We start from the raw sequence: 57671 nt of genomic DNA, 5'->3' as shown, positions 1-57671 counted from the left end.
ATTTTTGATTTGCGCAAAGGTAAATTAGGTCGAGTCACGCTAGAAACACCAGCGGAAGTGTTAGGAGAAGGGTCAATTGACTAACCAAACGGTTGCACAAATCAAAGCTAAGTTGGCAAATATTAATGATTTGCAGGATCCTTTTGTCCAGCTGATGGAATCTGACTCACGTAAAGGAGTTCAACAAGCGGTTAAGTCATTTAAACGCCAACTAACTTTAAACCAAGAAAAATTTGAAGCATTTGAGCGTCGTTTTCAGTATGAACACGAATTGTGGCAACGTGGTGAGTCGTTAGTTGCCGGAATAGATGAGGTTGGCCGCGGTCCGTTGGCCGGTCCCGTTGTGACTGCTGCCGTTATTTTGGATGATGGGTTTGATTTGGTTTCAGTAACTGATTCGAAGCAATTATCGTCAACTGAACGCGAAAAACTCTATTTAAAAATCATTAAAGAGGCGGTGGAGGTTAATATCTGTGTCAAGGACAATGATGTGATCGATAAATACAATATCTATCAAGCCACTCGCATAGCAATGGCCCAAACAGTGCAGGAATTGCATCACCGGCCGTCACATTTAATTGTAGATGCTGTGCCAATTGATTGTGATATTCCCCAAATAACGTTAATTAAGGGCGACCAAAAAAGTATTAGCGTAGCTGCTGCCAGTATTGTGGCTAAGGAATATCGGGATCATTTAATGCAAGATTACGATTTAGTCTATCCGGGCTATGATTTTGCACACAATATGGGATATGGTACTGCCAAACATATAGCCGGGTTAAAAAAGTATGGAGTGACACCAATCCATCGACAATCGTTTACACCGGTGATGAACTTTAAATGAAAAAGGCATTGATCTTCGTACTTAATAATAAGTAGGAGGATTTTTTAATGAATACCAAATTATTTTTATTAAAGCTACATTTATGCCCTGGAATTGGTATGGTGCGCGAGTATCAATTATATCAAGTTTTCACAAATAATATGTATAATACAAACATCAATGAAATATGCACATTGGCACATTTATCGTTATCACAGCGAGAGGCAGTTTGTGATCACTGGCATTCGGACAAGTTAAATGATGAGGTAAAACGGCATTGGCATGGATGTCGCTTTATCACAATTGAAGATTCTGAGTATCCAATCCAATTAAAAGAAAGCTATTGTCCACCGATCGTGTTATTTTACCGTGGTCGAATTGAATTACTAAAGACTCAAATGCTGGGTGTAGTTGGAGCAAGAAAAAACACTGGCTATGGTCGGCAAATGTTGCAGGCTCTGTTACCGTTTGTGATTACTAAACCAATTACTATTGTTAGCGGCTTAGCAGCCGGTATTGATGGCATTAGTCATCAAATTGCACTAAGTTATGGTGGACCAACGATTGGTGTGATTGGTACCGGCATTGATAATGTATATCCGAAAGAGCATCGTGAATTACAAAATCAGGTGGCACAATCTGGTTTATTATTATCAGAATTTCCACTATCTAGTAAACCGTATCCTTCTCATTTCCCACAACGTAATCGAATCATTGCGGGTTTAAGTGAAACTTTATTGGTGGTCGAGGCAAGGGAAAAAAGTGGTAGCTTGATTACCGCCAGCTTAGCATTGCAAGAAAATCGCAATATCTGTGCTATACCGGGACGAATTGATGCACCAATGTCAGTTGGTTGTAATCAATTAATTGCCGCAGGAGCGAAGCCCATTTTGGCTGCAAATGACATTCTAGAAGAGTTCTTAAGTTGACAAGCGTTTTTTAATGAAATATGATGATTTGAGTTTAACGATAACTTTATACGAATAAACTTTGTCATGTTAGGAGTTTAAAAATGGCTGTAAAAAGCGCAAAAGCAACAGCAAGTAAAAAGCCCAAAAAGCGGGCTAAATCAAAAATAAAGAAAAAACTAGTGATTGTGGAATCCCCTTCAAAAGCAAAAACAATTGAGAAGTATCTGGGCCGCAGTTATAAAGTAGTTGCCAGCATTGGTCACATTCGGGATTTACCAAAAAGTCGAATGGGTGTTGACATTGATAATAACTATCAACCCGATTACATTTCAATCCGTGGTAAAGGCGATGTCATCAAGGAATTACGCAAAGATGCTAAAAATGCTAAAGAAGTATATTTGGCATCTGATCCCGATCGTGAAGGCGAAGCAATTGCTTGGCACGTTTCAAATATATTGAAACTTGACGAAAATGGCAAAAATCGAGTTACTTTTAATGAGATTACTAAAGATGCAGTTAAAGAGGCGTTCAAGGAACCAAGAAATATTGATATGGATTTAGTTGATGCACAACAAGCTCGGCGAATTTTGGACCGGTTAGTTGGCTATTCAATCAGTCCTATTTTGTGGAAGAAAGTTAAGAAGGGCCTCAGTGCAGGGCGAGTACAGTCTGTTGCACTAAGCTTGATTATTGAACGTGAGAATCAAATTCGCGCATTTGAACCGCAAGAGTATTGGACAATTGAATCTGAATTCAAGAAAAACCGGACTAAATTTGCGGCGTCTTTTTATGGGATCAACGGTAAGAAACAAGATCTAGCAGATAATGATGCTGTTCAAAAGATTTTGGGCCAACTTGATCGAAAAGGTGATTTTTTAATTACAAAGGTAGTTAAAAAGCAACGCAAACGATCACCGCAACCGCCATTTACGACTTCCACCATGCAACAAGATGCGAACCGTAAATTAAACTTCAGAACCAGAAAAACAATGATGGCTGCACAGCATTTGTATGAGGGAATAAATATTGGTAAGGGTGGTGCAGTTGGACTAATCACTTATATGCGAACTGATTCGACGCGTATTTCATCAATCGCTAAGCATGAAGCTTCGAAATTCATTCACGAAAAGTACGGAGCAAAATATGCAGCAACAAAGCCGATTAAAGGCAAACTGCCAGAAGGAGCACAGGATGCCCATGAGGCGATTCGACCGACTTCTGTTTATCGGACGCCTGCTGAAATGAAGCAATATTTAAATAATGATCAGTATAAATTGTATAATTTAATCTGGTCACGTTTTATGGCTAGCCAAATGACACCAGAAATTCAAGATACGATGGCGGTTACCATATCGCAAAGTGACGTTGATTTTCGTGCTAACGGTTCACAAACTAAATTCGCCGGTTTTACGAAAATTTATAATAACGGTGACCAAAAAGATAATATCTTGCCAGACTTGAATGAGGGCGACAAAGTTAAATTAGCCAAAACTGATCCGAGTCAGCATTTCACTCAGCCACCGGCACGTTATTCCGAAGCTAATTTAATTAAGGCATTGGAAGAAAATGGCGTTGGTCGTCCGTCCACTTATGCACCAACACTAGATACTATCCAACGGCGGTACTATGTTAAATTAGTATCACGCCGGTTCGAACCCACAGAACTTGGTGAAATTGTTAATACGATTATTCATGAACAGTTCCCAGACATCGTGAATGTTAAATTTACAGCCCAGGTTGAAGGTGAGCTTGATAGCATTGAAACAGGTAGTCAAGATTGGGTTAAAGTAGTTGATTCATTCTATCGACCATTTTCTAAAGAAGTTGAACATGCGGAAGAAGAAGTCGAAAAGATAGAAATGAAAGACGAGCTTGCCGGTAGTAATTGTGAGATTTGTGGTGCACCGATGGTCATAAAAATGGGTCGCTATGGTAAGTTCTTTGCCTGCTCTCGTTTTCCAGATTGTCGCAACACAAAGGCAATTGTTAAAGAAATTGGTGTTACTTGTCCCAAGTGTCATCAAGGTAACGTAGTGGAGCGTAAGTCTAAACGTAATCGTGTTTTCTATGGCTGCTCGTGCTTCCCTGAATGTGATTTTGTTTCCTGGGATAAGCCAATTGGCCGTGATTGTCCCAAAGATGGTCACTTCTTAGTTGAAAAGAAGGTCAAAGGCGGCAAACAGGTTCTTTGCCCGAATGGCGACTACGAGGAAGCGTTACAAAAATAAACTATTAAGTTAATAATTGAAATTGCCCCCATAGTCTGCTAAGGTCAGCTATGGAGGCTTTTTATGAAACAAGATTTAGTACAACTTTTTTTACAATATTTAAAGGTTGAGCGCCAATATTCTGATGATACGGTGACAGCCTACACCGAAGATCTAGCAGAATTTAAGCAATTTTTAGCTGATAATGGTGGCATGAAAGAATGGAAGACGGTTGACCGCCTCGATGTTCAGGTTTATTTGACTTCCTTAGCTGATCAGCACTACCAACGAACCTCCATCGCGCGAAAGACTTCCAGTCTACGCTCGTTTTTTAATTTCTTGGCCAAAAACGACTTAGTCACAAGTAACCCATTTGCCAATGTTGTGTTAAAAAAACATCAAAATCATTTACCGCGTTTTTTTTATGAGCGAGAAATGACAATTTTATTTGAAGCTGCGAAGGGAAAAGGCACGATGCTTGATTTGCGTAATTCTGCACTATTGGAAGTGCTGTATGCAACTGGAATTCGGGTCAGTGAATGTGCTAATTTAACCCTTGGCCAAATTGATTTTGACGTGCAAATGATGCTGATTCGAGGTAAAGGTGATAAAGAACGCTATGTTCCTTTTGGTAATTATGCTAAACAAGCTTTACAAACCTACTTTACGGATTGTCGCAGTCTGATAATGAACAAATATCATAAAGACCATGATTTTGTCTTTATTAACCACTACGGTGATCAAATTACCACCACCGGAATTGAGTATATTTTGAATCAGATTATTAAAAAAAGTAGTTTGACTGCCAAAATTCATCCCCACATGTTACGCCATACGTTTGCAACTCATTTATTGAATAATGGTGCTGATTTACGAACCGTGCAAGAATTACTTGGCCACGCTAGTCTATCCACGACCCAAATTTATACACATGTCACACGGGAACATTTACAATCTGATTATCAAAAATATTTTCCTCGCGCCAAAGAAAAGGAGGACAACAATGATAAAAATTGAATTTAATAATTACCAGGCAACAATTAGTGAACTAGGAGCTCAATTGACGAGCTTAATGAATCTAGCAACAAAGTTTGAATATCTCTGGCAGGGTGCTCCTCAGTACTGGCACTATCAGGCACCGATTTTATTTCCATTTGTTGGCCGCTTAAAAGATGATCAATATAAGTATCAAGGACAGACATTTCAACAAACTCAACATGGCTTTGCGCGTGAAAAAGAATTTACGGTGATCAATCAAACTGACAACATGGTCGAGTTTGAATTGAATTCAAGCAGAGAAACGTTGAATGTGTACCCATTTAAATTTAGGCTAAACGTTACATATTTACTAGATGAACAGGGACTGCACGTTAATTATCAAGTCACCAACCCGTCAGATCAGGAGCCCTTATTATTCGCTCTGGGAGCACACCCTGGTTTCAACGTTGCTAACAGTCAGTTTAATCAAACCAAAGTGACAGTTAAGCCAAACAAACAATACCAGCAAATTCCGTTAGTGGGCCCATATAATGATAGCGGTAATCCGCGACGATTAGATTTGCAACAACCACTAAAATTAAGCCACGACTTGTTTAGCCATGATGCCATTATTTTAGCGTTGAATAACCAGCCAGTCGAGTTAACATTGGCACAAGAAAATAGCAAGCGGGGTCTCACAGTTAAAATTGAAGGTGCTCCATTTGTAGGTATTTGGTCGCCATATCCACAACAAGCACCATTAGTATGTATCGAGCCTTGGTGGGGGATCGCTGATCGGTTGGACGCTGATCAACAACTTGATCATAAAATGGCGATTAAACATTTACCAGCCGGCGACACATGGCATGCAGGCTTTTCAATTCAGCCGTTTTAAAACTAAATTACACAAAAAAGTTCCAATTAACTTTATTACATTAGGCCTGTAATTAGTTAATTGGAACTTTTATTAAAGCGTAAGAGTGTTATTTTTGTTTTTTAAGAAATGACCTAAGCCAAAAGAAACCATTGACTCAGTACCGTTGAAAATTCGCTTGATATTGCCTAAATGACGCCAAATAACAATAACTGATAGCAAACCAGCGATGATACTTAAAATCCAATCATGCAGTAATAACGCAATGATGGTGGTTAATGTAATGCCTAAAATACTGGCAACGCTGGCCATGCTAGACAATAAAAGACCGGCAACAAAAATACTACTAGCAATTAAAAATAAGATGGGGTTATAAGCTAGTAAGATCCCAGCACTGGTGGCGACGGCCTTGCCACCGTGGAAATGATCAAAAATAGAAAATGTATGACCTAGCGAGGCAAATAGTCCAATAATTAGTGGGTTAACACCATTGACGCCAAACAGATAAGGTTGACTGGCAGCAAGCGTTCCTTTGAGAATATCCATGGCTAACACCACTATTCCAGCTTTAGTACCCAGAACACGAAAAGTATTTGTGGTACCAATATTGCCACTACCAGCTAAGCGGATATCTTGGTGAAAGAAAATTTGACCAATCCAGACACCTGAGGGAATTGAACCGAGGAGATAGGCGATCACGATCATTAATATAATTTGCATAGTATTCTCCTTGAAAATTAATCTAATTTATCATAGCATGTTTAGCTGATAATTAAAATCTCTCGCTTGACCGCAAAGTCGGAAATTGCTTTTCATTCGCCAAATTTTAAGGTATCATTGATAGGATATGACTTATGGCGTGAACAATAATCAATTTTTAATTAGTTAAAAGGAGTTTTGGTGGTGGCAAATAAGAAACAAAATTATGATGATTCTTCAATTCAAGTCCTTGAGGGATTGGAAGCTGTCAGAAAACGACCAGGAATGTATATCGGTTCAACGGATACCCGTGGACTGCATCATTTAGTTTATGAAATTGTTGACAATGCTGTTGATGAGGCTTTGTCTGGTTTTGGTGACGAAATTAATGTTGTCATTGAAGCAGACAATGCGATCACTGTACAAGATCATGGTCGGGGTATGCCCGTCGGAATGCATTCGTCTGGTGTTCCAACACCAGAGGTTATCATGACTGTTCTACATGCTGGTGGAAAATTTGGTCAAGCCGATGGCTATAAAACATCAGGGGGATTGCATGGAGTTGGTGCATCCGTTGTCAATGCTTTGTCTGATCATTTAACTTTAACAGTTGTCCGCGATGGCAAAAAATACCAAGAAAAATTTGAAAATGGTGGTCATCCAGTTGGCACACTAGAAAAAATTGGCAAGACAAAGGACCATGATGGCACTCGGGTGACGTTTAAACCTGATGCAACTATTTTTTCAACTATTGTGTACAATTATCAAACGCTGGCTGAACGATTACGCGAGTCCGCATTTTTGCTGAAAGGCGTTAAAATTACGTTGACGGACAAACGTGCCGGACAAGAGCAAGAAGATATTTTCAAGTTTGATGATGGCATTAAGGAATTTGCCGCATATCTGAACGAAGATAAAGATACGCTGGGCGATATTTTATACTTTGATGGAACCAAAGAAGGTATTGAAGTTGAAGTTGCTGCGCAATATAACGACGGCTATTCTGAGAATATCCTCTCATTTGTTAATAACGTGCGTACACCGGATGGAGGGACGCATGAAGCTGGTATGCGTAGTGCATGGACTAAATCATTCAATGAGTATGCTCGCAAGGTCGGCTTGCTAAAAGAAAAGGATCGCAATTTGGAAGGTAGCGACGTCCGTGAAGGACTATCGGCTATTATTTCAGTGCGCATTCCCGAGAAAATATTACAATTTGAAGGACAAACAAAAGAGAAACTAGGCACACCAGAAGCTCGTAAAATTGTGGATTCAATTGTTACAGAACAATTAGGGTATGTATTAATGGAAAACGGCGAATTTGCACAAATGCTAATTCGCAAGTCCTTAAAGGCCCGTGAGGCACGTGAAGCAGCTCGTAAAGCGCGCGACCAAACCAGAACTGGCAAGAAAAAAGGCAAACAAGAACGGCTCTTATCAGGTAAATTAACTCCAGCTCAATCTAAGAATGCTAAGAAAAATGAATTGTTTTTAGTTGAAGGGGATTCTGCTGGTGGTTCTGCCAAGCAAGGGCGAGATCGAAAATTCCAAGCCATTTTGCCCTTACGAGGCAAAGTGTTAAACACTGAAAAAGCTAAATTACCCGACGTTTTAAAAAATGAAGAATTGAACACTATGATTTATACAATTGGTGCGGGAGTTGGCACAGAATTTAATGTGGCCGATTCTAATTACGATAAGGTAATTATCATGACCGATGCTGATGATGATGGTGCGCATATCCAGATTTTACTGTTGACATTTTTCTATAAATACATGCGGCCAATGATTGAAGCTGGTAAAATTTATATTGCGCTACCACCACTGTATAAATTACAGCGCGGGGCAGGCGCTAAAACTAAAATCAGCTATGCCTGGACAGATGATGAATTAACTAAAGTTTCAAAGAAGTTTGGTAAGGGTGCTAGTTTGCAACGATTCAAAGGTCTTGGAGAAATGAATGCAGATCAGTTGTGGGAAACAACCATGGATCCTGAAACGAGAACGTTGATTCAGGTGCGGATTGAAGATGCCTCACTAGCAGAACGACGTGTGACCACACTAATGGGTGACAAGGTGGAGCCACGACGAAAATGGATTGAACAAAATGTTAAATTTACCTTAGAAGAAGAGGGCAGTATCTTGGAGAATCGCGACACGCAAGATACAAAAAATGAACAGAAACAAGCAAATCAGCCCGAGCCTGCTACAAATAATTCTAAGACACCCACAATCAGTACCTGGGATAACAGCGAAGAACAGTTAGATTTATTTAATGAATAATTTTGAAGGAGTGTGAACCATCAGTGAGTGAAACAAAAATCCAGGAACTAACATTAGAAGAGGTCATGGGTGATCGCTTTGGTCGCTATTCAAAATCAATTATTCAAGAACGTGCTTTGCCAGATATTAGAGACGGATTAAAACCAGTTCAACGGCGAATCTTATTTGCAATGAATAAAGATGGCAACACGTTCGATAAGGGGTTTCGCAAGTCCGCCAAATCTGTCGGTAACGTTATGGGTAATTTTCACCCCCACGGTGACAGTTCGATTTATGAAGCCTTAGTCCGGATGAGTCAGGATTGGAAATTACGAGCACCATTGATTGAAATGCACGGTAACAATGGTTCGATGGATGGTGATCCACCGGCCGCCATGCGTTATACTGAAGCGCGATTAAGCGAGATTTCAGGCTTAATGTTGCAAGATATCGACAAAAATACTGTTGAAATGGTACTTAATTTTGATGATACAGAAAATGAGCCAACTGTCCTGCCAGCTAAGATTCCTAATTTATTGGTTAATGGGGCAACTGGAATATCTGCTGGTTATGCAACAGACATTCCACCACACAATCTCAGTGAAGTCATTGATGGCTTGATTTATTTACTTGATCATCCAGATGCAACACTGGCTGAATTGATGGAATTTATTCCAGCGCCCGACTTTCCAACAGGTGGAATTATTCAGGGAATTGATGGTGTTAAAAAAGCCTATGAGACGGGCCGTGGCCGCATGATTGTGCGTTCCAAAACTAACATTATTGAATTAAAGGGTGGCAAATCACAAATCAATGTCACTGAAATTCCGTACGAGGTAAATAAGGCGCAGCTCGTTAAGCGAATCGATGAAATGCGCATTATGAAAAAAATTGAAGGAATTGCAGAAGTCCGTGATGAATCTGACAGAAATGGGCTATCGATCGCGGTTGAATTGAAACGAGAGGCCAATGCTCAAGGAATTTTGAACTACTTATTTAAAAATTCAGATCTACAAATCAACTATAATTTTAATATGGTGGCCATCGATAATAAACGACCAGTGCAAGTTGGTTTGAAACGATTTTTGACTGCGTATTTGGATTTTCAAACTGAAATTATTACTAAACGAACTCAGTTTGATTTAAATAAAGCACAAGAACGATTGCCTATCGTTGCTGGCCTTATTAAGGCGTTGTCAATTTTGGATCAAGTAATTGCAAGTATTCGAAGTAGTCAAAATCGAAAAGATGCCAAACAAAATTTAATTACCGAGTTTGATTTTTCTGACAAGCAAGCCGAAGCAATTGTGACATTGCAACTATATCGGTTGACGAATACTGATGTAACTGAATTGGAAAGTGAACAAGCAGCATTAGAAAAATCAATTAGTGGCTTTAAGGCTATTTTAGGGAGTAAAACTAAATTAGCTGGTGTCATCAAAAAAGAACTGACACAAGTAAAAAAGAAGTTTGGCAATGCTCGTAAAACGGCCGTTCAGGCCCAGGTTGAAGAATTAAAAATTGATACTAAAGTATTAGTCCCCGATGAGGATGTAATTGTGTTAGTGTCACATGATGGCTATATCAAGCGCAGTAGTATTCGCTCGTATAATGCCTCTGGTAGTGACGATAATGGCTTAAAAGAGGATGATTATCCAATTTTACTAACTAAGGCTAGTACGCTATCACATTTATTTTTGTTCACTAACAAAGGGCACTTAATCTACCGACCAGTACATGAGTTAACTGATGACCGCTGGAAGGATACTGGGGAGCATATTTCACAGTCGATTGGTTTAGATAATGATGAACAAATTATCAAGGCATTAACATTTGATTCGCTTAAAGAAGCTGGTAACTTTTTAGTTGCAACCGATGATGGCTACATCAAGCAAACAGCTTTCAAAGATTATTTACCGGGTCGCACATATAAGAAACATCCAAGTATTTATATTAAATTAAAAACAGCGCAATCGCGGGTCGTTAACGTAATTTATGTCGCACCAGCTTCGTTAGGAACGGTGTTGTTGATGAGTGTAAATGGGTTGGCGTTGCGCTTTGATCTAGCTGAAGTGCCAGTTAATGGAGCACGGACAGCTGGGGTAAAATCAATGGGATTACGAGATGGCGATCAAGTGGTGAACGTGGCACTGGTACAGGAAAAGGATAACGTTGCCATTGTTACCAGCCGTGGTGCATTTAAAGAGATTAAGGTAGCTGAAATTCCGACAACTTCTCGGGCACGAAAAGGTGTTTTGATTTTACGAGAATTGAAGGTTAACCCACATCGGGTTGCTGACTTTATTAATTATCCGAATGATTTTGCTGGGGCGTTTGAGATCATAACTGATCGTCCAATTACCCAAGAGGTGCTTGCCATGGATCACCCATTAGGATCCCGGTACTCAAACGGTTCCTTTGTCTTGGATGTTGATAGTCAGGGGACTCCGGTCACATTAAGAGCTAAATCAATTGAACTGGTTGTATAAAAAACTTAATATAATCATCAAAAAATAAATACATTTTTTTCGATCTTTTTTGGGGTGGGAAGTAGTAGAATAATAAAGTCGATTATTAAAAACTAATCTTTTGAAAATTAACCATTATTTCATTATAATAGTTATAAGAATGAAAAGTTATAAATAATACACTAACAATCGAAAGGAAACCACCGTATGAAATCAAAACAAGAAAGTATTTTTTCATCCAAAACGCTCACATATTTTTTACAATTAACTGAAACCATGAATTATACCCAGGCGGCACAGATTCTAGGAATTACGCAGCCAGCGTTGACGCAACAAATTAAAAAGCTGGAACGTACTGTTGGAGCACCATTGTTTTACTCGGTGGGTAAAAAGCTGAGATTATCTGATGCTGGTTATACAATGTTGCATACGACACATAATATTTATGATTTGTTGAATGAAGCAACCGATGAAATTCAACAAACGACCAGTGCTAATCATGGTGAAATTCATCTTGGTATTTTAGCTTCAATTGAGACACAGGTGTTAGAAGCATTTGCGGTAAAATATTATGAGGAAAATCCTGACATTCACATCACATTCCACATGCTGACGAGAAAAGAAATTTGGGACGGCTTGGAAAATAACGAGATTGATTCGGCCATCATGTATTTGCCAGATAATAGCATTAAAAATTGGAAGCCATACGATTCCAAGAAGATTATGAGTGAAGACTTATTATTTATCCATCATAACAATGAGTTAGCTAGTCGAAAACGTATTAAGCCAAAGAAAGCCCTAGATTGCCCGTGGGTCACTTATCCAGTTGGGTACTACCTCGATCAAATGGTTAACGAAGAATACAAAAATCAAATGATCGACCAGCCTAATATTGTGGCTCGCTTTACACAGCCCGGACAAATTTATCGGTTCATGAAGGCAACCAATACCTATTCAGCACTACCAAAGAGTTACGTAATGTCACGTCCTGATCGTGATGAAATTTTAACGGCTACATTTGATCCACAAATTAAATTTGATTTGTCATTCGTTTATCGTAATGCAAAGGATCAAATTCCACGAATTGCTCAATTCTTAGAGCAGTTTGAAGCATATTTAACGGAAAAGGATTATTATCAACGATTAGATGATATCGTTGCGGGAAAAAACAAGGAGGAGTAATTAATTATGAGTAAGGAATTAGTTTTCGGTCACCAAAGTCCAGATACAGATGCAATTGTCGCTGCTAAGGCATTTTCATATCTTCAAAATCAACTGGGTTTCGATACTGAGGCTGTTGCTTTAGGTGAGCCTAATGCAGAAACCAATTATGTATTGAATCACTTTGGTGAGCCAGCCCCACGAGTAATCAAGACGGCTGCTAATGAAGTTAAAGAAGTTATGTTGGTGGACCACAATGAAGCACAGCAAAGTGTGAGTGATTTGAGCGATGTTACTGTAACTCATGTGGTGGATCATCATCGAATTGCCAATTTTCAAACAGCACAACCACTTTGGTATACAGCACGACCAGTTGGTTGTACCAGCACAATTTTAACTCGGATGTTTGCTGATAATAAAATCGATATTCCTGCTCAACTTGCTGGGTTAATGTTGTCGGCAATTGTTTCTGATACGTTGCTATTAAAATCACCAACAACTACTGATGAAGACCGTGAAGCACTACGGGCACTAGCACAAATTGCTGATATTGACGTTGATAGTTATGGTCTTGATATGCTCAAAGCAGGAACTGACCTTGCTAGTAAGTCAGATCTAGACTTAGTTGATGGCGATGCTAAATCATTTGATCTTGGTGGTAAGAAGGTTCGTATTGGCCAAGTCAATACAGTGGATTTGGATGATGTTTTCTCGCGCCAGGCTGGACTAGAAGAAGCAATGACAAATGAAAACAGTGGCAATGGCTATGATTTATTTTTATTACTGGCTACCAATATTTTAGACAGTAATTCTGAATTACTGGTTGTTGGTGATCCTAAGAATGTGGTTGAAACTGCGTTTGGCAAGAAACTTGATGCACAAAATCGCATGAGTTTGCCTGGAGTCGTTTCACGTAAGAAACAGGTTGTGCCTCCATTGACATCTGCATTTGAATAAGTAAGATTTATTGTTCCTAACCAAAGTGGGTATTTTTACTCGCTTTGGTTTTTTTGTTCAATCATGCGCGATCATTTAGGGAGTTTTTTTTACTCATATCTATTTAAAAAAATTATTTAATATGATTAATAATATCAATTCAACTATCAGGTGATAGCGAATCGACGGCTGATATATCAGGGATACCGTAAAATATCTTTGGACTGATAAAATTTTTATTTGTCTTTTCACTTATTTAGAGTACAATAAAATCGTGAACAATGTAGTTCATGATTGTGACAATTTGAACAATAGGAGTGACACAGATGAAAGTAATTATTATTGGATGTACACACGCAGGTACTTTTTCGGCACAACAAATGTTAACGGAACACCCAGACTATGATGTAACGGTCTATGAGCGCAATGACAACTTGTCTTTTTTATCATGCGGAATCGCGCTTTGGGTTGGTGATCACGTTTCAGATCCGGCCAAAATGTTTTATTCATCACCAGAAGCGCTTACTAAGCTTAGTGCCAATATGAAGATGCAACATGATGTATTAAATGTTGATACGGAAAATAAGACAATAACCGTTAAAAATTTAATTACAGGCGATACTAGTAATGATTCCTATGATAAGTTGGTGGTAACAACTGGCTCAGCTCCAGTAATTCCTCCAATTGATGGGATCGATAATAAAAATGTAAAATTATGTAAAAACTATAATGATGCGAAAGAAATTAAAGCTGCAGGTGCAGAAGCTAAATCTGTAGTAGTAATTGGTGCCGGTTACATCGGTGCTGAATTAGCTGAACAATTTAGCTTAGCTGGTAAAAAAGTTACTTTAATTGATGGTTTACCAAATGTGCTTGCTAAAAATTTTGATACCGAAATTTCGGATCAAGTTGCTAAAGATTATACCGATCATGGAGTTAAATTAGCATTAGGTGAATTGGTGAAATCATTCAGCGGTGATGATCAGGTAACAGTTACTACCACAAATAATAGTTATCCAGCAGATTTAGCTGTTTTGTGTGCTGGCTTTCGACCACGAACAGAGTTGTTGAAGGGTAAAGTAAAGATGCTCGAAAACGGTGCAATTGTTACTGATGCTTACATGCAAACATCTGATCCTGATATTTTTGCAGCTGGTGATTCTTCGGTTGTACACTATAATCCAACTGGTAAAGATGACTATATTCCACTAGCAACAAATGCCGTTCGCCAAGGAATCCTAGTTGGTCACAACATTGAAAAACCAACTGTTAAATATTTGGGAACACAGTCTTCATCTGCCGTCGCATTATTTGGTAAGACGTTAGCCTCATCAGGACTAACAGTCACTGGTGCAAAACAGCGTGGTGTCAATGTTGACAGTGTTGTTTTAGACCAGGACTACCGTCCAGAGTTCATGTTGTCTACCACACCAATTTTAATGAAGCTAGTATGGGATCCTCAAACTAGAGTTGTCTTAGGCGGGTCATTCTACAGTGAATATGACTGTGCACAATCGGCCAATGTGATTTCACTTGCAATCCAAAATAAGATGACTATCGATGATTTATCAATGGTTGATATGTTCTTCCAGCCAAATTACGATCAACCGTTAAACTATGTTAATGCATTAGCAATGACAGCTGTGGCAAAAGCAAATGAAAAATAGTGGATTTAAAAAATTAATATTTTTGATAATCTTTGATAGATAAAAGGTTGGAAAATAAACAGTTTACAGCGTTTGGCTAAATAAAGGGAATGATACGAACTTCGCATCATTCCCTTTATTTAGGCCCCATGACCGTAATTTGGTCGTCCATTTTTCTGCTCTTTTGAGCAATTTAGTTGCATAACGACCCGAATCAGTTTACATTTGGAATGAACAAAAGGTTGTGTACAACATATTATAAATTCTTTTATTGGAGGATTAGACTAATGGAACTAACATTTACAGCAGCTGCAAAAGACAAATTAGCAAAATACATGCAGCCAAATTCAAAAATACTACTTAGTTTAGACGATGGTGTTGGTCCATTTTCAAACGTTGGAGTTTGCTCATTGGATACCGCATTTCAGTTAATTTTTGTTGATAAAGGATTGGCAATTCCTGATTACGATGAATCAATTGAAACTGAACTTGGTACCATTTATTACAAGGGATACTCTAAGCAGTATCTGAATGATCACATGCAGTTGGATTTTAAGTCAAACTTTCAAACGATGCCGCTCAGTGGTGAAGGGGAGCTACTTGATTCCAATATTGTTGTTTTGGACTTGAGTAAGCAAGCCATTTAACAATGACAGTGAAAGGGTAGACAAAAATTTATGAGTAAACAAAATAAAAGTACAGAAGACTTAAAACAAACATTAACTCGTGAAGAATTTGCCGTAACACAACACGGAGCCACCGAACCAGCTTTTACGGGTAAGTACGATGATTTTTATGACCAAGGAATCTACGTAGACATTGTAAGTGGTGAAGCGTTGTTTTCTTCCACCGATAAATATGATGCGGGTTGCGGTTGGCCATCTTTTACCAAACCAATTAATGAACAAAACTTAACACAAAAAACGGATCAGTCGTTTGGCATGCTCCGTACTGAAGTACAAAGTAAAGAAGCTCAATCTCATTTAGGGCATGTTTTTGATGATGGTCCAATACAAGAAGGCGGTCTTAGATACTGTATTAATTCGGCTGCTCTTAAATTCATTCCATATGATAAACTAGAAGATGCAGGATACGGCAAATATAAACAGTTATTCAAATAAGTGGGAGTGATTCTTACATGGCAGAAGAAAAAGCAATATTTGCAGGTGGATGTTTTTGGTGTATGGTCAAGCCATTTGATACGCAGCCAGGCATTAAAAAGGTCATCTCTGGTTATACAGGTGGGCATACGGTTAATCCAACTTATGAGGAAGTCTGCAGTCACACGACGGGGCATACTGAAGCTGTGGAGATTACATTTGATCCAGATATAATTAGTTATCAGCAGTTGGTTGAAATATATTGGCGACAGACAGATCCAACTGATGCAATGGGTCAATTTCAGGATCGTGGCGACAGTTATCGACCGGTTATTTTTGTCAATAGTGCGGAGCAAAAAAATGTGGCAACTGCCTCAAGGAAGCATTTAATTGACAATAATCCATTTGATGATCCGATTGTCACTAAAATTGAAGATGCTAAGCCATTTTATCCAGCAGAAGACTATCATCAGGATTTTTACCGGAAGAATCCGCTACGTCATGAGATGGAAGAACGTGGTGGCCGTGAACAATTTATCAGTCAACACTGGCAAACTAAGTAATGAATATTATGTAAATGAAGTAATAAACTAGTTGTCAAATTCACTTTGAATTTGTTAATTAGTTTTTTTATTTGTTAACTATTTTAATTACGATTTGTACTTTTTGCCTATAAAAAGTAGAATGGAATCATTATAAATTTTGAGGAAGCGGGCGACAAAGAGTGATTGAAACAGCATTATTATTACTATTTTTGGGAGTTATCTCGGGAACACTGGGCTCTTTGCTGGGGATTGGTGGCGGAATGATCGTGATCCCGGTGTTAACTGTGATGGTCGGTTTGCCAATTCGCTATGCCATTGGCGCCAGTGTTATTGCTGTGATTGCGACTAGTTCTGGGGCAACGATTGCCTACTTACGTGACGATTTACTTAATTTACGGGTAGCAATGTTTCTGGAAATAGCCACCACAATTGGCGCCATTACGGGCGCCATTTTGACGGGAATTATTCATCCATTGTGGTTAGAGACTATTTTTGGTTTATTTCTACTGTACTCATGTTTCAACATGATTCAAAAACTATGGGGAAAGGGAAAAGCAAATCAGACCATAGTTGTGCATCCTGACCAATGGGCTAATAAATTGAAGTTAAATGGATCGTACTACGATAAAGTGTCGATGTCACAAAATGATTATGAAGTAACCCATGTTCCTGGTGGTTTTGCAATGATGTACGGTGCAGGGTTGGCCAGTGGTCTGTTAGGCATTGGCAGTGGTGTTTTCAAAGTTATTGCAATGGATACCATTATGAAAATGCCATTGAAGCCTTCTAGTGCTACTAGTAATTTGATGATGGGGGTTACTGCCGCTGCAAGTGCCACAGTCTATTTTTTTGATGGTGCAATCAAACCTGAAATTGCTGCACCATTAGCACTTGGCATTTTAGTTGGTGCGGCGATCGGTACTCGGATTATGCAACGAATTCAACCACGAGTACTAAGAATTATTTTTGTGCCAATTTTATTTTATATGGGCTTACAGATGTTTCTCAAAGGATTCGGGGTGACATTCTAAATGAAGAATCAGCAAAATAAGACAGAAATGGATAATGTTGAACAACTAATTGGTAAGGTAATGCAAGTTGGTGTGCTGCTTGCCGCTGCCGTAATGTTAATTGGTGTGTTAATGCTGCTATTAACCGGTAAATCTGGTTATTCAGGCTCATTTCACCCGACAACCTTCAGCAGCTTAATTCAGGGTGCTATTGGCTTAAAATCGTACGCCATTATTATGATTGGTTTATTTCTGCTAATTTTAACTCCCGTTTTGCGAGTAATTGTGTCTATTTATGCATTTTACGTTGCTCATGATAAAATGTATGTCTGGATCACAACCCTAGTGTTAATCATTCTGATTTTTGCAATGGTGATTGGAATGTTTGGCGTTTAATTTTAGAAAATAGATTTTGGAGGTAACTTATGGCGACAAATGTTAATCAAATTAAATTAAACGATGGTAATCAAATACCACAAATCGGGTTTGGTACTTATTTACTGAATGGCTTTTCAGGCGTCAATGCGATGACGAGTGCATTAAACGTTGGCTATCGCTTTTTAGATGCTGCCTTCAACTACGATAATGAAGCAGCAGTGGGTGAGGCGATTCGCCGGAGTAGTGTGCCACGCGAACAAATTACAGTATTATCGAAATTACCAGGTCGCTATCAGCGATACGACCAGGCAATTAAAGCAATTCAAGAATCCGTCTTGCGGACAGGTCTTGATTATATTGACCTATACTTAATCCACTGGCCGAACCCCAACCAAGGATTTTATGTTGAAGCCTGGCAAGCTTTGATTGATGCTCAAAAATTTGGATTGATTAAATCGATTGGTGTGTCGAATTTCTTACCAGTGCACCTAGAAAAGTTGAACAAAGAAACTGGTGTTGATCCGGTTGTTAACGAAATTGAACTACATCCATACTTTAATAATCAGGCGTTACGACAGTATAATCAGCAACATAACATTGCGACAATTGATTGGAGTCCATTGGGTCGCGCTAGCGAAATGTTGCATGATGCTACGATCAAACAAATTGCTGTTAAACATGAAGTTAGTGTTGCTCAAGTAATTTTACGGTGGGAATTGCAGTTGGCTACAATCACGATCCCAAAAGCTACTAAGCCCAACCGCCAACTTGAGAATCTCAGCTTATTTGATTTTCGATTAACAGAGGCTGAAATGCAAACGATCAACGGTTTAACAAAAAATGATGGTAGAACATCAAATCAAGATCCAGCAGTGTACGAAGAATTTTAGTGTACGGTGACCGTTGCCAAAATCTTTGGTTCAAATTGACTACTTTGTATAATATATATTATGTAAACTAAAATATATATTTTTACTAATTTCATAGATCCACCCAATGTTTACAATAATGAAGGAACTGATTCTTTGAATAATACCACCACTAATTCTGCAGTAACGAAAATTTCTCCTCTAAAAAAATTAACGATCGAACAACAACAATTGGTAACTAGAATTAAAAAATTTTGTACCGCACATCTGCACGATGATTCAACAGCTATATTCACAATCTATGGTGACGCCGGCACTGGTAAAAGTGTCATTTTATCGCACCTATTTAACGATATCCAAGTAGCTGCTCGTACCGATCATAGTAGTATATTGTATGGCACAAGTAATTATTTATTAGTAAATCATCCTGAAGTTCTAAAAGTATATAAAGAACTGGCCAGCCGAATGCCATCTTTGTTAAAAAAAGATTATCAACGGCCGACAACCTTCATTAATCAGTTAGACAGACATCAAGAATCAGCTGACATTACCGTTATTGATGAAGCCCATTTACTTTTGTCTAAGTCGGACCATTATAATAACTTTTACTATCAAAATCACTTAAATGAAATCATCAACCGCTCTAAGATCGTTATTTTGGTTTTTGATCAACGCCAGGTACTGCGGATGAAGAGTTTTTGGAATAATCAGCGGCTCGGACAATTACTGCAGCCCTATTATCATGAAAGCTATTACCTGCACCATCAATTTAGAATGACTGCTAGTCCGGAGTTGATTCATTGGTTTGATGCGTTTACTGCTGGTGAATTGCAAAAAATACCAACCAATGCTTGTGAACACTACGATTTTAGAATTTTCTCAGATGCGGAAGAAATGCGTACTGAAATTGTTAAAAGAAATAAAGCGGTTCAATTAGCCAGAATAGTGTCAACATCTGGCTATCCCTCTACACTGGATGGCGGGCGTCATTATATTACTGAAGGCCAGTTTAAGATGCCGTGGGACCAATACAATTACACCAATGTTCCCTGGGCTGAAATTCCAGCTACAATTAATGAAGTTGGTTCAATTTATACGTGTCAGGGGTTTGATTTAAACTATGTTGGGATCATTATTGGACCACCGATTACTCTTGATCCAAAATCGAACAAATTGCAAGTTAATCTTGATAAGTATACAGATGCGGAAGCTTTTAAACACCGTCAAGATTTATCTGATCCAGCAGAAATTGAAGCAATTGAAAAAACGATGATTATGAATTCTCTCAATGTATTGTTCAAACGCGGTATTTATGGCACCTATTTATACGCACACGACTCTGTTTTGCGTGATCAACTTCAGATATTTTATGATCAAATAAAAAAGTGATAAGTGGTGGTGCCTGCTTATCACTTTTGTGGTTATTGTTCAGAATTACTAATAACAATTCTGTGTAGAATTAAATATAGGATTGGCGTCACGATTACAATTAGGATTGCGGTTATAATTCCTGCAGGCATTGCAGCCAATGCTCCAACAATGCTGCCGGAAAAACGACAATCTGAGCTGATAAAGACCTGGATAAAATAATGCAGGAACGTTGTGACAACTTTGGTAATCCCACAACCAAGACTAACAGTAATAATCGTTGTCCAATGCGGTTTTTTACCCAAAAGATTGAATAAAAAGTTTGCTATTAAGCCAATAATTAACATTTCAAACATCGGCAAATAGAAAAAACTAAAATTACTATTGAAATTTGCAACCATAATTCCGACTAACGAACTAAGAAGTCCCAATCTCAATCCTAAAAATAAAACTGCAATAATCCCCACAGCTTCGCCAATTTGCACGTAAGGATCTCCAATTGGAGAAGAAACGTGGAACTGCAGCAAAGAAATAAGATAAATAATAGCAGTAAAAATAATAGTTGCCAGCCCACTAGTTATATAATTTCGTCGCATTTCAAATTCCTCTTTAACAGTCTATGAACGGCTGGTATCTTGCAACCACGCCAGTGCCAATGCCTTTTCACCCAAATGAGTCCCAATTACAGGACCAAAATAGCTAATTTCAAAGGGAATTTCAGGATATTTGGCTGCTAACTTTTCACGCCATTTTAGTGCAGCCGAGTCGTTGTTAGCATGGATCACGATTGCACGAATAGGATAATCAACCTTATGGATTGATTGATCGAATAGTTCCTCAACACGTGCGAGTGCTTTTTTAGTTGAGCGAACCTTTTCAAATGCCTCAATTTCATGAGACGGTGTGTTCATCGTTAACAACGGTTTGATTTTTAAAATTGAGCCCAGAAATGCAGATGCATTAGATAAACGTCCGCCGCGAACGAGATTTTGTAAGTCATCGACTACAAATAAGTTGTCGATTGTTGCTCTTAAATTATCCAAATGTTGAATGATTTCAGGTACATCAAGGCCCTGGCGCGCTAATTTTGTTGCCTCCAGGACCAAGTAACCCATTAATTTAACTGTAACTTGTGAGTCATATGGGACTACTTTAATGTCGTTAATCTCCGCTGCGACCTGACTTAAACTATTCACAAATCCTGAAATTGTGCTAGAAAGATGGATGCTAATGACAGCATCATAACCTTGGCGCGCTAACTCTTCATATAAAGAGATCATTTCACCTAGCGGCGGCTGTGATGTGCTAGGAAATGATTTTGATGTCCTCAATTTGTCATAAAATTCACTTGTAGTAATATCAATGCCCTCTTGATAACTTTTGCCATCAATAATAACGGGAATTGGCACAACTTTAATATTATTAGCTGCTACTTCCTCATCTGAGAGGTAGGCAGTGCTGTCAGTTACAACAGCGATTTTCATTTAAAATTCCCCCACTTTGTTCTAATTCAATATCTCATAATACTAGCATAAAATGGAGTGACAACCAAGCCATGTTATTTTAAATGATGGTTATGACTTTCGATCCGAGCAATACTTTTATCTAACCGGTTTAATAATATTTGCAATAAATTTTGTTCTTCGTCTGTCCAGCGATCAAAGATCTGCTGTGCCAAATGGTGGTAATCCTCATTAATTTGATTGACTGATACAGTGCCCAATTCGGTAATTGAATATATTAACTGGCGTTTATCCCGACCAGTCGGTGTTTTATGTAGCATTTCTTTGGTAACTAAATTTTTTAGCTGGCGACTAAGAGTTGATGTATCTAATGAAGTAGCTTGTGCCAATTGTTCCTGTGTCGTGTTATCCGCTAAAATAAAAAGTAATAGTTGCCATTCGGCAATCGTTAGATGTGACTTTTTAGTAATGGCCAACAATGCACTACGGTGGTTACGTTCAATTTCACGTAGTGCGCTTAAACTATCTTTCAATTTCCTAGCCTCCCAACCAACTTTTTAATCTGTAGTTGTAGTATACAATATCAAAATTGTAATGTACAAGCTTTTTTAAAGAAATCTTAATTTTTGTAATTAAATCTGATTATCTGTATACTGAAACAGTTAATAAAGGAGAAATGAATTATGTCATTTGACGGTTTTTTCACACATGCAATGGTGCATGAATTAAATCAATTATTGGCGACAGGACGGATTGCCAAAATCCATCAACCATATCCTGCTGAGGTCATTTTAATTATTCGGGCTAATCGCCACAATTATTCAGTCTTACTATCAGCTAACCCCACCTACCCACGGATTCAAATTACGGAGATTCCATTTAAAAATCCCAAAGTTCCTACTAAATTTGCGATGACCCTACGTAAATATATCGAAGGTGCAATTATCAATTCCATTGAACAAGTTGATAACGATCGAATTGTCCGATTTAATATTTCAACTCGTGATGAGCTTGGTGACGAGCAAAACCTCATATTAATTAGTGAAATAATGTCTCGTCACAGTAATATTACACTTGTAAACACCAGTACCAATAAAATTATTGATGCTGTCAAACACGTTGGTTCTGATCAAAACCGATATCGGTTGTTGTTACCGGGGGCTACTTTTATTATGCCGCCAAAACAAGATAAATTAAATCCATTTATTGCTAACCAGGCGTACGCTCAACTCGCACAAAAAATTGATGACCAGGATGAACTGACCAAGCAATTACAGCAGACTTATCAAGGCATGGGAACTGATTCTGCCAGGGAATTAGCATATCAGTTGTTACACACTGAAAATGTTGCTAATCAATATCAAGCTTTTTTACGCAGTTTTGATCAGCCAACTCCTACTCTAGCTGTATCAGCAATGCAAAAAATGAGTTTTACTGCCTTTAAACCAGCCGACATAAGTGCAACTACAGAATATAAGAATTTTGCGACACTATCGGCGCTATTAGATGCCTACTATGCCGACAAATCGCAACAAGATCGCACCAAACAGTTGGCTGGTGGTTTAATTCGAATTATTCATAATGAATTAAAGAAAAACAAAACTAAAGTAAAAAAACTACAGGCAACGTTGCAAGACACGCATCAAGCTGATGAATTTCGAATTCGTGGTGAAATTTTGACAACTTATTTACGCGAAATTAAACCCGGAATGAATGAAATTACGTTAGCCAACTTTTACGATGAGAATAAGCCAATAAAAATTAATTTGTCGGATCAATTGACCCCATCACAAAATGCGCAATGCTATTTCACTAAGTATCAAAAATTAAAGAATGCAGTTAGCCATGTCAAAGAGCAATTGGCAATTACAACTACCGAAATAAACTACCTCGAAAATATTCAAGCTCAAATCGAGATTGGTAATCCAGCTGACACTGAAGAGATAAAACTAGAATTACAGCAACAAGGATACATTCATTCTCATTCAAAAAATAAAAAGAAAAAAGAAACTGTCAGCAAGCCAGAGGAATTTACTGCTGTTGATGGCACTAAAATATTAGTTGGGAAAAATAACCTTCAAAATGATCGACTCACATTTAAAATTGCAAATAAGAATGATATCTGGTTGCATGTTAAAGATATTCCTGGGTCGCATGTTGTGATCAGAAGTGCGTCTCCATCCGACGAAACGCTGTTAGAAGCTGCCAAACTAGCCGCTTACTTTTCTAAAGGTCGCAATTCTGCCAATGTGCCGGTCGACTACGTTCCAATCAAAAAAGTAAAAAAACCGAATGGTAGCAAACCAGGTTTTGTGATTTTTGAAGGGCAATCAACCCTTTATGTCACACCGGATGTAAAAATTTAAAATTAAAGGTTAGCACGATCTGAGCAAAATAAAGTGTCCCATAATTGTTAAACGCAAACCTAACAATTATGGGACACTTTTACTTTACCTTTTTATTTTTGCAGCTGTTTTTTTAGTAACTCTAATTAAGCGATCCTGCATGAAATTGGAATTTACCCTGAACATTTAAATGTTGCAATGCCTCAGTGGTATTTTCGCCAAATGCCATTTCGGCGCCAACCATTGTATTAGCGGTGATTGGCTCATCGTATAGTTGTAATGATTTAAATGGAAATGTGGAAGCAAAAGCCGATGATTGTTTGACTTGAATATTTACTACATTTTCCAATTCTAAATCAACGTCGGGACTTGGATTAACCAGCGATGTTGCAATCTTTGATAAACTAATGCCCAATGTTTTAGATAAAAAAGATATTTCAGGTAATGTGATAATTCTAGTTTGTTCTTTGTGTAATCGATCTGTTTTTACGAATAAAGTTTGATATAAACCGGGCTCAGGTTGCTGTTGAATATCCCTGACCCCCTGCTCTGTCAGTGCATCTTTTTCTGATTGACTCAAATCCGCTGGATATACCATTGCTGTTGGCTCGCCAAAGCCACTTTTATTTTGAATCAAGTACGCCGCAATTCCCAGTGAATAAACATGTTTGCCATCGAAAATTGCATTGAATGCAAATTCGGCACCACTCGCCATATGACTTAAAATAGCACCATTTTGGGGCAACAAAACAATTGGTAAGTCTAAATTCTTAAGCTCTTGGTAGAGCCGTTTTCTAATATTTGGTAAATAAATAATATCAGGCTGTTCGAGCGCCACAATTTGCATAATATCGGGTGTTTCCAGTGGCTCAATATATTGTTTATCCGACAAGGCCGGACTCATAGAAATTGAATTTGGATTATTATTTAATAATATTGTAAAATAATTTTCGCTTTTAAGCTGTTGCAAAATGCTGGCAGTGAAATAGTCTGCCGCGCCACCATTGCCGAGCCGAAATCCACCACTACCAACGACCAGAGCTTTTTTCTGGTTAATTGGTGTGCTTTCATTTTCTTGCTCAAAAGTGGCAAAAAAAGTACCAGAATGTTGTTCAAATTCTCCAGCTGAGGGATCGACTTCTTTGTACGTCGGTTTAATATTATCCTGTGCTTGGAGTGCAGCAATATCCTTTTCTGGCAATTGCCACAGTTGACCGATAAATCGATCGCTGAAACCGTAATACTTGGCCTGCCGCAATATTTGATTGTCCCCCGGTTGATTGGCAATACTTTGTTCTAATTGCTGCATTTTTTTCAATTTATGAAAATAAAACGGATCTATCTTAGTTAATTCAGCTAATTCACTAATTGAGTAACCACGGCGTAACGCCTCCATCAGGACCATAATTCTATTGGCCCGTGGGTGAATTAATAGCTGTACCATCTGATCATCCGATAATTTACGCTGTTGTTCAATCGTGAAGTTAACAGCGTGAAATTGAGTTGCTCGAATTGCCTTCATCAGCGCTTCTTCGGTACTTCGACCAATCCCAATTGTTGAACCAGTCGAATGCATTTGAGTCGATATTGCTTTATTTGCCGCAGCTGGTAGCACATCAAAGGGCCAAATTGGAACACGTGCTGCAATATGATCCATTGCCGGCTCAATTAAGGCGGTTTTGGGTGCAAAACTAGCGGGTAATTTAACCTCACTCAATGTTTTTCCAGCGACAAGGTTCGCACAAACGATTGCTAAAGGATATCCTGTTGTCCGAGCCGCGAAAGCCGTCATTCGATCGAAATATGGACTATTTTTGATGACATAAAATTTACCAGTAGCCGAATTTAACGCGAATTGGACGTGGTTGACCCCGACAATCCTCAACTTTCGAGTGATAGCGAACGCCCAGTTTCTTAACTCTTGGACTTCTCGATCCAGTAGTGTTTGTGTTGGTGCAAATGCGATTGAGTCACCAGCATGAATGCCAATTGGATCGAAGTCTTCAATCGCTGCAATTTGCATGGTGGTTCCCTTACGATCTCGTAGAACCACTAACTCAATTTCTTTATAACCAGCAATACTTTGTTGCACCATTGCCTGTCCCACCCTAGATTGGCCTAAGGCTGTACTAATTGCGTCAGCTAGTTCATCGTTATCATGACAGGTGCGCCGCGTTGACCCGCCAGAAGGTGCGACAGGCTTAATAATAACCGGAAAGCCAATCAAGCTAGTGATGGTCAAAGCTCCTTCGAAATCGCGCACCATTTTACTGGTAGTCGTGGGAGCATTCATCTGTTTTAAAGTTTGATTTAATAAAACCGGATTATTAATTTGGCGAATAGAAGCATCCGGAATTCCCAGCAGTTTGATATTTTGTTCGCGCAAAATACCAGTTTCAATCAGTTCTTGCATTAATCGAATAGCATCCAAGCCACCTAAATTAGGGAGAATTGCGTCTGGCTCAAATTCATTAATCACTGTCACAATATTGCTCAAGGTAATTGGAAGAATTTTAATCTGATCAATACCGTTGCCATCCAATGCAAAGGAAAATGGATTATTATCGATTAAAATGGTTGTGATACCGAGTTGTTGCAAACTAGTTCCCACCTGATAAGTTGCGGCGTCAAGCTCAGTTTCATGGCCAATTTTATCCGCACCACTACCGATAATTAGTACTTTTTTGATGTTTTGTGGCATAAAATAATCACCCTTCTCGACTGTGCATGGTTTCCATAAATTCATCAAATAAACCATTTGTTTCGTCTGGACCTGGAGCACCATCTGGGAAAAATTGAACGGAAAATGCCGGAAAATTACGATGCCGCAGTCCTTGAACCGTTCCATTCACTAAATCAATGTGAGTAATAAATAACCTGCTTCGATCAACCGACTTAGATTCCACGGCATAGCCTTGTCCCTGGGAGGCATAAATAATATGAGTCGTGACAATTTCCCTGATGGGATGATTCATACCATGATGTTCTGCTGGTAGACTAGTAACTTTAGCCTGATTGGCAATCGCAAATAATTCATGTCCTAGTCCGATACCAAATAGTGGAATTTGGGTTTGTACGAGTTGAATCATTTCAATTACTGATTGGCCCAAATCATATGGACTGCCAGGACCAGTTGACAAAATCACACCATCTGGATCCAACCGTAAAATGTCTTCCGCGGTAGCTGTGTGCGGTAAAACAGTCACGTTGCACTTACGTTTACTTAATTCACGCAAAATTCCGTGTTTTAACCCAAAATCGATGACAACAACACTGCTACCAATCCCGGGATTGGGATATGGTTTAGAGGTTGCTACTTGAGCAACCTGCTGATTTGTCAGCACAGTTGCACTTAATTGGTCAAATGCGTGTTCGTCTGGTTCCGGCACAATACTGGCTTTTAAAGTTGATCCCGTTTGCCGTAACCGTCGCACAACTGCTCTTGTGTCAATTCCCGTAATGCCGGGAATGTTCATTTGCTTCATATATTGATCAAGTGACAGACGTCTAATTCGATTAGTTGAGACATTGGCTAGTTCACGGACGATCACGCCCTTGATTGAAGGTAATATAGATTCATAGTTTGCTTGATTAATACCAGATCCGCCAATGTTTGGTTGAGTAAAAATTACGATCTGATTATGATAAATTTGATCCGTAATAATTTCTTGATAGCCTGTCATACTAGTATTAAATACTAATTCACCAGTGGTGACTGCTGGTGCACCAAAGCTTTCACCACGGTAAACTGAACCATCTTCTAATATTAAATAACGTGCAGTCATATAAATTCCTTCTTTGTCAATCAGTTAGCCCAGATTATCGGTGGCATCTAAATGTGCTAAAATATCAATAAAATTTTGTGGCAATGGCGCTTCAAACGTCATTTGTTTACCAGTTGTTGGATGCTTAAATCCCAATAAACGTGCATGTAAATACTGGCCATTGCCGGCCAATGTTTTATGGGGTCCATACAGCGGATCTCCTGCAACTGGATGGTTAATATATTGCATATGTACTCTAATTTGATGAGTGCGCCCGGTCTCTAATTGACAGCTGACCAAAGTATAATGCTCGTACCGCTTCAGTACTTTAAAATGAGTCACAGCATGACGGCCATTTGAGACAATTGCCTGTTTTTGACGATTTGCTGGGGAGCGACCAATAGGTGCATCGATCACGCCACTGTTTTCCTTAATTTGACCATGGACTAGTGCCACATATTCACGTTGATTAGTTTTATTTTTTAATTGAGCGGCCAAACTGCGATGAGCTCGATCATTCTTGGCAATCATCAATAGACCAGAGGTGTCCTTATCAATTCGATGCACAATTCCTGGTCGAAATTCACCATTGATGGTTGATAATGGACTATGGTATAGCAATGCATTTACCAGTGTATGATCTGGATGACCCACAGAGGGATGAACTACCATTCCCTGCGGTTTATTAACCACAATGACGTCCTGATCTTCATAAATAATGTCTAACGCAATATTCTCCGGAATTAGACTAAGAGTTTTGGGAGCAGTGGGTTTAATTATTACTTGGTCTCCAATCGTCAATTTATCTTTGGCTTTAATGCTGTGAGCATTGACTGTGATCGCACCAGCCAGGATCCATTTTTGAATTTGAGCGCGTGAAAATTGAGTAAATTGACTACTCAGTACTTTATCAACTCGACCGCATTGTGTTTCATCTTCAATTGTTAGTTTAAATGACTCACTCATTTTCATGTTCTCCCTCACGCCAAACTACGATCACTAATATCAACACACCCACAGATAGAAACATATCTGCCAAATTAAAAATAGGAAAATTGATAAAGTCTAACTGAAACATATCAACCACATAGCCAAACCGCAAGCGGTCAATAAAATTACCTAATGTTCCTGCTAAAATCAATGTTAATGGTAATCCATACCACAATTGATGTCTAAAATGCCACAAGAAATAGCCAATTACAGCCAGGGCAATTAACGAAATAATCGTAAAAAACCACTGTTGCCCCGCTAAAATACTCCAGGCTGCCCCATTGTTGCGTAAATTAGTTAATGATAAGAGATTAGGAACAAACCCAGTAACAGCATCGAGTGCTATATGGGCAGTAATCCAATGTTTCAATAACTGGTCGCTTGCTGTTAAAATAATCATTAAAATTAAATAGTATGGCATACAGTCGTTTCCCTTGAGTATTTTAAAATAGTCCAGTCACTTTACCGTCTGCATCGATGTGCATATTTAGAGCGGCTGGTTTTTTCGGTAATCCTGGCATTGTTAGAATATTACCAGCCAGTGCCACAATAAAGCCTGCACCAATTTTGGGAATAAACTCTCTAATGTGGATTGTAAAATCTGTTGGAGCACCTAATAGATGGGGATCGTCAGAAAATGAATATTGTGTTTTTGCAATACAAACAGGAAGGCCCTGCCAACCAAAATCAGCAAATTGTTGCAACTGTCGTTGTGCTTTTTTACTTAACGTAACCTCTGAGCCACCATAAACATCTGTGACAATGGTAGTCAGCTTATCTGTTAAAGATTCCTCACTGTTGTAGAGTGGCGTAAATTTATTTGGCTGTTGAGTTGCTGTTACAACTTGATGTGCAAGAGCAATTGTCCCTGAACCCCCATTGGCCCAACTATCGGTGACAACGGCTTCAATGCCTTGACGTTCACAATAACTCTTCAACAAATCTAACTCTGCTTTCGTGTCACTGGTAAAATGATTGATCGACACCACCACTGGGATTTGGTAGCGATTCATATTATCCAGATGGCGCTGTAAATTTGCAAAGCCATTTTCTAGCGCAACCAAATTTTCATTTTCTAATTGTTCTAAGGGCTGGCCACCATTATATTTTAACGCTCTAACTGTAGCGACCACAACCACAGTATCTGGCGTTTTACCCAAAATTGGCCGCTTAATATCCAAGAATTTTTCTGCGCCCAAGTCTGCACCAAATCCTGCTTCTGTCACTGTATAATCGGCTAGATTTAGGGCAGTTTTTGTAGCCAATACACTGTTACAACCGTGTGCAATATTTGCAAATGGTCCACCATGAATAATAGTCGGCGTATGACCTAATGTTTGCACTAAATTAGGTTTAAGCGCTTCTTTCAGTAAAATAGTAATGGCATCTTCAAAATGCAATTGACCTACTGTAACTGGTTGTTTATCCGTATTGTAACCAATCACAATGTTACTAATTCTACGCTTTAAATCAGATAAATCTGTTGCTAAACATAAAATAGCCATTAACTCAGAGGCGGCCGTGATTTCAAAGCCAGTTTGCCGCACAACTCCTTGTGATACGCCCCCCATACCAGTAACAATTTGGCGCAGTGCCCGGTCGTTAATATCCAAAACGCGTTTCCAAATGATGCGACGTGGATCAATATCCAATTGATTATCATGCAAGAGGTAGTTGTCAATCAAGGCTGCTAACGTATTGTTAGCACTGGTTAACGCATGCATATCACCGGTAAAATGCAAATTAATGTCTTCCATGGGCACAACCTGACTGTAGCCACCACCTGTCGCACCGCCCTTCATCCCCATTACGGGGCCCATCGAAGGCTCACGCATTGCAATAATTGTTTTATGGTTAAGCTGTGTTAATGCATCGCCTAATCCAACTAAAACGGTTGATTTTCCTTCACCCGCTGGGGTAGGATTAATTGAAGTTACTAAAACCAACTTATGGCTAGCAGGAATGGCTTCATTAAAATCAATCGGATTAATTTTAGCCTTGTACTTTCCATATGGTTCAATATCATCGTCACTTAAGCCAATTAGGCTGGCAATTTTACTAATTGGTTCTAATTTAGCTGCTTGTGCAATTTCTAGATCTGTCATTATATCAACTCTGTTCTCTATTATTTATTGCGTTGTAATTGTTGTTTGATTGTTGCTAATGTATTAGGTGTAAATGAAAAATACATTGTTTGCCCGTTCACTGTGAATTGTAATGTCCGCTTAGTGAATCTAAGTTGATGCAACATTTCACGTGGAATGACTAGGTAGCGGCGTTGTAATAATCGGTTAAAAACCAAGGCCGTTGGTGTCATAATCATAGTTCTCCTGATAATTTGAAACACCGCTAACAAGGCAAAGAGTATAAACAAAACTGCCGTAATCCATTGAAAATGAGTAAACTCTAGCCAAACAATAATGCCTAACAATAAAATCAGGATTGTCCAACACCAGCTAGTAACGGCACTAACTGGATTGGGCTGATAAAAATAGCGTTGTTGTTGTTCTTCTTCCATTCTGCATAACTCCTTTAAAATAAGAGGTCCTTTTAATGTTAAAACTATATACTGATGCGGCAACACGCGGTAATCCGGGTCCTACTGGACTAGGTGCATTGATTATCTACGAGCAAAACCAAATTCAACTCAAGGATAATTTAGCTATGGCTACTACTAACCATGAAGGTGAATTTGACGCCGCAATTATGGGATTTAAGTATCTTATGGAACATTTTGCAGCTACCGAAACTATTCTTTTTTATACAGACAGCCGGCTAGTTAGCGACGCTTTGGGCAAAAATCACAGTAAAAAGTTCACTGCTCAATTACAAACTCTGACTGAATATTTAGATTACTTTGCCTTGGTTGTTACTCGCTGGGTACCGGAAAAACAAAATCAAGGAGCTCATCAATTGGCCAATCAAGCATTGCGAGCACTTGAAGATAAATAATTACTAACTGGCAGTGAAAATGAGGGATAATCGACCGGTTCATCATTCACATCTTGTGCTAACATTTTTCCAATTGCTGGTCCGGTAGTTAATCCCGATGATCCCAATCCACTAGCGATCCAAATATTGCTGAAGCCTGTTAGTTTACCAAAAAATGGCGCAAAATCGTTTGTGTATGCTCTGGTACCCACTCGCACATTAGTAATCATTGATTTTGTTAAACCTTCGATCACATTCTGGCCACTTGATAGTAAATCATCAATAACGGCATTGGAAACTGTTAAATCAAATGCCTGGTCATTTTCATGAGTTGCCCCAATCATTAGTCGATGTGGGCCACACGCAATTAAATCTCGTTCTCCCTCGGGCATAATTACGGGCATATTTTTTTTAATTGCTAAGTGCTGATCGGCCACTTCAATTAATTGACCCTTCTGGGGTCGAACTAACAAATTAAGACCTAATTGGCGAACTAAGTTTGCAGCACCTGCCCCACTGGCAATCACAATTTTATCGAAACTTTCCTGATTTACTAGTATTTGTGTTTGACGCTGTGCTATTCTAGCTTTTTGTTGAACTAAGGAAGCTTTAGTATGAGCCAGCAGTTGGGTCACTAGGTGTTTGCCATCCACCCGGGCACCACCCGAAACAAACACACCACCATTAAATTGGTCGGCTTTCAAAAATGGTAATCTAGCTTCAATTTGTTGTTGTGACCATTGCTCAACGTGCCCCATTTGAGGAGCTGCGGTACTTCTTGACTGAGCTAACTGCCACAAATCTTCTAATTTCGTGAGTGTTGTTCTAGTTACCAAGGTGCCAACACTTGCATAGGCTTGCTCGTCTAATTGAGCCATATTGACTAACTGGGGGTATAGTGCTGCTCCAACATTAGCTAACCGATACCAGTTTTGATTACGTCGCTTTGACAACCACGGCGAAATAATCCCTGCAGCTGCACTGGTTGCTTGCCCCCGTGGTTCATCAAAAATAGTTATTTGATTGTCAGCTTTTTGATCAAGAAAAAAAGCGGTGGTGGCGCCTACAATTCCCGCACCAATGATTGCGATTTTAGTCATGCCAAATTCTCCCTTTCACAACACTAACAGTATACCAAAATAATGCTGCCAGTGGCCAAAAGAGATTATTCTAAATGTTTTTATAAATTTTAAAAACATGACTGTCACAATTGATTGGAGACAAATCTAACCAACTAATAAAAAAAGAGCAATCGTAAAAAATTATTTTTTCGATTGCTCTTTTTTATTTTAATTTGAGATTTATTTAGCGACCTTAAAACGGTCCTCATCAGCCATAAATTCTTTATCACCAGCTGGTGCTTCGATTGAACCAAATGGCATTTGTGCACGTAAACGCCAGTTTGCAGGTACATCAAATGCAGCACTAATTTGCTCGTCAATGATTGGGTTGTAATGCTGTAAACTAGCACCTAAATCATTTTCTGCTAGGGACGTCCAAACAGCAAAATCTGCAATTCCTTGTCCTTGTTCTGACCAGTCGTAAAAATTGTCAGCATATAAGGGAGCTTGTTGCTTGAATTGTTCGACAACATCCATGTCACTGAAGAACAAGATGGTTCCATAAGCAGCCTTAAAACCAGCAATTTTAGCTTTGGTGCCTTCAAAAGCTTTTTCATCAGGAACTTCTTTGCGTAATCGTTCTAGCACGATGTCCCACACCTTATCGTGCGAATCGCTAAAAGTAATGATTGCGCGAGTTGTCTGATTGTTAAAGGCGGTTGGTACATTTTTGACAGTATTTTCTATCAATGCGACCAATTCGTCTTGGCTGGCATTAACATTCTTGCCAAGAGCATAAATCGAACGGCGCTTTTTTGCTAAGTCTGTAAATTCTGTTTGCATATTTAAGTTCCTCCATTAATTAGCTGTGTTATTAATCAACGACAACTAATATAACACACTTACAAAATGTAAGCAAAACTTTTTTACCCGTTATTTATTTTTATCAGGGCGTATTTTATGGCCCCAATACTGAAAATAGTCTGTTCTCAATGAGCCGTTGTATAGTTTCCTTTTCTTGGTTGCTCTTTGGCCATATGCCTTTTCAAACTCCAAATCACTGGTCAAAATATATTTGCTCCAGGTAGTCATAGGGCGATAAACAGCCCCCATTTGTTGATATAACTCGCGAACTGATTCCTGATCACTTAGCCGTTCTCCATATGGTGGATTTGCTACTAAGACACCATTGATTTTATCAGTTTTCCAGTCTTTTAATGCCATTTGCTTAAAGGTGATATCTGCTGCTAATCCAGCTTCCTGGGCATTTTCTTTGGCAATATCAACCATATTTTGATCAATATCATAACCTGTAATATCTAATGGTGTATCATAATCTGCTTTTTCATCAGCAGCAGCCCGAATTTCATCAGACAATCCTGCTGGTGTGGATGGCCATTTTTCACAGATAAAGTCTCGATTGAAGCCTGGGGCAATATTACGACCGATTAGCGCCGCTTCAATTGGAATAGTACCAGAACCACACACTGGATCTACAAACGGATTATCAGTGAACCAATGTGCCAATAAAACTAGTGCTGCGGCCATGTTTTCTTTTAATGGTGCGCCTCCCTTAGCCTTACGATAGCCCCGTTTAAATAAACTATCGCCGGTTGTATCCAGCGTTAAGATAACATGATCTTTATTAATCATTACTTCGAGCGGAAATAAGGCCCCAGTTTCCGGCAATCGAGTGCGTCGGTGGTACACTTCACTTAGCTTGGAGACAATCGCCTTTTTAACAATGGCTTGGTCGTTAGGAACACTATGGAGCTGAGAATTATGTGACCGGCCTTCTACCGGAAATTCAGCATCAATCGGCAATAGTTCGTCCCATGGTAACGCTTTGGTTTGTTCAAATAATTCATCAAAAGTTACCGCTTCAAATTCACCCACGACAATTTTAATTCGATCTGCAGTGCGGAGCCATAAATTAGCTGTTAAAATATCTTTGATATCACCACGAAATCGAACCCGGCCGTTTTCAACCTGTGTTTGATAACCAAGGTCCCGCAATTCTTTACCTACTAATGCCTCAATCCCGGCTGCTGCAGTGGCCATTAAATTAAATTCTTGCATTTTAAAACTCCTTTTCATTGCCGCTTAATTAATCCAAATATTAAAAAAAGCCCGAATGGAAAACCATCCGAGCCCCTGAATGCAAATTTCTGTAAGCCATGTTTTGTCGAAGCACAATCTTCAGGTTCAATCATGCAGTGGCAATCATCTATCTCGAGACTAAAAAGTCTCCCCTCACAATCAGTTCAGTTTCCTATGTGAAGCTCCCCTACCATAAGTTTGGGTTTCCCGCTCGAGGGGTTTACCGCGTTCCATCAATCCAGTTTCCTGAATTGCTTCGTCACTGTGGCACTTTTCAGGAATACTAGGGCATAGCCAAAGACCTTAGCCGGTTTTCCCGCCGTAACCATTAAAATGGTCCCCCGGCTTATTTTTTCACCGAGCACGAACACTACAGACATCACAGCCTGTGCGAGCATGGACTTTCCTCAGCTGACATAAAGCCGCCGCAATCACCCAAAATTTGCAAATAAATCAACTAGAGTAAATGTGAATCTGACTGGTTGTTATCCAATTGAGAGCCAAAAACACGTCGCTCCAAATTAGATAGGCGCTTTAAAATGTCCATATTTGTTGCACTTGAAACAGGCTGTTCAGTGTTACTTCGTGGTGCTACACTAGCCCCAACCTCAACTTGTCGATTTAATTCATCAACTTTTGCCCGTAAACGTTCATTTTCATCTTGTAACCGTGTGATTTCTTTATTAAATGTGTCATAATCTTTAATGATATCATCTAAAAAGCTATCAACGTCCGAAGGATCATAAGCAGAACCCATTCTTTTTTCTTTGAATTCCTTTTGTAAAATATCTTTCGGAGTGAATTTAATGTTATCCAATCTTCTGCACCTCAGTCGTCATTTCTTTCAATACGCTTGTAATTGTACCAAAAAAAGCAATGAAAGCAAAGTGTGAATCATGAGTCTTCATACTTTCTTTGGTTTTCTTGCTCAAAATATTCATTGGCCGTTTCTTGCAATTGATCAAAATCAATCAAATTAACTGGATAAGGATGCTCTTGAGCGTATGATTTGGCCGCTTTGAATTCATATTCTGGCTTACCCTCATTTTCTGGATCATATACAAACAATGCTTCATCGGTATGAGTTAACATAAAATTTTGATAATTTTTTAGTTGTTGCGGAGAATGATAACTTTGATCACTAACTTGATCTGAAAAATCAACCGAACTGATCAATTGTTGCAGCGTATTTTTGTTATCATCATTCCACTGATCACCAAATTGTGAAAACGGCAACATAATCGCAATTTTTAATGTCGGCAAAGTTTTCTTTAAATCCAGCACAATTTCACTTGCCCATTGCTCAACTCCCAACTGAGGACCTGTGATCACCCAATCAACTCCATCTTCGGCTCGTTGGCGTATTGCTTGAGTTAATGCTTTTTTGATAACTGTGACTTTTGGATCCTTATCTTTAAAGACACTCAGCTCATAACTACGGTATCCACTCACCCATAATCGGCTCACGCAACCATCCCTTCAAAAACTTAAATTTTTTTTGGCTCATCATTTGATATAATATCACTAATTAGGAGAGTGAGAAACTATGACGGTTCACTACCCAAATGGCAAACAAACCAATTATCAGCAAGTAACCAACGCACCTCAATCAGCCAGCAAGCCGAATTTGTCCTTATATGGTAAACGTGGGATGTCGTTAGAAGAAGAAATCAATGACAGTAACGCTTATTATTTGGCTAAAGAAATTGCGGTAATTCATAAGAAACCAACGCCAATTCAATTGGTTAAAGTAGATTATCCTAAAAGAAGCGCCGCGGTGATTAAGGAAGCATATTTTCGTCGTGCTTCAACAACTGATTATAATGGTGTTTATCGGGGCTATTACTTAGATTTTGATGCAAAAGAAACGCGTAACAAAACGTCTTTTCCACTCAAAAATTTTCATGAGCATCAGATTAACCACCTCAAGGCTTGCATTAAACAAGGCGGCATTTGTTTTGCCTTTCTCAAGTTCACGACGATGGATTTAATCTATCTTTTACCAGCAACCAAATTATTTACTTACTGGGATCAACAAGGTGATGATGGGCGTAAATCCATTCCTCTCCAAAACATTGAACAAGATGGTTTTCAGATAAAATATCAACTTAATCCAATTATTCCCTATATGAGTGCAGTTGATAAAATGATTGCGGAATTAGAAAAATAAAGGAGCACACTATGTCAGATAATCAAAGTCCCTCACGGCAAACTAGGTTCAATTCTTCCGGTAATGGCGGTAAAAAAGCACCCCATCGTGGCCTTATCAAAAGAATTTTGCTCTGGGCTGCTAGCGCAATTGGTATTGTAATTTTATTAGGAGCAGTATTGTTCTTCTATTATGCGTCTAGCGCACCTAAAATTAGCGAAAGTGAATTAGCGAGTCAAAATGCTACTACTATTTATGATGCCGATAATAACGTTGTCTCTCAATTAGGAGCGCAAAAACGTGAATATGTCAGTTCTTCATCAATCCCGACTAAGATGAAAAATGCCGTTGTGTCAATTGAAGACCGTCGCTTTTACAAACACCACGGCGTTGATCCAGTTCGAATTGCCGGCGCTGCATTTGCTGATTTAACTGGTTCTTCCACCGGGTTACAGGGCGGTAGCACCCTGACCCAACAATTAGTCAAATTATCAGTGTTTTCCACTGCTGCCTCGGATCAAACTATTAAGCGCAAAGCGCAAGAGGCTTGGCTCGCTATCAATGTTGAGCGTCATTTTTCAAAAGCAAAAATACTGGAATTTTATATTAATAAAGTTTACATGGGCAACGGTGTTTATGGAATGCAAACTGGCTCACAATATTACTATGGCAAGAATTTAAGTAAATTAAATTTGGCCCAGTACGCAATGTTAGCTGGTATCCCACAATCACCAACCTATTATGACCCCATCAATCATCCCAAGACAGCTACGGTACGAAGAAATGATGTCTTAGATGCAATGGTGAGAAGTAAGTACATTACTCAATCACAAGCTACCGCGGCGAAAAAAGTTAGTGTTCAGCAAGGCTTAGATTCATCGCATGGTAACACTGCCAGTGCATCATCTAGTGATGACAGTAATGACAAAGTGATTGATGCATATTTGAAACAAGTCGTTGCTCAATTAAAGAGTAAAGGTTACAACCCCTATACGGACGGACTGGAAGTGCACACTAATTTAAATTTGGGTGCCCAAAAACATCTCTATAATATTGCTAATGATGGAACGATCTCATTTCAAAGCAGTGATATGCAACTTGGTGTGGCTGTTACTAATCCAAAAAACGGTAAGATTATTGCCATGTTAGGTGGTCGTAAAACTGGCAATGTCACGTTTGGTTTAAATCGGGCTGTGCAAACTGACCGTAGTGCTGGTTCAACTTCTAAACCATTAATGGATTACGGTCCTGCAATTGAAGATTTAAACTACCCAACATTTAGAAGTGTCAAAGATATTCCGTTTACTTATCCAGGTACTACTAAAAAATTATATGACTTTGATCGCCAATATAAGGGTACTATGACAATGCGTCAGGCACTGGTTCAATCGCGAAACATCCCTGCTCTCCGTACACTCCAGGATGTGGGAATCAGTAAGGCCACAACTTTCTTGAGCAAATTGGGAATTACTTCTAGTAAGACTTACGAATTGCAAAATGGAATCGGACTGTATATTTCACCGTTACAAGAAGTAGCTTCATATGCCGCTTTTGCTAATGGCGGGACTTACTATAAACCATATTACATTAGTTCAATTTCCACTAAGAGCGGTGAAACACATAAATACAGTTCTAGCGGTAAACGAGCAATGAAAAAGTCAACTGCCTATATGATCACTGACATGTTAAAAGGAGTAATCAACAGCTCCACTGGGACAGGAACCGCGGCCAAAATATCTGGCGTTCATCAAGCTGGTAAAACTGGAACAACTCAGTATCCGAGTGGAAGTGGTGTTTCGTCTGGTGTTATGGATGCTTGGTTTGCGGGTTACACCAAAAATTATTCAATCTCGGTTTGGACTGGTTATGACAAAGCACTGGAAAGCGGACATGCAGTCACTACCGCATATGAAAAGACTGCTCAAGCAGTTTATCGAAGTGAAATGAACTATCTTGAAAATGAGAATCCAAGCTCTGATTGGAAGAAGCCAAGCAGTGTTTCCGTTGTTTATCATAATGGTCAACGCGAATTGGAAGTCAAAGGTGCTTCTTGGAGCGACACAGGCACTAGTGATACCTATGCCGAAAACAACAATGGCTCGGCCACTACTAGCAGTTCCAGTGATGTGATTGTTTCTTCATCATCATCTCAGACTGAATCAAAAGAAGAATCTGAAAGTTCAAGCAGTAACTCAAATAACTCATCTTCTGTTGAACAAAAACCCAGTGGTGATGGTGGCAATGATACTGAAAGCAGCTCAGCAAGCAGTAGCAGTAGTTCTGTTACCACACCTGATACAGGAAACTAGATCTTAAAAAGCTCATTTAGCAAATTTTGCTAAATGAGCTTTTTTGATCAAAGTTATTATTCATCACTAATTTTAAAAAGTGGAATTTCTGGTCCACTTGGTTTCGTCTGACGCTGCTGATTACTGTTTCCCTGCTGCTTTGTTCTGTTCTTTCGCTGTTGGTCAATTTGCTGTGGTGTCGAGATATGTTGTTTTTCCCAGCTTCGCAAAATTCGATCCATATATTTGAGGTTCCATACTTGATTGAGTACCGCTTCTTGAAGTGCAATCAGGATTAGTTCAGCTGAATAGTTGTCTTCATCAATCCATTTTGAAACAGTTTCTAATTCAATTGGAGAAAGCGGCCGTCCAAATTCAACTTCTATTTTATCAAATACATCTGAACGCTGATTTGTTTTTGTTGCTGTTTTTGAACTGGTCATTTGTTGTTGATCCAGTTGTACTAATTTTTCGAGCAAGACTGAAAAATCATAATAATCACTTTGTTTACCATTTTCATCGCTCTGTGTTTTATGCGTCATTAATTTTTGTTCGATCATTTGGTGCATTAGTTCATAAACCTGAGTTGGTTCTGTTCCTAAGTTTTGCGCCACCAATGAGATGTCTGGTGACACCATTCCACGGTCAATGTAAGATTTTAATTGTAAAAAGACCATCAATTGTGCTGTTGTCATGCCCAGTTGTCGATAATGGTGGAGCAGCAAATTGCTGATGACGGTCTGTCCAGCACTAATATAATCATTCATGAAGTTAGCTTCATTTTTTTCCAATATTATCAGTCCCCCGTTTTGCAGCCTATGGATAAATACGGTTTAATAATCGTGGAAATGGAATTGCCTCACGAACATGATCTTCGCCAGTAATCCAAGTTAGGGCGCGTTCTAATCCCAAACCAAAGCCAGAATGAGGAACCGATCCATACTTACGTAAATCCAAGTACCATGAATATTCAGCAGGATCTAAGCCAGCCTTTTTAATCTGCTCTAGCAGGTAATTGTAATCAGTTGCTCGTTCAGAGCCACCAATGATCTCACCATAGCCTTCAGGTGCTAATAAATCAGCACAGATGACCACATCATCTCTGGTTGGGTGTGGTTTCATGTAAAAGGCCTTGATTGCTTTAGGGTAGTTCAAAATAAAAACAGGTTGCTCAAATTGATCTGCTAAATAAGTTTCTTCTGGTGAACCAAAATCCGTTCCCCAGGTAATATTCATGCCACCCTCATTTAACATCTCGATTGCCCGGTCATAACTAATCCGTGGATATGGGGTTTTGGTGTATTTTTCCAAGACCTTAGGATCCCGGCCAAGTGTTTCCAGTGAACTTTGACAGTGGTCGATCACATTTCTAATTAGAAATGCGACATATTTTTCTTGTACCGCTAAGCTTTCCTCTTGGTACATAAAAGCCATTTCAGGTTCAATCATCCAAAATTCAATTAAATGACGGCGGGTTTTTGATTTTTCTGCTCTAAAAGTTGGCCCAAACGAAAAAACTTTGCCAAATGCCATTGCACCGGCCTCTTCGTATAACTGACCGCTTTGAGATAGATAGGCGTCGTGGTCAAAATACTCAGTATGAAATAAATCTGTCGTTCCTTCGGGTGCACTACCAGTTAAAATTGGCGCATCAATCTTAGTAAACCCTTCCTGATTAAAAAACTCATAAGTTGCTCGAATTACTTCATTTCTAATCGTTAAAACTGCATGCGGTCGACTAGAACGTAGCCATAAATGACGATGATCCATCAAAAAATCAACACCATGATCCTTCGGTGTAATTGGATAATCTTCACTTTCACCAATGATTTCAATTTCAGCCACTTGAATTTCATAGCCAAATTTTGACCGACTATCTTCATGAATTTCTCCGGTCACCCAAAAGCTGGTCTCCTGACGTAGTCGTTTGGCGGTATTAAATACAGTTTCGCTAACTTCATTTTTCAAGACAACTCCCTGAAAAAAGGCAGTACCGTCACGTAACTGCAAAAAAGCAATCTTACCGCTTGACCGTTTGTCTGTGAGCCAGACACCAATTTTAACCGTTTCGTTGACATGTGCCGGTGCATCAATAATACTAATTGTTTCCAACAATAATTCCTCCATCACTCATAATTAAAGATTTTCAATTTTTTGGATATTTTTGCCGCTCTTAAAGCTCAACAGTTCATAGCATAAATTTCCTTTTTGATTTAGATAAGAAATTTCCCAAACTGGTTGATCATTAAATATTCCTGGCGCAATTTTTAGTACCTTTTTGGGATCCCGCTTAGCCCAAATTTGGGTTAATGCTTGATTTTTTGTAATCCCATTAGCTTGCTTTAACACTCGTATTTTGCCACCTTTTTGTGCAATGACAACAAGAATTTTTTTGTTTTTCTGGTTTTCACCGGTAATGGTGTAATACGTATGTTCGCGATTATAAATATAAAATTTATCTGGATGTTTCAAATGAGCATATTTTTTTGCTAATGAAATGGCCTGTGTTCTGGATTCATTTCGTGGATGATTTCCAATCGCATAGACAATCCAGCCAAACAAAAAAATTAAAATAATAACCACAATTGTTATCCGCACTGGATGTGAACGCCGCTGTCCTCTTTGTCGGCTTGGCATAAATTTAGTCCCCTTTTTTTCAGTAATCGCATGCCATTATAGCAAAATAATGAGTACAACGCCCATTATTATCATTTTTTAAAGAAAAAAGATTTGGTTTCTTCAATAATTTCAGTTGTCGGCAACGTTTTAACCGGTAAATCAGCAGGCAAGGTTTTTAACATTGTTTGGCCATACTTACGTTCAACAATTCGCTTATCAAGGATGATGGCAACCCCACGATCGTCTTCTGTTCTGATTAGCCGACCCAATCCTTGGCGTACTCGCAATGTTGCCTTAGGTAACGCAGAATTATAAAATGGATTTTTATGGTTTTGTTGCAGCCAATTATTTTCAGCCTTAGTTAAAACTGCCGCTGGTGAATCAAATGGCAAGCGAGTAATAATTAATAATTCCAGTTGACTCTTGGGCAGATCGATTCCTTCCCAAAAACTAGCTGCGCCTAGCAAAATTGATTGTTGCCCAGCAGCAAATTGTTTTAATAATTTTTCCTTATTACCAGTAATTCCTTGCGCCAAAATATCTCGTTTTGTAAATAAATCAGTGCTGCGCAACTGGCTGTATATTTGTTCGATTGTCAGTAGTGAATTGAATAGAATCATCGTTTGACGCGGGTTATTTTTGGTAATTTGATAAATTGTATCACTTAAATAATGAATATATTCTTGATAATTATGTGCTGAAATTATTGGCGCATCGCCGGCAACAAACAACCGACTTTGTTTGGCATAGTTAAACGGTGACGGTAATTTTTTCACTTTGGTTGTCTGTTGATCGAGATCTAATTGATGATAAAGAAATTGTGATCTGCTGGATGAAAATAAAGTTGCACCAACAAAAGCAGGTCGTTTAAAGTACGGATAAACTTGTTTCATCAAAAATTGATTGGTGGTCAATAAACCGCCACTTAACCGCATCGTACTTTGTTCCAATGATTGTTGCACTGTCAACCAAAAAACGGCGGCATCGAGCTGTTTATTTAATATTTCGATAAATTGATTTAATGTTTCATCGGCCTGGGTCAGATGAACCAACTGACTTTGAAATTGAGTCACCAAATAACGATCACTGGCTAACCAGCGATTCGCCTGACTTTCAAACAGATGATGAAGGGCGTTGAAGTGCAAGTGAATACTGCCCAAAGCTTGTTCAATTGAAGCTAGGATGCTGTTTTTAGGACTCAGCATCTTTAATAGCGTGTGATTATCAATTGGTTGTTCAATAATTTGGTTGGCATCCGCGGATGAAATATTAAGCATGAATTGGCGGTATAATGCCTGCTCAAACTGTTTAATTGCTGTTTCCAAATCGCTTAAATCAGTGCGTAGTAATTTAACGTTGTAAATTCCCATTGGCAACTGAGCAAAGACTTCACTCAGGTTGCGATTGTTCCCTTCATTTACCAGTCCTTGCAACAGGTGAGCAACGGTCATAACTGATTGAAAATTCAATGTGCGTCGTGATTGGCGCAAAATATTTTCACTTAAATGCTGTGCTTCATCAATTATCAGGTATGGTTCTTCAAGCTGTTCACCTAATTCTTGGGCGTGCTGGCTTAAATAAGCATGATTGGTAATAATAATATTGGCACTCACTAATTGACGTTGGCGGCGAATTAAAAAATCATCATCATGAAAATTGTTCTGTGGGTTCAGGCTTGCAATTCCCTGGTGAGTAATTTCATTAAAGTATGGTGCGCGATAACTAGTTAGTTGCAGTTCATCTAAGTCACCAGTTGTGGTTTGCAACAACCAAATTAGTAAGCGTGCCTTAATCAGTTGTACCTGGTTGGCGTCCTCTACTACACTGAGTGAATGAATAAATTTGGCCAAATCTAAATAGTGTTCATTTCCCTTGAGGACGACACAGCCAACCTTAAACGGTAAAATACCATTCAATTCAGTCATCGCATTACTAGCCATCTGTTGTTGTAAAACGTTTGTGGCTGTACTGACCACCACTTTTTGATTTGGATACGTCAAGTAGAGCATGGGTACTAAATAGCCCAAAGTCTTACCCACACCCGTTCCTGCCTCGATAATTAAATTTTGAGGGACCGCGTGTGAATAATTATTGTAGATCATGTTCATCATCTTTGCCTGACTACCACGATAACGTAATTGTTCACCAAAAATTTTTAACTTAGCCTTCTTAGAATTTGGATAGCTGGGTGTTTTAGCTAAATTAACAGTTGGTATCGGTGCCTCTTTTTTTAACACAATACCATCTTTAATGTATAAATTTGAAGCTAATTTTGGATTACGATTCTGCCGTGCATCAATTGCCCGTTGAAATATGTCCATCGTTTCGTATGGTAGCTCTAAGCCCAAGTGAGTAATGGATTCCAATGTTTTTGTGGGCACGTCGCTAAGAGCTTGCATTAATTTAATTAATAGCTTCCCGGTGGCCTCTGCATCTGAATCAGCACTGTGTGGTGAATCATGATTTATGTTCAACCGGCTAGTCAGATCTCGCAAGCGAAAACTTTGCGCAGTTGGAAACAAAATTTGGCTCAAAGTAACGGTGTCAATCGCCGGAATATTCAATTCTGGGAATCCGGCCTTTTCAAGTTCAGCATTTAAAAACGGAAAATCAAAATTAACATTGTGAGCCACAAAAATTGTATCGCTCAGGAGACTATAGATAGTCGCGGCGACATCATCAAACAATGGTGCGTTTTTAACGCTACCGTTTGTAATCCCGGTCAATTGTGAGATTGGTGTCGAAATTGGCATCCGTGGATTAATATTGGTCTGGAAGTGATTAATAATTTGACCGTCCGAAACTAGCACACATCCAATTTGGATAATGCGATCACCATTTTTTAGATTAGTTCCGGTCGTTTCAAGATCTACTACTGCATAGATTGGAGAAGTCTGCATTTTTGTCACCATTTGTTGAATAAATTTTAAGAGTGCTTATTTACTATTCATCATACTATTTGTTGATTTGGTTTACCATTTTATTTAAATTAGCGATCATCTTTTCGGTACGACTTTATCAATGTTTAAGACAAAATAACTTTTGTCTAATTCCTTTTTGAGTTATGATTGTGGTTGATTTAATACAGAAAGTAGGATTTTCTTTTGAAAACCACAGGAATTGGCAATAGTCATGCCAAAATTATTTTAATTGGAGAACATAGTGTTGTCTATGGCCAACCAGCCATTGCTCTGCCTTTGCCAGAAGTTAAACTCACGGTAACGCTCACTAGGCAAGCAACCCTGCCCCAAACAATCGACAGCCGCTATTTTAGTGGACCCGTTGACCAGTTAACGAAAAGTATGGCCGGAATTAAAAAATTAATTAATGTTTTAATTAATGAATTCAGTGGTCACACTGATGGCTGGAATATGAAAATTACTAGTATGCTTCCGGCGGAACGTGGAATGGGATCTTCTGCGGCTAGTGCAATTGCAATTGTCCGTGCTTTTTTTGACTTTTATGATCGTCAGCTAGAAAGAAAGACACTACTCAAATATGCGGATATTGAAGAACAAATTACTCACCGCAGTCCTAGCGGCTTGGATGCAGCTACGGTGAGTGCTAACCAGCCAATTTGGTTTACCAAAGGGCACAATGGAAAGCATCTTGAAATGAATGTTACCGGTAGCCTTGTAATTGCCGACAGTGGTGTTAAAGGTCAGACCAGCGAAGCAATTGAAGCCGTTAAACAGCAATTAATAATTGACCATGAGGCAGCTTTGTTACAGATTGAAACGTTAGGTCGTTTGACCAAAAAAACACGCGAACTCCTACAAAGCGGTGCGATCACCGAATTAGGTCTGACCTTGTCTCAAGCTCAAGAACAACTTAAATTGTTAAATGTGAGCCAACCCAACGTGGATAATTTGATTGAAGTAGCGCTGCAAAATCATGCCTTAGGCGCTAAACTAACCGGTGGTGGTCGTGGTGGCTGCATTATTGCGTTAGTTGCTAATGCGCAAGCCGCCCAGCAACTTTCTGCGCAATTAGTGGATGCCGGTGCTACTGCTACTTGGATTCAGCCACTACTAGGAGGCAATTATGCCAAAGATGTTCGCTAGTGCCCGGGCGCACACAAATATTGCTTTAATCAAATACTGGGGCAAAAAGGATCAAAAATTAATTCTCCCCTATACCGATAGTTTATCACTCACCCTAAATGAATTTTATACCACTACGTCTGTGCAGTTTGATGAGCAATTAACACATGATGAATTCTCAATTAACGCTGAACCAGTTAGTGAGCACAATCAACAAAAATTAGCTCACTTCATGGATTTAATTAGAAACCAGCGGCAATTTAATTTATTTGCGCATGTTAATTCAGTTAACCATGTGCCTATTTCAGCCGGACTAGCCTCATCATCCTCCGCTTTTGCCGCTTTGGCAGCAGCTGCTAGTAAAGCAGCAGAACTGAATTTAAGTGCTACTGAGCTATCCCGACTGGCACGGCGAGGTTCTGGGTCTGCTACTCGTTCAATTTTTGGTGGCTTAGTTGAGTGGCATAAAGGGCATGATGACAAAACATCATTTGCGAGCCCAATCGACGAACAGGTTGATTTTGGCTTAGAAATGATTGCCATTCTAATTGACACCAGTGTCAAAAAAGTTTCCAGTCGTTCTGGTATGCAAAATGTGGTGGCAACCTCACCTTATTATCCTGCTTGGCAAGAAGTGGTCAAAAACGATATGGTAGCAATGAAAGCTGCAATATTAAAAAAAGATATAAATTTAATTGGGCAAATCGCAGAAGAAAATGCAATGCGAATGCATGCACTAACCCTTTCAGCTCAACCAAGTTTCACGTATTTTAATGCTGCCAGTTTAACAGCCATGGACATGATTCACGACTTGCGATCCAATGGCATAAACTGCTATTATACTTTGGACGCTGGTCCAAATGTGAAGGTAATCTATCACCATCAGGATCGAGAAGTAATTTTAGCTGCGCTGAGCGAACAGTTTGGCCACAATAATTTAGTTGTTTCTCAACCGGGACCAGGAATTCAATATTTAAAATAACGTTTCATGTTATGAAAGGACATGTTTTGTTGATTACAGCGCAAGCACCTGGAAAATTATATATTGCTGGTGAGTATGCCGTCGTAGAAAATGGCTATCCAGCAATTATTGTAGCTTTAAACCAATTTGTTACCTGCAGTGTCGAAAAGAGTGCTGATGTTGGGAGCATCGTTTCTCGGCAATACAACGAAAACTCACTTTATTGGCGTCGTAATGGGGATGAAATGGTTTTTGATAATCGTGATAACCCCTTTCACTACATTTTATCAGCAATTAAAATAACTGAACAATATGCACGGAGCTTGGATCGTAAATTGCAGGTCTACCATTTACGAATTGATAGTGAACTGGATAGTGCTGACGGAAAAAAATACGGCTTAGGTTCCTCAGCAGCTGTAACCGTGGCAACTGTTAAGGCTCTGTGTGAATTTTATCATTTACCTGTTGACCAAAATAAATTATTCAAACTAGCAGCAATTGCTCATTTTGAGGTTCAGGGCAATGGGTCGCTTGGCGATATTGCCGCGTCCGTGTATGGTGGCTGGATTGCCTATCACTCATTTGACCGTCAATGGTTGGCAGAGCAACGCCAGCAACTTGATTTACCCAAACTATTAGAATTGCAGTGGCCAGGATTAAATATCGAACAACTAACAGCGCCAAGTAACTTGCAATTACTAATTGGTTGGACCGGCTCACCGGCCTCAACGTCAACGTTAGTAGACAAAGTAGCCCTGGTTAAGGCACGTGAACAACGTGAATATCAAACGTTCTTGAATGAAAGTCGCAAGTGTATTCAACGAATGATTGATGGCTTTCATCAGGCCAACATTAACATTGTTCAAACGGAAATTCGTTACAACCGTGAATTATTAAAAAAGTTAAGCAACTTTTCCGGCGTCACAATTGAGCCCCCTACTCTAACTAAAATGTGTGAAATTGCTGAACAGTTCGGCGGTGCAGCTAAAACTTCTGGTGCTGGCGGCGGTGATTGTGGCATTGTCATTATTGATCGAAAAACCGATTTAACCTATATGTTTGAGCAATGGACCAAAAATAAAATTGAGCGACTACGGTTAACCGTTCATATGATCAAACAAAGTGTTACTGAATAGAGAGGTTTATTTAATGGAATCTAAGCATGCGCACAGAAAAGACGAACATGTTTCATTAGCGCAAAAATATTACGCTAATGCTCACAGTGTAGATCCATTTGAGCAAGTCAAAATTATTCATCGCAGTTTGCCAGAATTGCAATTAAACGACGTCTCATTACAAACTAATATTGGCGCAAAATTAAGGCTACAACGTCCCTTTTACATTGAAGCAATGACTGGTGGTAGCGAAAAAACTGGAGAATTGAACCGCCAACTTGCCCATTTGGCAGCCAAACACCATTTAGCGATGGCCAGTGGCTCACAGAGTATCGCCATAAAAGAACCAGCTGTTAAAAACAGTTTTGCGATAATCCGAAAAGAAAATCCAACTGGTATTGTTTTTGCCAATCTGGGAGCTGATTCATCTGTGGCACAAGCAAAACAGGCCATTGCGATGTTAAATGCAGATGCACTGCAATTACATGTTAATGTGGCCCAGGAGTTGATCATGCCTGAAGGTGACCGCAATTTTAAATGGCGAGAAAATATTAAAACGTTAGTAGCAGCAATTGATATTCCAATTATCGTTAAAGAAGTTGGTTTTGGCATGGGTCAAGAAACTTTCCAAGAATTAATTGATTTAGGTGTCAAATATGTTGATGTCAGTGGCCGTGGTGGAACTAATTTTGCCCAAATTGAAAACCGACGCAACCATGATAATCAATTTGACGATTTAGACTATTGGGGTCAATCAACACCAGAATCACTCCTCGAGGGCAAACAATATCGGCAACAGCTTGCTATTCTGGCTTCTGGTGGTGTAACAACGCCGATTGATGTAATCAAATGTGGTATGTTGGGCGCGAAAGCGGTTGGTGTTGCTGGCTATTTTCTGCATGTTTTAGTAACAGACGGCATTGACGAACTTGACCGTGTACTATCAAACTGGGAAACTGAGATTCAACGGTTGTTACTACTTTGCGGTGTAACTAACTTTCAAGATTTAATTAATGTTCCCTATGTACTTTCAGCTGAATTATTGAATTACGTCAATCAACGCAAATTAATGTGAATCTAAAAATAAGTTTTGAAACATATTTTAATGTTTCAAAACTTATTTTTTTTAAAATCGCAATCCTTTAGGATAAAAATTTTTGACGGTTTGATTAACCACTTTTCCAAAACAAATCGAATGCCCCGCACATAACAGCAAGTACCACCCCTTCGCTAACTGATGTTGCAACGATAAAGTGTCGCCATGCACATATGCGCGCCATTGAGCCTCTGTAATTTCAATTTTATTTTTAACATCAGCTGCTGATAATGTCAGCGCAAGTGCGAAAGATGGTTCAAATCGACGTTTTTTGAATGTCCCCAGGTGTAATCCTGGGCGAATAACACTCAAATGATTAAGATCTGGAGTGTCAGCTGGTAGTGTATACAATTGATCCCCAAAAGTAATCAAATTAGTAAAATGGAGCTGAGGGAGTGTTTCAGTCATAAATTCATTAAACAGAGCCATTTGGTCTTTAGGTAGTGTGGTAGTTTGCTGAATTGGTTGCGATTGTTTGTCGGTATCACTAGGTGCTAACTTCAATTTAGCAATGAAATGGCCCTCACCTTTAATGTGATGTGGAAATAAACGGACTGTTTTAGTCAAGTCAGGATTATTATCAGCCCATTGTGGCATGCCCGAATCCATTCCAGCATATTTTTTAATTGGTTCGAGACTTAAGTCAGGATATTTTTCCAGTAACCAAGCAATTATTTGTTCGTCTTCTTCCGGTGCAAACGTACAGGTAGAATAAACTAACGTGCCTCCCGGACGCAGCATTTGCATTGCAGAAGCTAATATTTTTCTCTGCCGATTAGCACATTCTTCCGGATAATCTAAATTCCAATAATCAGCTGCTGCTGGGTCCTTACGGAACATTCCCTCACCTGAACAAGGCGCATCAACTAAAATGCGATCAAAAAAAGTGGGGAATTTTGGTGCCAATTTATCAGGACTAGCGTTGGTAATGAGAGTATTTTTGGCACCCCATCGTTCTAGATTCTCAGCTAAAATATTGGCACGTTTTCTGAAAATTTCATTGCTGACAAGTAAACCTGTGTTATTCATTTTTGCAACAAGTTGGGTGCTTTTACCTCCAGGAGCCGCACATAAATCCAGTACCCGTTCATTTGGTTGGGGGTCGACAACTTCACCAACATACATGGCTGACGGTTCCTGACTGTACAAATATCCTGCAGTGTGATCGATGCTTTTACCATTGACAGAGCCAAAGAAACCGTTGTCGACATAATCGATTTTTTCATTATTCAAATAGTTTGGATCACTGACTGAGTCCTGTTTGAGTGGATTAATACGGTACCCATTTAAACTTGGTTGCTGAAAAGAAGCCAAAAAGTCGGTCGACTCACTGCCCAATAATTGTTGGTATTTCTGAATAAATTCTGTAGGTAACTCCATAGCTAAATGATCCCCTATAATAAGATATTGTATTATACATTTAATTAATTGCTATATGCAATTATAGTGATTTAATGCCAATTTAATTCTCTGTCCAACTAGTCATTTTTGTCGTTCTATGCTATCTTTGTTTGATGTAATGTTTAATAATTAGGATGTGAAATTTATGAAGCAACATTTGATTGCCATCGATTTAGATGGTACAACTTTGAATAATCAGTCGCAACTTTCTAAACAAACAGTGGAAACTCTCCGACAAGCTGCGCAGGAAGGCCATATTGTCAGTATTGTTACCGGCAGGTCCTACCGTATTTCAGGTCAATTTTATGATCAACTTGGACTAAAATCTGCAATGGTTAATTTTAATGGGGCCCTGGCACACGTTCCCCACCAACATTGGAAGCCAGAATATCAAAAAAGTATCAATCGCGAAATTGCCCTCGATTTATTAAGCCATAGTTCTGAGCTTGGCATCAAAACAATCACTGCGGAAAATAAAATGAATTTATGGGCCAACCAGCAAAGTGATGTGATGCCTGATTTCTTGCCCGCCTCAATTACAAAAGACGAAATTTTGAATTCAATCAATTTAACATCCGATCCAACTGCTCTAACACTACAGTATAATCCAACTGAAAAACAACTCTTAATTCACGAGATTACTGAAAAGTACGGTGCGGATGTGGATGTTCGTGTTTGGGGCGGTCCTTACAGCATCTTGGAGGTTGTTTCAAAAGGTATTCAAAAAGCACGCGGTGTTGCCTACCTGGCAAAACAATATAACATTGATCAGCAAAACATTATTGCTTTTGGTGATGAAGACAATGATGCTGAAATGCTTAGTTTTGCTGGTCGTGGCATTGCCATGCAAAATGCAATTCCCAGTATTAAGCAAGTAGCTAATGATATTACGGCAGACGACAATGACCATGACGGCTTGGCTCATTATTTATCAGCGTATCTCAAATTAGCACGATAAATGATTAATGGAGACTAGAGGCAATTAATGCTTATCAGTCTCCATTTTTTATTAGTCAGTTTGATGGCTAAAATACTGCGTTGCCTTAATTGCTTGACGCCAGCCCGCGTATATTTGTTCACACCGTGCTGGCTCCATTTTAGGATTGAATTCATCACTCGAACTGCTCAACTTTAATAATTCATCCTGATCATGCCAAAAATCAACTGCCAGTCCAGCCAAGAAAGCCGCTCCTAGTGCCGTTGTTTCTTCAATCTGAGCTCTTAAAATGGGCGTCTGTAAAATATCTGCTTGAAACTGCATGAGAAAACTATTTTGCGAAGCTCCTCCATTAACGGTCAACGCCCGTAATTTTAAGCCAGTATCTTTTACCATTGTATCAACCACATCTCGTGTCTGAAATGCAATTGATTCGAGGGTTGCTCGAATAATTTGATTTTTAGTTGTCCCCCGCGTTAGGCCAAACATCGTCCCGCGCACTTCTTGATCCCAATACGGAGCGCCTAGACCAGTGAAAGATGGAACAACGTAAACGCCATTTGTTGTCTGCGCTGTCAGTGCTAATTTTTCCGTATCAGAGGCGTGTTGCACCATTTTGAGACCGTCACGTAACCATTGCACCGCTGAACCGGCGACAAAAATACTTCCTTCTAGCGCATAGTTAATTTCGCCATCTAAACCATATGCAATGGTTGTTAGTAGTCCATTATCAGATAAAGTGGGTTCCTTGCCTGTATTCATAACAATAAAGGCACCGGTACCATACGTGTTTTTGACCATGCCCTTTTCAAAGGCAGTTTGTCCAAACAAGGCTGCTTGTTGGTCACCAGCGATACCAGCAATCGGAATCTGCACCCCAAAGAAGTGGTAGTCGCCTGTATAACCATAAACTTCAGACGAAGACTTAACTTCAGGTAACATGGCTGCCGGAATATCTAGTAAATCTAGAATATCCTGATCCCATTTTAATTCATGGATATTGTAAAGCATTGTTCGACTTGCATTGGTTACGTCCGTCGCGTGCACTTTATGACCAGTCAAATTCCACAGCAACCAACTGTCGATGGTGCCAAATAATAAATTCCCGCGAGCTGCCTTCTCACGCGCACCAGGAACTCGGTCTAAAATCCATTTAATCTTTGTTGCAGAAAAATATGAGTCAATCACTAAGCCAGTTTTATCGTGAATGAATTTACGATAGCCATCGGCAATTAGTTGGTCGGCAATTGCACTAGTTTGTTTAGACTGCCAAACAACCGCATGATAAATTGGCTTGCCGGTGTGTCGGTCCCAAATAACAGTTGTTTCGCGCTGATTTGTAATTCCAATAGAAGCAATTTTATAGGGCTTAATTTGCGATTGGATCATGACATCTGAAATCACAGATTGGACACTATCCCAAATTTCGAGTGCATCGTGTTCCACCCAGCCTGGTTCAGGAAAATACTGGTTAAACTCTTGCTGGGCCTTAGCAACTTCTTTGCCACTATGATCGAAAATAATGGCTCTTGAACTGGTCGTTCCTTGATCAATTGACATAATATATTGTTGATCAGTCAAATTAATTCATCCTCTCAAAAATTGATTAAAGTACTAATCAACTCTCTATTAGTGGCAAATCCAATGCGGTCATATCTTGCCACTGCTCTCGTTTAACCACCAACTGTGATTTCCCATTCTCACAAAAAACAACAGCTGGACGGGGGTTACGATTGTAATTACTGGCCATTGAATAACCATAAGCTCCAGTGTCCAACATAGCTACAATATCACCGGCCTGTGTTGCTGGTAATTTTTGGTCCCAGGCCAACATATCACCGGATTCACAATACTTACCAGCGATCGATACTGTTTGTGCTGTTGGTTCATTCATTTTATTAGCAACAACAGATTCATACTTAGCTTGATAAAGAGCGGGACGAATGTTGTCGCCCATGCCACCATCAACTGCGAGATAATTACGCACGCCTGGAATACTCTTGTGCGAACCCACCGTGTACAATGATACACCTGCTGCCCCGACAATGGAACGCCCCGGTTCAATCCAAATTTCAGGCAGTTTTAGATTATTTTTGGTGGCAATTTTTTTGATTTCGTCAATGATTGCTTGAATAAATACTTCTGGTTGCAATGGCTGCTCATCATCCGTGTAACGAATACCAAAGCCGCCGCCTAGATTCACAATTGGTGTTTCAAAATTAAACTTATTTTTCCAGTCGAGCACGAGTTGCATCATCTTTTGGGCTGCTAATATAAACCCTTCAATGGCAAAAATCTGTGACCCAATGTGGCAATGAATACCAACTGGATTTAGATAAGGGGTGGCAATGATTTGCTGAATTGCTTGGTCAGCTTGCCCACTTTTGATGTCGAAACCAAATTTTGAATCTTCCTGACCAGTCATATCGTATTCATGTGTATGGGCCGAAACACCGGGTGTGACACGCAGCATCACGTCGACAGATTGTTGTGACTTTTCGGTCAATTCCCTTAGTAATTCAATCTCATGGAAATTATCGATAATAATACAACCAATTTGGTGTTCCAAGGCAAACTGCAATTCCTCGCGTGATTTATTATTGCCATGAAACGAGACTTTATCGATTGGGAAACCGGCCTTAACTGCTGTGTATAGTTCACCACCAGAAACAACATCACAGTGGATTTGTTCTTGGTTAATCAGCTGATACATTGCAATCGTAGCAAATGCCTTGCTGGCATAACTAATTTGGTATTTGACTTGGGCTGAATCAAATATTGCTTTAAAATGATGAATCTGTTGCCTGATTTTGCTGACGTCATACGCAATTAAAGGTGTCTGATACTCTGTTGCCAACTTAACTGCATCAACACCACCAACCAACAAATGACCTGCTTGATTAACATCTGCCGTCCCAATTTGTGTACTCATTTCAATTCCCCCGTTTCAAATAAAAAACAGTGTTTAAACACTGTTTTTGATGTTAATTGTCGCTAACTAAGGTTCCGCCCACACTGTAGCGGTTAGGTTGCATTTCGTTCAACACAATGTGAACTCGTTCAGCTGGGACATTCACATTTTTGGCAATCGCATCTGTTACATCCTTAACTAATGTAGTCAACTGTTCCTCAGAGCGTCCAGCTACTAAGTCGATATGTACTAATGGCATCTTCTTCACCTCATCTTAAAAGTTGTTTTTATTATACTGGAAAAATAGTATCTTGCCAATTGTTCAATTGAAATAATAGTGTTACTAACTAGAGTGCGGTAAAATAACAATATTCTAACTGAAGGATTTGATAATGTGGTAACAAAAAAATATTCTGCCTGTACTAGTATGCTGGTCGGAAAAAAAGCTAGTTTGGATGGTTCCATTATGATTGGCCGCAACGAAGACTCAAAAGCCGCCTGGCCAAAGCACTTCATCGTGCACCCAGCTGGCGACTTACCGGAGCAGTTTGTTTCCAAAGATAATGGCTTTTCGCTCAAACTACCAGCCCATAGTGCCAAGTATAGTGCCACACCAGAATGGACCGATAAGTTTGGCTTGTTTGAAGAAGATGGTATTAACGAATTTGACGTTGCCATGAGTGCCACTGAGAGTGCTTACACCAACAATAATGTGTTAGCGATTGATCCATTAGTTAAAGATGGAATCAATGAAGAAGCGATGGTAACCGTGGTGCTCCCTTTTATTCATACTGCTCGTGAAGGAGTTGCTCGGTTAGGCCAAATCATTGCACAATTTGGTACTGGTGAAACTAATGGTATTTTGTTTGCAGATAATGATGAGGCTTGGTATCTGGAGACAGCGGGCGGCCATTATTGGGTGGCACAACAAATTCCAACTGACAGTTACGCAGTTATTTCCAATCAACTTAGTATTCAGACAATTGATTTTAACGATCACGATCACTTTATGTATCATCCTGAGATTGAATCTTTTGTAGCTGATAACCACTTGAACCCACAACCGGAGACATTCAATTTTCGCCAAATTTTTGGCACTCATGACGGGTCTGACGCTGTTTACAATAATCCACGCGTTTGGTCTGGTCACCAGAAGTTTAGTCCCAAAAAAGCAATTGATGAAGAACCGGAGTCAAACAACCTGCCCTTCATTATGAAACCGGACCAACTAATTTCAATTACGGACGTGCAAAACTACCTTAGTTCGCACTTTGAAGGAACTGCCTTTGATCCAATTGGTCCTGGTGACTCTACTGATAAACATAAGTATCGACCAATTAGCCTCGCTAAAACGCAGGAATCGCACGTCTTACAGATGAACAGGCCGACTGTCAATATTCACTGGTTGGCAATGGGCGTGGCGGCACAAAGCGTTTACGTGCCATTTTTGGCAAATTTAAGTGAAACCCCCGCCGTCTATCAACGTGGCAAAAGCACCTACTCACCCCAATCGGCCTATTGGATTTTTAAACTAGTTGGCGTTTTAGGTGATAGTCACCTGCATCAGTTCTGGCCACAGTTGGAAAAAACACAAAATGAAATCAACCTGAGTTTGCGGCAATCGATTGTAGCAATTGACCAAGAGCTCGGTAAGCTAGATGAATCGCAACGGGTTTCATTAGCAAATAAAAAGGCAAAAGAGTTGTCAGATTTAGCTTTAACCCAGTACCGTAGCCTGGCGGCAACGTTGATTACCCAGGCAACGGATTTGTCACCACTTAATTTTAAAACAGATGAAAATCTATAAAAAAGGCTCTAATCTTAATTTCAAAATAAGGTTAGAGTCTTTGCTTTGAATTGGTTGTCTGCTGTTATATGCATTCTGTGATACTCTGTTAATGCAATTGGTTATGAAAGTAAGTTGACGTGATAGTTTATCGATTTAAATCATTTTTGCATCGACTAGTTGCCCCCATTTGACCGTTAGATCCTGGTTTCATGCGTCCAACTCCTTGAGGAAGGCTTGGGATTCTTGCATCACCCTCTGGTCACTCTTGGCCAATAATTGGAAGGCTTCTAACAAGAGTTACTTGGCGTGGGCGGTTTCATTTTACTGGATTTGGACCTCGGGTGGATCGACGAAGGTCACGTGGGAATCGAATTTCATCACTTTCATAGCTCGTTTGTCTCCTTTGTCTTATAAAGTAGCTATTCTACGATATATAACGCCAAATTAAAAGCCGGTCTACTTAATAGGACGACTAAGGGGATGAATATACGGGGCATCAGAATTATTATTAGAACCAATCACCCATTGGAACATTATTTGCTGTGACATAGCCTGTCCCGGGCACAGACATCTCGTTAGCTCCTTTTCCAGTATTTTGTGATGCTTGTGAGTCCGCTTTTTGAGCATTGTTATTACTTGCTGGTGCCCGATAACTGGATGAAGAATTGGTTTGTGAATTACTGCTCCGACTCGGAGTACCACTATAAGTCCGTTGTGAACTTGTGGTACTACTTTGAGGTGCCGTGTATTGAGAGTTACTTTGAGCTGTCGCACCTGTATTACCTGAACCAGTTGAAGCTGCGCTGGTTTGCTGGGCGCTACTTGCTTGAGTTGCTGAACCGACTTTTGATTCTTCAGCAATCTTTTTATCTGTCACATTACTTATTTTCGCCACAATTTTAATCAAGCTCTTCTCAACGGTCTTTTTTATATGTTGGGCCAATGCACTATCCTTTAGATTGGCAATAGTTGTTCTAGTAGCTTGTAAAGCCTCCAAGCTAGGCTTCTTGGCCACCGTTAAAATGTCAGTATATGTTTGACGGACCACCTTCAACGTCTTTGATTCGCCTTTAATTGCCGCAATTTTAGCCTGGGCTTTGTTAATTAAAGCATTTAACTCATCAGTAGACAACTTATCCTTATTGTTATTCACAATTGCTAACTTAGCAGCCACGACTTTAGCCACCGCTTTATCTGCTACTTGCACTAGTTTTCTAGATTGTTTGGATAAATTTTTATATGGATCACTAACTTTTTTGGCTGAAACAACTTGTTTGTCAGCACTGTTTGTTTTTTTATTTTCTGAAGTATTACCACAAGCAGTCAACATAAATATGCTGGATACTGCCACAATTTCACCAAATACTTTTTTCTCATTCTAAAATCCCCCAAATTTACATCATACTCATAAACATATAATATCTAATTATTGTTTTAAAAGCAATTACTTATTAATATGGTATAAAAATCATC

General features: G+C 39.3%; 52 protein-coding genes and 1 other RNA gene (1 of these 53 running past the window's edge). 28 read left to right on the top strand and 25 right to left on the bottom strand.

What is annotated here, in order from left to right; translation table 11 throughout:
- From ylqF to WDC_RS01815, 6 genes are all read left to right on the top strand, one after another.
- On the top strand, positions 1 to 84 hold the 3' portion of the coding sequence (ylqF, locus tag WDC_RS01840; RefSeq protein ID WP_044010113.1) for a ribosome biogenesis GTPase YlqF. It extends 789 nt beyond the left edge of the window; the window shows 84 of its 873 coding nt (coding positions 790-873); the start codon falls outside the window, past its left edge; its stop codon occupies positions 82 to 84.
- Entirely contained in the window at positions 77 to 844 is a 768-nt protein-coding gene (locus tag WDC_RS01835) for a ribonuclease HII (protein WP_044010112.1), read from the top strand. The genes ylqF and WDC_RS01835 overlap by 8 nt, the downstream gene beginning before the upstream one ends.
- Positions 845 to 891: 47 nt before the next feature.
- A complete protein-coding gene (gene dprA, locus WDC_RS01830) occupies positions 892 to 1752 on the top strand; it encodes a DNA-processing protein DprA (protein WP_044010111.1) in 861 nt (286 codons plus the stop codon).
- Positions 1753 to 1835: 83 nt separating this feature from the next.
- A complete protein-coding gene (gene topA / locus WDC_RS01825) occupies positions 1836 to 3962 on the top strand; it encodes a type I DNA topoisomerase (RefSeq protein WP_044010110.1) in 2127 nt (708 codons plus the stop codon).
- Between the two features lie 63 nt (positions 3963 to 4025).
- Positions 4026 to 4958 carry a tyrosine recombinase XerC gene (gene xerC, locus WDC_RS01820; RefSeq protein WP_044010109.1) on the top strand — a complete coding sequence of 311 codons (933 nt, stop codon included), beginning with the start codon at positions 4026 to 4028 and terminating at the stop codon, positions 4956 to 4958.
- Positions 4945 to 5814: an aldose 1-epimerase family protein gene (locus tag WDC_RS01815; RefSeq protein WP_044010108.1), complete on the top strand. Its 870-nt coding sequence runs from the start codon at positions 4945 to 4947 to the stop codon at positions 5812 to 5814. The genes xerC and WDC_RS01815 overlap by 14 nt, the downstream gene beginning before the upstream one ends.
- A gap of 72 nt (positions 5815 to 5886) precedes the next feature.
- Here WDC_RS01815 and plsY read toward each other — a convergent pair whose 3' ends face one another.
- On the bottom strand, positions 5887 to 6513 hold the full coding sequence (gene plsY / locus WDC_RS01810) for a glycerol-3-phosphate 1-O-acyltransferase PlsY (protein ID WP_044010107.1): 627 nt from the start codon (positions 6511 to 6513) through the stop codon (positions 5887 to 5889).
- Between the two features lie 183 nt (positions 6514 to 6696).
- Between plsY and parE the strand changes: the two genes are divergently transcribed.
- The 12 genes from parE to WDC_RS01750 all read left to right on the top strand — a co-directional run bounded on the left by parE (position 6697) and on the right by WDC_RS01750 (position 20256).
- Complete coding sequence (parE, locus tag WDC_RS01805) at positions 6697 to 8775, top strand: DNA topoisomerase IV subunit B (RefSeq protein ID WP_044010106.1); 2079 nt, start codon at positions 6697 to 6699, stop codon at positions 8773 to 8775.
- 23 nt (positions 8776 to 8798) lie between these two features.
- On the top strand, positions 8799 to 11243 hold the full coding sequence (gene parC, locus WDC_RS01800; RefSeq protein WP_044010105.1) for a DNA topoisomerase IV subunit A: 2445 nt from the start codon (positions 8799 to 8801) through the stop codon (positions 11241 to 11243).
- Positions 11244 to 11429: 186 nt separating this feature from the next.
- On the top strand, positions 11430 to 12404 hold the full coding sequence (locus tag WDC_RS01795; RefSeq protein ID WP_044010104.1) for a LysR family transcriptional regulator: 975 nt from the start codon (positions 11430 to 11432) through the stop codon (positions 12402 to 12404).
- 6 nt (positions 12405 to 12410) lie between these two features.
- Positions 12411 to 13340: a manganese-dependent inorganic pyrophosphatase gene (locus WDC_RS01790; RefSeq protein ID WP_044010103.1), complete on the top strand. Its 930-nt coding sequence runs from the start codon at positions 12411 to 12413 to the stop codon at positions 13338 to 13340.
- Positions 13341 to 13645: 305 nt separating this feature from the next.
- Positions 13646 to 14986 carry an FAD-dependent oxidoreductase gene (locus tag WDC_RS01785; protein ID WP_044010102.1) on the top strand — a complete coding sequence of 447 codons (1341 nt, stop codon included), beginning with the start codon at positions 13646 to 13648 and terminating at the stop codon, positions 14984 to 14986.
- 266 nt (positions 14987 to 15252) lie between these two features.
- A complete protein-coding gene (locus WDC_RS01780; protein WP_044010101.1) occupies positions 15253 to 15612 on the top strand; it encodes an iron-sulfur cluster biosynthesis family protein in 360 nt (119 codons plus the stop codon).
- A 30-nt stretch (positions 15613 to 15642) separates the two neighbouring features.
- Positions 15643 to 16086, top strand: coding sequence for a peptide-methionine (R)-S-oxide reductase MsrB (gene msrB / locus WDC_RS01775; RefSeq protein ID WP_044010100.1), 444 nt, complete (start codon positions 15643 to 15645; stop codon positions 16084 to 16086).
- A 17-nt stretch (positions 16087 to 16103) separates the two neighbouring features.
- A complete protein-coding gene (gene msrA, locus WDC_RS01770; RefSeq protein WP_044010099.1) occupies positions 16104 to 16628 on the top strand; it encodes a peptide-methionine (S)-S-oxide reductase MsrA in 525 nt (174 codons plus the stop codon).
- Positions 16629 to 16789: 161 nt separating this feature from the next.
- Complete coding sequence (locus WDC_RS01765; protein ID WP_044010098.1) at positions 16790 to 17641, top strand: sulfite exporter TauE/SafE family protein; 852 nt, start codon at positions 16790 to 16792, stop codon at positions 17639 to 17641.
- On the top strand, positions 17642 to 18016 hold the full coding sequence (locus WDC_RS01760; RefSeq protein ID WP_044010097.1) for a DUF1634 domain-containing protein: 375 nt from the start codon (positions 17642 to 17644) through the stop codon (positions 18014 to 18016).
- Between the two features lie 29 nt (positions 18017 to 18045).
- Positions 18046 to 18888, top strand: a complete 843-nt coding sequence (locus WDC_RS01755) for an aldo/keto reductase (protein WP_044010096.1) — start codon at positions 18046 to 18048, stop codon at positions 18886 to 18888.
- A 135-nt stretch (positions 18889 to 19023) separates the two neighbouring features.
- The gene (locus WDC_RS01750) at positions 19024 to 20256 is read left to right on the top strand and encodes a DUF2075 domain-containing protein (RefSeq protein WP_044010095.1); all 1233 of its coding nucleotides are present in this window, start codon (positions 19024 to 19026) and stop codon (positions 20254 to 20256) included.
- 32 nt (positions 20257 to 20288) lie between these two features.
- Here the strand turns inward: WDC_RS01750 and WDC_RS01745 are convergent, their stop codons facing one another.
- From WDC_RS01745 to WDC_RS01735, 3 genes are all read right to left on the bottom strand, one after another.
- The gene (locus tag WDC_RS01745) at positions 20289 to 20831 is read right to left on the bottom strand and encodes a hypothetical protein (protein WP_044010094.1); all 543 of its coding nucleotides are present in this window, start codon (positions 20829 to 20831) and stop codon (positions 20289 to 20291) included.
- A gap of 21 nt (positions 20832 to 20852) precedes the next feature.
- A complete protein-coding gene (locus tag WDC_RS01740; protein ID WP_044010093.1) occupies positions 20853 to 21719 on the bottom strand; it encodes a DegV family protein in 867 nt (288 codons plus the stop codon).
- Between the two features lie 74 nt (positions 21720 to 21793).
- On the bottom strand, positions 21794 to 22231 hold the full coding sequence (locus WDC_RS01735) for a MarR family winged helix-turn-helix transcriptional regulator (protein WP_044010092.1): 438 nt from the start codon (positions 22229 to 22231) through the stop codon (positions 21794 to 21796).
- Between the two features lie 150 nt (positions 22232 to 22381).
- On the opposite strand from WDC_RS01735, the gene WDC_RS01730 reads away from it, so the two are divergent.
- Positions 22382 to 24064 (top strand): NFACT RNA binding domain-containing protein, encoded by a 1683-nt coding sequence (locus WDC_RS01730; protein WP_044010091.1) that lies wholly within the window; start codon positions 22382 to 22384, stop codon positions 24062 to 24064.
- A 121-nt stretch (positions 24065 to 24185) separates the two neighbouring features.
- Here WDC_RS01730 and WDC_RS01725 read toward each other — a convergent pair whose 3' ends face one another.
- From WDC_RS01725 to WDC_RS01700, 6 genes are read right to left on the bottom strand one after another with little or no spacing between them, the layout of a single operon-like run.
- A complete protein-coding gene (locus WDC_RS01725) occupies positions 24186 to 26744 on the bottom strand; it encodes a carbamoyl phosphate synthase preATP-grasp domain-containing protein (RefSeq protein WP_044010090.1) in 2559 nt (852 codons plus the stop codon).
- Between the two features lie 7 nt (positions 26745 to 26751).
- A complete protein-coding gene (locus tag WDC_RS01720) occupies positions 26752 to 27828 on the bottom strand; it encodes a carbamoyl phosphate synthase small subunit (protein WP_044010089.1) in 1077 nt (358 codons plus the stop codon).
- A gap of 24 nt (positions 27829 to 27852) precedes the next feature.
- Positions 27853 to 28773, bottom strand: coding sequence for an RluA family pseudouridine synthase (locus WDC_RS01715; protein WP_044010088.1), 921 nt, complete (start codon positions 28771 to 28773; stop codon positions 27853 to 27855).
- Entirely contained in the window at positions 28766 to 29218 is a 453-nt protein-coding gene (gene lspA, locus WDC_RS01710) for a signal peptidase II (RefSeq protein ID WP_044010087.1), read from the bottom strand. Before lspA ends, WDC_RS01715 begins: the two co-directional genes overlap by 8 nt.
- Positions 29219 to 29240: 22 nt before the next feature.
- Positions 29241 to 30902: a formate--tetrahydrofolate ligase gene (locus tag WDC_RS01705; RefSeq protein ID WP_191978630.1), complete on the bottom strand. Its 1662-nt coding sequence runs from the start codon at positions 30900 to 30902 to the stop codon at positions 29241 to 29243.
- 20 nt (positions 30903 to 30922) lie between these two features.
- Positions 30923 to 31315: an EbsA family protein gene (locus WDC_RS01700; protein WP_044010085.1), complete on the bottom strand. Its 393-nt coding sequence runs from the start codon at positions 31313 to 31315 to the stop codon at positions 30923 to 30925.
- Between the two features lie 35 nt (positions 31316 to 31350).
- Here WDC_RS01700 and WDC_RS01695 point away from each other — a divergent pair, with 35 nt between their 5' ends.
- Positions 31351 to 31749 carry a ribonuclease HI family protein gene (locus tag WDC_RS01695; RefSeq protein ID WP_044010084.1) on the top strand — a complete coding sequence of 133 codons (399 nt, stop codon included), beginning with the start codon at positions 31351 to 31353 and terminating at the stop codon, positions 31747 to 31749.
- Here the strand turns inward: WDC_RS01695 and WDC_RS01690 are convergent.
- From WDC_RS01690 to WDC_RS01670, 6 genes are all read right to left on the bottom strand, one after another.
- Positions 31719 to 32828, bottom strand: coding sequence for an NAD(P)/FAD-dependent oxidoreductase (locus WDC_RS01690; RefSeq protein WP_044010083.1), 1110 nt, complete (start codon positions 32826 to 32828; stop codon positions 31719 to 31721). The genes WDC_RS01695 and WDC_RS01690 overlap by 31 nt on opposite strands.
- 201 nt (positions 32829 to 33029) lie before the next feature.
- Positions 33030 to 33632, bottom strand: a complete 603-nt coding sequence (locus WDC_RS01685; RefSeq protein WP_044010082.1) for a nitroreductase family protein — start codon at positions 33630 to 33632, stop codon at positions 33030 to 33032.
- Between the two features lie 90 nt (positions 33633 to 33722).
- Positions 33723 to 34868, bottom strand: coding sequence for a THUMP domain-containing class I SAM-dependent RNA methyltransferase (locus WDC_RS01680; protein WP_044010081.1), 1146 nt, complete (start codon positions 34866 to 34868; stop codon positions 33723 to 33725).
- Positions 34869 to 34955: 87 nt separating this feature from the next.
- Positions 34956 to 35332, bottom strand: an RNA gene (gene rnpB, locus WDC_RS09470) — RNase P RNA component class B.
- A gap of 14 nt (positions 35333 to 35346) precedes the next feature.
- Positions 35347 to 35706, bottom strand: coding sequence for a cell division regulator GpsB (gene gpsB / locus WDC_RS01675; RefSeq protein WP_044010080.1), 360 nt, complete (start codon positions 35704 to 35706; stop codon positions 35347 to 35349).
- Between the two features lie 77 nt (positions 35707 to 35783).
- Positions 35784 to 36356: a DUF1273 domain-containing protein gene (locus tag WDC_RS01670; protein WP_044010079.1), complete on the bottom strand. Its 573-nt coding sequence runs from the start codon at positions 36354 to 36356 to the stop codon at positions 35784 to 35786.
- A gap of 79 nt (positions 36357 to 36435) precedes the next feature.
- Here WDC_RS01670 and recU point away from each other — a divergent pair, with 79 nt between their 5' ends.
- Both recU and WDC_RS01660 read left to right on the top strand, forming a co-directional pair.
- Complete coding sequence (recU, locus tag WDC_RS01665) at positions 36436 to 37059, top strand: Holliday junction resolvase RecU (RefSeq protein ID WP_044010078.1); 624 nt, start codon at positions 36436 to 36438, stop codon at positions 37057 to 37059.
- 11 nt (positions 37060 to 37070) lie between these two features.
- Positions 37071 to 39347 (top strand): PBP1A family penicillin-binding protein, encoded by a 2277-nt coding sequence (locus WDC_RS01660; protein ID WP_044010077.1) that lies wholly within the window; start codon positions 37071 to 37073, stop codon positions 39345 to 39347.
- Positions 39348 to 39403: 56 nt separating this feature from the next.
- Here WDC_RS01660 and WDC_RS01655 read toward each other — a convergent pair whose 3' ends face one another.
- The 4 genes from WDC_RS01655 to WDC_RS01640 all read right to left on the bottom strand — a co-directional run bounded on the left by WDC_RS01655 (position 39404) and on the right by WDC_RS01640 (position 44845).
- Positions 39404 to 40117, bottom strand: coding sequence for a DnaD domain-containing protein (locus tag WDC_RS01655; RefSeq protein ID WP_082040889.1), 714 nt, complete (start codon positions 40115 to 40117; stop codon positions 39404 to 39406).
- A gap of 25 nt (positions 40118 to 40142) precedes the next feature.
- A complete protein-coding gene (asnS, locus tag WDC_RS01650) occupies positions 40143 to 41438 on the bottom strand; it encodes an asparagine--tRNA ligase (protein ID WP_156126977.1) in 1296 nt (431 codons plus the stop codon).
- A 24-nt stretch (positions 41439 to 41462) separates the two neighbouring features.
- Positions 41463 to 41963, bottom strand: a complete 501-nt coding sequence (locus WDC_RS01645) for a cell wall elongation regulator TseB-like domain-containing protein (protein WP_044010075.1) — start codon at positions 41961 to 41963, stop codon at positions 41463 to 41465.
- 71 nt (positions 41964 to 42034) lie between these two features.
- Positions 42035 to 44845, bottom strand: coding sequence for a helicase C-terminal domain-containing protein (locus WDC_RS01640; RefSeq protein ID WP_082040888.1), 2811 nt, complete (start codon positions 44843 to 44845; stop codon positions 42035 to 42037).
- Positions 44846 to 45049: 204 nt separating this feature from the next.
- On the opposite strand from WDC_RS01640, the gene mvk reads away from it, so the two are divergent.
- The 4 genes from mvk to fni are packed head-to-tail and all read left to right on the top strand — an operon-like array spanning position 45050 to position 49139.
- Positions 45050 to 46009 carry a mevalonate kinase gene (mvk, locus tag WDC_RS01635; RefSeq protein WP_044010073.1) on the top strand — a complete coding sequence of 320 codons (960 nt, stop codon included), beginning with the start codon at positions 45050 to 45052 and terminating at the stop codon, positions 46007 to 46009.
- Positions 45999 to 46970 carry a diphosphomevalonate decarboxylase gene (gene mvaD, locus WDC_RS01630; RefSeq protein ID WP_156126981.1) on the top strand — a complete coding sequence of 324 codons (972 nt, stop codon included), beginning with the start codon at positions 45999 to 46001 and terminating at the stop codon, positions 46968 to 46970. Before mvk ends, mvaD begins: the two co-directional genes overlap by 11 nt.
- Before the next feature lie 29 nt (positions 46971 to 46999).
- The gene (locus WDC_RS01625) at positions 47000 to 48085 is read left to right on the top strand and encodes a phosphomevalonate kinase (RefSeq protein WP_044010121.1); all 1086 of its coding nucleotides are present in this window, start codon (positions 47000 to 47002) and stop codon (positions 48083 to 48085) included.
- A 13-nt stretch (positions 48086 to 48098) separates the two neighbouring features.
- Complete coding sequence (gene fni, locus WDC_RS01620) at positions 48099 to 49139, top strand: type 2 isopentenyl-diphosphate Delta-isomerase (protein ID WP_044010071.1); 1041 nt, start codon at positions 48099 to 48101, stop codon at positions 49137 to 49139.
- Between the two features lie 51 nt (positions 49140 to 49190).
- On the opposite strand, the gene WDC_RS01615 is transcribed toward fni, so the two are convergent.
- Entirely contained in the window at positions 49191 to 50540 is a 1350-nt protein-coding gene (locus tag WDC_RS01615; RefSeq protein WP_044010070.1) for an RsmF rRNA methyltransferase first C-terminal domain-containing protein, read from the bottom strand.
- Between the two features lie 166 nt (positions 50541 to 50706).
- On the opposite strand from WDC_RS01615, the gene WDC_RS01610 reads away from it, so the two are divergent.
- Positions 50707 to 51519: a Cof-type HAD-IIB family hydrolase gene (locus tag WDC_RS01610; RefSeq protein WP_044010069.1), complete on the top strand. Its 813-nt coding sequence runs from the start codon at positions 50707 to 50709 to the stop codon at positions 51517 to 51519.
- 51 nt (positions 51520 to 51570) lie between these two features.
- Here the strand turns inward: WDC_RS01610 and glpK are convergent, their stop codons facing one another.
- The 3 genes from glpK to WDC_RS01595 are packed head-to-tail and all read right to left on the bottom strand — an operon-like array spanning position 51571 to position 54668.
- Complete coding sequence (gene glpK, locus WDC_RS01605) at positions 51571 to 53079, bottom strand: glycerol kinase GlpK (RefSeq protein ID WP_044010068.1); 1509 nt, start codon at positions 53077 to 53079, stop codon at positions 51571 to 51573.
- Positions 53080 to 53116: 37 nt separating this feature from the next.
- Positions 53117 to 54430 (bottom strand): diaminopimelate decarboxylase, encoded by a 1314-nt coding sequence (lysA, locus tag WDC_RS01600; RefSeq protein ID WP_044010067.1) that lies wholly within the window; start codon positions 54428 to 54430, stop codon positions 53117 to 53119.
- A gap of 52 nt (positions 54431 to 54482) precedes the next feature.
- Entirely contained in the window at positions 54483 to 54668 is a 186-nt protein-coding gene (locus WDC_RS01595; protein WP_044010066.1) for a 2-hydroxymuconate tautomerase, read from the bottom strand.
- A 168-nt stretch (positions 54669 to 54836) separates the two neighbouring features.
- On the opposite strand from WDC_RS01595, the gene WDC_RS01590 reads away from it, so the two are divergent.
- Complete coding sequence (locus WDC_RS01590) at positions 54837 to 56216, top strand: C69 family dipeptidase (protein ID WP_044010120.1); 1380 nt, start codon at positions 54837 to 54839, stop codon at positions 56214 to 56216.
- Positions 56217 to 56706: 490 nt separating this feature from the next.
- Here the strand turns inward: WDC_RS01590 and WDC_RS01585 are convergent, their stop codons facing one another.
- Positions 56707 to 57549 carry a hypothetical protein gene (locus WDC_RS01585; protein ID WP_156126976.1) on the bottom strand — a complete coding sequence of 281 codons (843 nt, stop codon included), beginning with the start codon at positions 57547 to 57549 and terminating at the stop codon, positions 56707 to 56709.
- Positions 57550 to 57671 lie beyond the last annotated feature (122 nt).

The organism is Paucilactobacillus wasatchensis (genome assembly GCF_000876205.1).
Classification (GTDB): Bacteria; Bacillota; Bacilli; order Lactobacillales; family Lactobacillaceae; genus Paucilactobacillus; species Paucilactobacillus wasatchensis.
Note: the sequence above shows the minus strand (reverse complement) of the source record. Positions and strands in the feature narration are given on the sequence as shown.

Excerpts from the sequence above, each read along its gene's own strand:
- dprA (WP_044010111.1), top strand. The coding sequence starts at position 892 with ATGAATACCAAATTATTTTTATTAAAGCTACATTTATGCCCTGGAATT.
- topA (WP_044010110.1), top strand. The coding sequence starts at position 1,836 with ATGGCTGTAAAAAGCGCAAAAGCAACAGCAAGTAAAAAGCCCAAAAAG.
- xerC (WP_044010109.1), top strand. The coding sequence starts at position 4,026 with ATGAAACAAGATTTAGTACAACTTTTTTTACAATATTTAAAGGTTGAG.
- WDC_RS01815 (WP_044010108.1), top strand. The coding sequence starts at position 4,945 with ATGATAAAAATTGAATTTAATAATTACCAGGCAACAATTAGTGAACTA.
- plsY (WP_044010107.1), bottom strand. The coding sequence starts at position 6,513 with ATGCAAATTATATTAATGATCGTGATCGCCTATCTCCTCGGTTCAATT.
- WDC_RS01795 (WP_044010104.1), top strand. The coding sequence starts at position 11,430 with ATGAAATCAAAACAAGAAAGTATTTTTTCATCCAAAACGCTCACATAT.
- WDC_RS01790 (WP_044010103.1), top strand. The coding sequence starts at position 12,411 with ATGAGTAAGGAATTAGTTTTCGGTCACCAAAGTCCAGATACAGATGCA.
- WDC_RS01785 (WP_044010102.1), top strand. The coding sequence starts at position 13,646 with ATGAAAGTAATTATTATTGGATGTACACACGCAGGTACTTTTTCGGCA.
- WDC_RS01780 (WP_044010101.1), top strand. The coding sequence starts at position 15,253 with ATGGAACTAACATTTACAGCAGCTGCAAAAGACAAATTAGCAAAATAC.
- msrB (WP_044010100.1), top strand. The coding sequence starts at position 15,643 with ATGAGTAAACAAAATAAAAGTACAGAAGACTTAAAACAAACATTAACT.
- msrA (WP_044010099.1), top strand. The coding sequence starts at position 16,104 with ATGGCAGAAGAAAAAGCAATATTTGCAGGTGGATGTTTTTGGTGTATG.
- WDC_RS01760 (WP_044010097.1), top strand. The coding sequence starts at position 17,642 with ATGAAGAATCAGCAAAATAAGACAGAAATGGATAATGTTGAACAACTA.
- WDC_RS01755 (WP_044010096.1), top strand. The coding sequence starts at position 18,046 with ATGGCGACAAATGTTAATCAAATTAAATTAAACGATGGTAATCAAATA.
- WDC_RS01745 (WP_044010094.1), bottom strand. The coding sequence starts at position 20,831 with ATGCGACGAAATTATATAACTAGTGGGCTGGCAACTATTATTTTTACT.
- WDC_RS01740 (WP_044010093.1), bottom strand. The coding sequence starts at position 21,719 with ATGAAAATCGCTGTTGTAACTGACAGCACTGCCTACCTCTCAGATGAG.
- WDC_RS01730 (WP_044010091.1), top strand. The coding sequence starts at position 22,382 with ATGTCATTTGACGGTTTTTTCACACATGCAATGGTGCATGAATTAAAT.
- WDC_RS01725 (WP_044010090.1), bottom strand. The coding sequence starts at position 26,744 with ATGCCACAAAACATCAAAAAAGTACTAATTATCGGTAGTGGTGCGGAT.
- WDC_RS01720 (WP_044010089.1), bottom strand. The coding sequence starts at position 27,828 with ATGACTGCACGTTATTTAATATTAGAAGATGGTTCAGTTTACCGTGGT.
- WDC_RS01715 (WP_044010088.1), bottom strand. The coding sequence starts at position 28,773 with ATGAGTGAGTCATTTAAACTAACAATTGAAGATGAAACACAATGCGGT.
- lspA (WP_044010087.1), bottom strand. The coding sequence starts at position 29,218 with ATGCCATACTATTTAATTTTAATGATTATTTTAACAGCAAGCGACCAG.
- WDC_RS01705 (WP_191978630.1), bottom strand. The coding sequence starts at position 30,902 with ATGACAGATCTAGAAATTGCACAAGCAGCTAAATTAGAACCAATTAGT.
- WDC_RS01700 (WP_044010085.1), bottom strand. The coding sequence starts at position 31,315 with ATGGAAGAAGAACAACAACAACGCTATTTTTATCAGCCCAATCCAGTT.
- WDC_RS01695 (WP_044010084.1), top strand. The coding sequence starts at position 31,351 with ATGTTAAAACTATATACTGATGCGGCAACACGCGGTAATCCGGGTCCT.
- WDC_RS01690 (WP_044010083.1), bottom strand. The coding sequence starts at position 32,828 with ATGACTAAAATCGCAATCATTGGTGCGGGAATTGTAGGCGCCACCACC.
- WDC_RS01685 (WP_044010082.1), bottom strand. The coding sequence starts at position 33,632 with ATGCAAACAGAATTTACAGACTTAGCAAAAAAGCGCCGTTCGATTTAT.
- WDC_RS01680 (WP_044010081.1), bottom strand. The coding sequence starts at position 34,868 with ATGCAAGAATTTAATTTAATGGCCACTGCAGCAGCCGGGATTGAGGCA.
- recU (WP_044010078.1), top strand. The coding sequence starts at position 36,436 with ATGACGGTTCACTACCCAAATGGCAAACAAACCAATTATCAGCAAGTA.
- WDC_RS01660 (WP_044010077.1), top strand. The coding sequence starts at position 37,071 with ATGTCAGATAATCAAAGTCCCTCACGGCAAACTAGGTTCAATTCTTCC.
- WDC_RS01645 (WP_044010075.1), bottom strand. The coding sequence starts at position 41,963 with ATGCCAAGCCGACAAAGAGGACAGCGGCGTTCACATCCAGTGCGGATA.
- WDC_RS01640 (WP_082040888.1), bottom strand. The coding sequence starts at position 44,845 with ATGCAGACTTCTCCAATCTATGCAGTAGTAGATCTTGAAACGACCGGA.
- mvaD (WP_156126981.1), top strand. The coding sequence starts at position 45,999 with ATGTTCGCTAGTGCCCGGGCGCACACAAATATTGCTTTAATCAAATAC.
- fni (WP_044010071.1), top strand. The coding sequence starts at position 48,099 with ATGGAATCTAAGCATGCGCACAGAAAAGACGAACATGTTTCATTAGCG.
- WDC_RS01615 (WP_044010070.1), bottom strand. The coding sequence starts at position 50,540 with ATGGAGTTACCTACAGAATTTATTCAGAAATACCAACAATTATTGGGC.
- WDC_RS01610 (WP_044010069.1), top strand. The coding sequence starts at position 50,707 with ATGAAGCAACATTTGATTGCCATCGATTTAGATGGTACAACTTTGAAT.
- lysA (WP_044010067.1), bottom strand. The coding sequence starts at position 54,430 with ATGAGTACACAAATTGGGACGGCAGATGTTAATCAAGCAGGTCATTTG.
- WDC_RS01595 (WP_044010066.1), bottom strand. The coding sequence starts at position 54,668 with ATGCCATTAGTACATATCGACTTAGTAGCTGGACGCTCTGAGGAACAG.
- WDC_RS01590 (WP_044010120.1), top strand. The coding sequence starts at position 54,837 with ATGCTGGTCGGAAAAAAAGCTAGTTTGGATGGTTCCATTATGATTGGC.